This window comes from Sphingomonas sp. BL-S-05 (assembly GCF_055521695.1).
This window is the reverse complement of record NZ_CM145499.1, coordinates 178,340-235,324: the sequence shown is the minus strand read 5'-3', so window position 1 is coordinate 235,324 and position 56,985 is coordinate 178,340. Positions and strand designations below refer to the sequence as shown.

Genomic DNA, 56,985 nt, shown 5'->3' with positions numbered 1-56,985 from the left:
GTGCCGGTGGTGTTCACCAACGAAGACGACGCGCCCGGCATCAAGCGTGACGGCGGCGTGCTCAACGTCGTGACCCACGAAATCGAACTGACCGTCGAAGCGTCGAACATCCCGACCGAGATCGTCGTCGACCTGACCGGCCGCGAAGTCGGCGAGTCGATCCACCTGTCGGACGTGACGCTGCCGAACGGCGCCGAAGCGACCGCCGAAGACGCCGTCACCGTCGCGACCATCACGCCGCCGACCACGCTGACCGCCGAGGACGAGGCGCTCGACGCCGAAGTCGCCGAAGCGCAGTCGGCCGAAGCCGCTGCCGAGGCCGACGAAGCCGAGGACAAGGCCGAGGGCTGATCCGCCCCGCCTGTCCGGCGTTACGAAGGAGCGGGATGGCCGAGGTCGTCCCGCTCCTTTGCGTTTGGGGACGTTCCCGCTCCCTCCAACGTCATCCCGGCGCAGACCGGAATTCATGGACACGGCAACGTCACGCCCTGATTGCGAACACCCGACACGATGGATTCCGGCCGACGCCGGAATGACGTTTATAGCGCCGACACCACCAATCCCGAAGGACCCAAGCGATGCAACTCTGGACCGGCCTCGGCAACCCCGGCCCGCAATATGCGATGCACCGCCACAATATCGGCTTCATGGCCGTCGACGCGATCGCCGAGGTCCATGGCTTCGCCGCGCCGAAGCGGGCGTTCCAGGGCTGGGTTCAGGAAGGGCGGATCGGCACGCAGAGAATCCTGCTGCTCAAGCCCGGCACCTATATGAACGAAAGCGGCCGTTCGGTCGGCGAAGCGATGCGCTTCTACAAGCTGACGCCTGCCGACGTCACCGTCTTCCACGACGAACTCGACCTCGCCCCGTTCAAGCTGAAGGTGAAGACCGGCGGCGGCCATGCCGGGCATAACGGCCTGCGCTCGACCGACGCGCATATCGGCCCCGACTTCCGCCGCATCCGCCTCGGCATCGGCCATCCGGGGCACAAGGACCGGGTCAGCCCCTATGTTCTCGGCAATTTCGCCAAGGCCGAGCTGGACGACCTGACCGACCTGCTCGGCGCGGTCGCCGCCGAGGCGCCATGGCTGGCGGCAGGCGACGACGTCCGCTTCATGAACGAGGTCGCACGGCGGATGGGGTGAGGGGCACTGCCACCCCCCTTCGTCATTCCTGCGAAGGCGAGACTTCTGCGAAGGTCCGCTACCTGTCCCCGGACCCATCCGTACCCCCGCGCAGGCGGGGGTCCAGAGCCGGGCAAAACAACAGCTTGCGAATGTGGCCCTGGGTCCCCGCCTGCGCGGGGATACGGTGCGGCAAACATTCGCAGAGGTCTCGCACAGGCGGGAATGACGAAGGTATTTGAAGCACGCACGCCCACTTCCGCAAGATCGGTCGAGCGCCCCCGCCCTTCCCGTGGGCATACGCAAGTGCCAACGACAGGAAACGGACATGACGCCGGCACAGCGAAACTATCACGACCGCATGCGCCGCGCGCTCGACCATATCGACCGGCATCTCGACGACGAACTGGACCTCGCGACCGTCAGCGCGGTCGCGGCTTTCTCCAAATATCATTTCCACCGGCAGTTCACCGCCTGCTTAGGCCTGTCGGTGCATCGCTATGTCCAGCTTGCCCGGTTGAAACGTGCTTCGTATCGACTCGCCTATCGCGATGCCGACCGGATCACCGACGTCGCCATCGACGCGGGCTATGACGCCCCCGACGCCTTTGCCCGCGCGTTCCGCAAGCGCTTCGGCCAGTCCCCGTCCGATTTCCGTTCCGCGCCCGACTGGGTGCCATGGCGCGCGGCGCTCCTGCCGCTCGACGATCTGAGGAACCGAACGATGCAGCATTTCGCCCCCGTTGCCATCCGCGACTTCCCCGCTACCCCGGTCGCGGTCCTGCGCCACGATGGCGACATGGCGCTGATCGGCGACACCATCCGCCGCTTCATCGCCTGGCGTCGCGCCAACCGCCTGTCGCCCGCCGACAGCCCGACCTTCAATATCTTCCACGGCGATCCCGCCGACCCGGCGGCGGGGCCGATCCGCATCGACCTGTGCGTCGGCACCGATCGCACCTTTCCCGAAGGCGACGGCGTGACGAGTTCGGTCATCCCCGGCGGTCGCTGCGCGGTGCTGCGCGTGACCGGGCGCAGCGACGATCTGGAGGCCGCCGCGCTCCATCTCTACCGCGACTGGCTACTGGACAGTGACGAAGAACTGCGCGACTTCCCGTTATTCTGCCAGCGCGTCAGCTTCTTTCCGGACGTGGCGGAGGGGGAAGCGATCACCGACCTGTTCCTGCCGTTGCGGTAGAACGCGCAGTACCGTCCTGGCGACCGGACCGATGGCGGCGAAATCGCTTTCCTACACCCGATGCCGTCGTCATGCTTCCCGGTCGCCAGGCGCTGCCGCCATCGGATCATCGCCGTTCAACGGCATTAAAGGGGAAAGGCGACAAACATGGTACGAGTGTGAACTTTGTGAACTTTGGGCCCGGCTTGCCCCGTCGCCGGCCGGTCCGGTAAGAGAATGACCATGCCCAAACCGTTGCAATGGCTCGCATTCCTGTTCCTGCTGCTGACCGGCACCGTCGCGCAGGCGGTGCCGCGCTGCGTCGCCGGTCCGTCCGGAACGACACAGACGATCACGATCGACGGCGGTGCGCGCTCGGCGCTGCTGCACCTGCCGCCGGGTTTCGATCCGGCACGCCCTGCCCCGCTCGTCATCCTGCTCCACGGCAGCGGCGGCACCGGTGCGGCGATGCTGCGCGACTCGAAGCTCGCCGAGGCATCGGATCGGCACGGCTTCGTCGTTGCCGCCCCCGATGCGGGCATCCGGCATGAACAGGGCTTCGTCTGGAACATCCCCGGCGTGCCGACCGTCGCCGGCACCATCCCCGGCCCCGACGCCCCCGACGATGTCGCCTTCCTGGGTGCCCTGATCGACCAGCTTGCCAGCGCCGGCTGCGTCGACCCCAGCCGCGTCTATGCCACCGGCCTTTCGGGCGGCGGGCGGATGACGTCGTGGCTCGGCTGCGTCGCCGCCGATCGCTTCGCCGCCATCGCTCCGGTCGTCGGGCTGCGCGCCGGCAATCCGCTGGCCAGCGACCCCAGTCGTCCCGACCCGGCCACCTGCCGTCCCTCGCGCCCCGTGCCGGTCATCGCCTTTGCCGGCGACGCCGACACCACCAACCCGATCCAGGGCGGCGGCGCGAAATACTGGTCCTACACCATGCACGCCGCCGAACAGCGCTGGGCCGCGCTCAACCGCTGCACCGCCGCCCCCATCACCCGCTGGGTCGCGGCGAAAGTATATGAGGAACGCTACACTGGCTGTCGCGGCGGCGCTGACGTGGTCGGGCGGGTGACCGTCGGCGGCGGCCATAGCTGGGTGGTCGACAACGACGCGCTATGGGCGTTCCTGTCACAGCATCGCCGCTGACCCTTTCCAAAGCGCGCCCGATCCGCCAAGCCGCCACCATGACCGTCCGCACCCTTTTCCCGACCCAGCTCTACGAAGCCACCCTCGCCGACGAAGCGCTGGTCGCCGATCTCGACGCCTCGGTCCGGGCGCTGGCGGAGGAGGACATGGCCGGCCGCCGCTGGTCGAAGGAACATGGCTATCGCGGCTATACCTCCTACGCATCGCTCAACGACCTGCCGCTCCGCGACCCGGTCTTCGCCGATCTGAAGCGCGTGCTCGACCGCCATGTCGCCAAGTTCGCCGCCGCCTGCGGCATGGAACTGGGCGGGCGCAAGCTCAAGCTCGACAGCCTGTGGGTGAACCTGCTCAAGCCCGGCGGCGGCCATTCGGGGCATCTCCACCCGCACAGCGTCGTGTCGGGCACCGTCTATGTCGCGGTGCCTGAGGGCGCGGGCGGCATCCGGTTCGAGGATCCCCGGCTGCCGATGCTGATGGCCGCCCCCACCCGCCCCGGCACGTTCGAGACGGTTGCGCCCCAGCCCGGCACGCTGCTGCTGTGGGAAAGCTGGCTCCGGCACGAGGTCATGCCGCACGCCGGCAAGGGAGAACGGATCAGCGTCAGCTTCAACTATCGCTGGTAGCTTTTGCAAAGCCCGGCCGCAGCCGCTAAGGGGCGGGCTTTCCATCATCACCGGGATTGCGCCAAGTGGGTTTTCGCTGCGGTATCGTCGGCCTGCCGAATGTCGGCAAGTCCACCCTGTTCAACGCATTGACGCAGACACAGGCGGCGCAGGCGGCCAATTATCCCTTCTGCACGATCGAGCCGAATGTCGGCAACGTCGCCGTCCCCGACCCGCGCCTCGACCAATTGGCCGAGATCGCCGGTTCGGCCAAGAAGATCGAGACGCAGCTCGCCTTCGTTGATATCGCCGGGCTGGTCCGTGGCGCGTCGAAGGGTGAAGGGTTGGGCAACCAGTTCCTCGGCAACATCCGCGAAGTGGATGCGATCGTCCACGTCCTGCGCTGCTTCGAGAATGACGACATCCAGCATGTCGACGACCGGGTCGATCCGATCGCCGACGCCGATACGGTCGAGACCGAGCTGATGCTCTCCGACCTCGAAAGCCTCGAAAAGCGCGTCCCCAACCTGACCAAGAAGGGGCAGCAGGGCGACAAGGAAGCCAAGGTCGCCGCCGCGGTGCTCGGCCGCGCGCTCGACCTGTTGCGCGAAGGCAAGCCCGCCCGCCTGACCGAGATCAAGGACGAGGAAGAGGAGCGGCTGTTCGCGCAGGCGCAACTGCTCACCGCCAAGCCGGTCCTCTACGTCTGCAACGTGAACGAGGAAGACGCCGCCGAGGGCAACGAACTGTCGGCCAAGGTCTTTGCCAAGGCCAAGGCGGAAGGGGCCGAGGCGGTCGTCGTCTCTGCCGCGATCGAGGCCGATATCGCCACGATGGACCCCGCCGACCGCGCCGAATTCCTTTCCGACCTGGGTCTCGAAGAAACCGGCCTCGCCCGCGTGATCCGCGCCGGATATTCGCTGCTCCACCTGCTGACCTTCTTCACGGTTGGCCCAAAGGAAGCCCGCGCCTGGACCGTGTCGGTCGGGGCGAAGGCACCGCAGGCGGCGGGCGAGATCCACAGCGATTTCGAACGCGGCTTCATCCGCGCCGAAACCATCGCCTTCGCCGACTATATCGCCTGCAAGGGCGAAAGCGGCGCCCGCGATGCCGGCAAGCTGCGCGCCGAGGGCAAGGAGTATGTCGTGCAGGACGGCGACGTGATGCTGTTCCGCTTCAACGTCTGATCCCCCGCCACATTCCCGTCACGCGCCGGCGATAGGGAGCTAGGCATGCGTATCCCGACCCTGTTCGTCGCCCTCGCTGCCTTGTCGGGTTGCGTCGTCCATAGCGAGACGGTCGTTCCGCCGACCGCAGCGGTTGCCGAGGCGAAGGCGCCGGTCACGATCCTGATCGGCGTCGACGGCGCACGTCCCGACTATCTCTCGCCAGCCGTCGCGCCCAACCTGTCGCGGCTGGCGGCGGACGGGGTGTCGGCGTCGATGCAGCCAAGCTTTCCGACCAAGACCTTCCCGAATTTCTGGACGATCGCCACCGGCGTCCGCCCCGACAAGTCGGGCATCGTCGGCAACAAGATGGAGGATGCCGCCCGCCCCGGTGAAGTCTTTACCATGGAGAGCGACGACCCTTTCTGGTGGAACACGGCCAAGCCGATCTGGGTCGCCGCCGAGGAAGGCGGGGTGCGTAGCGCGACGCTGTTCTGGCCGGGCAGCGAGGTCGCGTGGGGCGGCACCGGCAAGGCCGATCACGGCGTCTATGCCGGCGGACGTCACGCATCGGACTGGCAGGCATTCAATCAGGAGATCACCGCCGAACAGCGAGTCGATGGCGTTGTCGACTGGCTGCGACGCCCGGCGGCGACCCGCCCGCGCTTCGTCACCGTCTATTTCGACGATGTCGACGTGGCCGGCCACGACCATGGCCCCGGCGCGCCGGAGACGCTGGCGGCGATGACCCGCGTCGATGCCGCGATCGGCCGATTGCAGCGCGACCTCGCGGCGCTGGGTCAGCCCGCCAACCTCGTCGTCGTCGCCGACCATGGCATGGCCGCGATCGCCACCGACCGCGTCATCCCGTTCGACCGCATCGCGCCCGCCGGCAGCTACCGCCTGATCGAAACCGGCCCCTATGCGGCGATCGAGCCGATGCCGGGCCAGCAAGCCGCGCTTGCCGCCGCCCTTGCTGAACCGCGGCAGCACATGCAATGCTGGCCCAAGGCGAAGGTCCCGGCGCGGCTCCGCTACGGCACCAATCCGCGGGCGCCGTCCTTCCTGTGCCTTGCGGAGATCGGCTGGATGATCGCACCGACCGCTCCGACCCGCCCGGTCAATGGTGGTGCGCACGGCTATGACAACGCCGCGCCGGAGATGCAGGCTCTGTTCGTCGCGGGCGGTCCTGCCTTTCGTTCGGGCGTGACGCTGCCGCCGTTCCGCAACACCGCCATCCATCCCCTGCTGCGCCGGATGCTCGGTCTGCCCGCCGACCCGTCGCTCGACGGCGACGACGGCATTGCCGGACGCGCGCTGCGATAACACTTGCCAGTGGGCGGGTTTCGGTCTGAAATCTGTGCGATGCGCTATTTCGAGGATATCGCCGTCGGCGACACCGCCCGCTTCGGCTCCTACCTGGTCGATCGCGACGCGGTGCTCGACTTCGCCCGACAATATGATCCGCAGCCCTTCCACTTGTCCGACGACGCCGCCGCGCGGACCCATTTCGGGCGGTTGGCGGCGAGTGGCTGGCATAGCTGTGCGATGACGATGGCGATGCTGGTCGAGCACTGGGCAGCCCACCCCGTCGCCAGCCTCGGCGCGGCGGGGATCGATGAACTGCGCTGGCGGAGACCGGTCTATCCGGGCGACATGCTGTCGTGCGAGACCGAAGTGCTGTCGGTGCGACGCTCGACCAGCCGCCCCGAAATGGGCAGCGTCGCCAGCCAGGTGACGGTGCGCAATCAGGACGATCAGGTCGTGCTGACGTTCATTTCGCAGGCGTTGATCGCCACGCGGGCGGACACGGACGTCGGGTAGACGCGACCGCCGGTTTTCAAATTTGATGGGCCTGCGAACCTCCCCTACGCCAGCGAAAGGGCAAAGTTCAGTTGGGCGATAAAGGAGGCACGCCGGTTAGCCTTCTGAACCGGACCTCGGCCTCTGCCGGGGTACGGCAGAAGGAGAGGCTTCCTCCAGGCCTCCACGAAGGGCCGGCCTTCCTACCTCGCGAACCTCTCCGATCACCGGACCCGCGACCTCAATCCGGCCGCCGCGCGCCCCGACCCGGTCCGCGTCCTTCCGCACCACGGAACCGGCCACCGCCCGGCCGAACCCCTTCCGGTCGATCGAAGCCACGCACCGCCCCTGCCCCCTGTCGCGGCGACTGGCTCGACCCGCGCGGGACGTTTTCGAACCCGCGCCGCCGCTCGAACCCCGGACGCGTCGCGTTGCCCGGGGCTGCATCCGTCTGGCCCGGAACGGGCGACTGGCTCGATCCGCGGGGGACGTACTGGAAGCCGCGCCGTTCGAATCCCTGCCGCGGCGGATTACCCGGCAGGGCATCGCTCCGCCCGCGCCAGCCACCCGAACGGCCGGGCAATGGCGACTGGCTGGACCCGCGCGGTACATTCTCGAAACCCGGACGCCGGTCGAAACCGGGCCGGTCCCATCCGTCCCAGCGCGGCCGGTTGTCGCCCCAGCCACCACGCCATTGGCCGCGCCGCTGCTGCCAGTAATAACGCTGGCGATCGTTCCAGCGGAACGGCCGGCGATAGCGGTCATAGACGTAATAGCCGGTGCCCGGATAATAATAGTCGCCGAACCATCCCCAATAGGGATCGCCGAAGCCGCTGGTATATGGGTCGTAATAGCCGCCATAGCCGCCATAGCCACCCCCGGCATAATAGCCCGACCCGACGCCGACCCCCACGCCGCCATAACCGAAATCGCCATAGGCGCAGGCGGACACGCCCGCCCCCGCCGCCAAAGCCAGCACGATCGCGCGCAGCCGGTAAAACATGCGATTACTCCCGCAGGTCGCCGTCCGACCCGGCAAAGGTCGCAGCGCCCGATAATGGATGATCGATCAAAACGACCGGCCGATCCAGCCGGTTCCTGTAGGCAACCGTCCCGGTACGGCGCGGATCGTGCCGCTTGCCCGCCGCCCGCCAAAGGGCATAGAGCATGGCGCCATGCCGACCGCCGCCCTCGCCGCCCATTCGGGCGTCGCACCACCCCGTGAAGGCTTCGCCCTGTCAGACGTTGCGACCTTTGCCGCGTTCGCGTTCATGGTGGTGCTCGCACGGCGCGCGATCCGCAACCGCAAGCGCAAGGACTGACATGGACGCGTTCGACCGGCTCGAATCGGTAATCGCCAGCCGCATCGGCGGCGATCCCACCCAAAGCTATGTCGCGAAGCTCCATGCCCGCGGTACCGCCAAGATCGCGCAGAAAGTCGGCGAGGAAGCGGTCGAATGCGTCATCGCCGCCTGTCAGGACGACCGTGCCGGGCTGATCGGCGAAGCGGCCGACCTGATGTTCCATCTGACGCTGCTACTGCGGGCGAAGGGCATCTCGCTGGACGACGTCCGCGCCGAACTGACCGCCCGCGAAGGCCGCTCCGGCATCGCCGAAAAGGCTGCCCGTCCCAAGGAGTGATCCCATGCCGATCGACGCCACCCAGGCTTACGACCCCGACAACATCTTCGCCCGAATCCTGCGCGGCGAAATCCCGGCCAAGCGGGTCTATGAGGACGAATTCGCGCTCGCCTTCCACGACATCGCGCCGCAGGCACCGGTCCATATCCTGGTAATCCCCAAGGGGCCGTATGTGTCGTGGGACGATTTTTCGGCGCGTGGCAGCGACGAAGAGATCGCAGGATTCGTCCGCGCGGTCGGACAGATTGCGCGCGACAACGCGTTGGTCGAACCGGGATATCGCCTGCTCGCCAATATCGGCGGCCATGGCGGACAGGAGGTGCCGCATCTGCACGTCCACCTGTTCGGCGGAGCGCCGCTCGGACCGATGCTTTCGCGATAGGACAGCTTTATTACACGAAAGGAATTGCACGGGCCGGATTTGCGGGTAGGTTTGCGCCTTTGTAATCCGCGGCCCTCGATAGAAGGCGCCGTGTTTGGGGGGCCTGCATGATTTTCGGGCGTATCAAGCCACTGGACGCGATCCTCGCGACCGCAGAAAAGAAATCGCTAACCCGCACCCTCGGTGCGTTCCAGCTGACCATGCTCGGCGTCGGTGCGATCATCGGCACCGGCATCTTCGTGCTGACGTCCGAAGCCGCGCAAAAGGCCGGCCCGGGCATGATGATCTCGTTCATCATCGCCGCGGTCGTCTGCGCGGTAGCGGCGCTCTGCTATTCCGAATTCGCTTCGATGGTCCCGGTGTCGGGATCGGCCTATACCTATACCTATGCGGTGCTAGGCGAACTGCTGGCATGGATGGTCGGCTGGGCGCTGGTCCTCGAATATGCCGTTGCCGCGTCGGCGGTGTCGGTCGGATGGTCCGGCTATTTCGTCGGGCAGTTGCAGGGGTGGTTCGGCATTACCCTGCCAACCGCGTTGATTACCGGGCCGTACGTCCCCGGCGGCTTCATCAACCTGCCCGCCGTCGCCATCGCACTGCTCATCACCGGCCTGCTCATGCTCGGCACGAGTGAGAGCGCGAAGGTCAATGCGGTGCTCGTCGCGATCAAGGTAACGGCGCTGACCGCGTTCATCATCCTGGCGCTTCCGGTCATGCGGATGGAGAATTTCGAACCCTTCGCCCCCAATGGCTGGGTCGGCAGCGAAGGTCAGGGCATCGTCGGTGCGGCGGCGTCGATCTTCTTCGCCTATGTCGGCTTCGACGCGGTTTCGACCGCGGCGGAAGAAACCAAGAACCCGCAACGCAACGTGCCGCTAGGCCTTATCGGCAGTCTCGGCATCTGCACTCTTTTCTACATGCTCGTGGCAGCGGGTGCGATCGGTTCGCCGCTCGGGTCGCAGCCGGTGACCTCGGCGCTTGGCGAATGGCTGGCACCGGGTTCGACGGTACTCGGCGCACGTTGCACCGAACTGGCGGGCATGGGCACCGAACCGCTGGCCTGTTCGAAGGAAGCGCTGGCGCACGTTCTGCGCGAGATCGGCTACCTGAACATCGGCAACCTGATCGGCCTCGCCGCCTTCCTGGCGCTGCCGTCAGTCATCCTCGTGATGCTGTTCGGCCAGACCCGCATCTTCTTCACCATGTCGCGTGACGGCCTGCTGCCCGAGAAGCTGTCGGCGATCCACCCCAGGTGGAAGACGCCACACGTCATCACCGCGATCACCGGTATCGGCGTGACCTTCGCCGCGGCGTTCCTGCCGGTGGGCAAGCTGGCCGACATCGCCAATGCCGGCACGTTGTTCGCCTTCTTCATGGTCGCGGTCGGCGTGCTGGTGCTGCGCAAGCGCGATCCGCATCGCCATCGCCCGTTCCGTACGCCGGCCGTCTGGCTGGTCGCACCGGCGACGATGATCGGGTGTGTCGGCCTGTTCCTGGCACTGCCGCCGGACGCAAAGCTGGTGCTGCCGGTATGGGGCGCGATCGGACTGGTGATCTATTTCGTCTATGGCTATCGCCGCAGCCATCTGGGTCGCGGGATCGTCGAAGTCGCGGAAATGGACGATCATCGCAGCACGCCCGGTTCGCACTGATCGAGCCGGAAGCAGACAAAAAAGGGGGGAGGCCGAACCAGTCGGCCTCCCCCTTCTTCTTTTTGTAAGGATTCGCCGCGTTCAGCCGAGCTTCTCGACCATCAGCTTGGTCAGGTCGACTTCGGGTCGCGCGCCATAGTGCGAGATGATCTCGGCCGCGCACAGCGCGCCGAGCTTCAGCGAGCGTTCGATGTCATAGCCGTGCGACTGGCCGTGCAGGAAGCCGGCGGCGAACAGGTCGCCCGCGCCGGTCGTGTCGACGACGCGCTCGATCGGCTGGGCGGGAACGCTGGTACGCTCGCCGCCGGTCACTGCGATCGCACCCTGTTCGCCGCGGGTCACGACCAGCACCGGTACCTGCGCGCTGACCTGGTCGACCGCCAGGTCGAAGTCCTCCACCTGCGCTAGCGCCAGCAATTCGCTCTCGTTGGCGAAGAGGATGTCGACCTGCCCCTCGGCGATCAGCGCGCGGAAGTCGTCGCCGTGGCGCGAGATGCAGAAGGTGTCCGACAGGGTGAAGGCGACCTTGCGCCCCGCGTCGCGGGCGATGCGGATGCCGGCACGCATCGCAGCGCGTGGCTCTTCCGGATCCCACAAATAGCCTTCGAGGTACAGGATCGCGCCGCTGGCGATCAGATCGGCGTCGAGCGCGGCTTCGGGCAGGAATTGCGACGCGCCGAGAAAGGTGTTCATCGTCCGCTGCCCATCGGGCGTGACGAAGATCAGGCAGCGCGCGGTGGTCGGCTCGCCGGCGCGCGCCGCCGTGTCGAAGCGGACGCCGGCGGCACGGATATCGTGCGCGAACACCGCGCCGAGCTGATCGTCGGCGACCTGCCCGATAAAGCCGGTCTTGCCGCCGAGCGCGGCGATGCCCGCGACGGTGTTCGCCGCCGACCCGCCCGATACTTCGCGGCCCGGACCCATTTTGGCATAGAGCGCATCGGCATCGGCGGGGGAGAAGACGAGCTGCATCGACCCCTTGGTCATGCCCTGCCTGGCCAGGAAAGCGTCGTCGGACTGCGCCAGAATATCGACGATGGCGTTACCGATCGCGACGACGTCGAGCGTGGGTTGGGTCAAATAAGGTCTCCGAACAATCGATCCGCCGCCAGCATAGGCGCGGACGTTGCCAGCGGCGTTAGCCAGCGGCGCGGAGGCAGGCAAGGCGTTGACGGCGAGCGGCGCTCCCCGCATCGTCACGGACGATGATCCAGAGCTTTCTCCTGTCCGTCGGCCAACTCGGCGACCGTGCGTTTCTGCGCGTGCTGGCAAAGTCGCTGACGCTGACCCTTGTGCTCCTCGCTGCCCTTGGGGCGGTGCTGGCATGGGGAGCGCACTGGCTGGCCGCCGACTTCCTGCTGCTGGGCGACGATGCCGGCACCCTGGCGGCGGTGGCCGCGGCGATCGCCGCGATCGGCATCGCGTGGCTGTTGTTCCGCATCGTCGCGATCGCGGTCATCGGCCTGTTCGCCGACGAAGTGGTCGAAGCGGTCGAGGCGAAACATTATCCCGCCGCCCTCGCCACCGCACGGCCGGTGCCGATCGGCCGGTCGTTGCGCATGAGCGCGACGTCGGCGCTACGCGCGCTGGCGGTCAATCTGTTCTTCCTGCCGCTCTATCTCGTGCTGCTCGCGACCGGGATCGGAACGGCGGCGGTGTTCTTCGTCGTCAATGGCTGGCTATTGGGGCGCGACCTGTCCGACATGGTCGCCGCCCGGCACCTGCCGCCCACGGCGATGCGCGCCGAACGGTCCGCGACGGGCGGGCGACGCTTCGTGCTGGGGCTGGCCGGAACCGGATTGCTGCTTGTGCCGTTTGTGAATTTCGTTGCGCCCCTGATCGGCGCGGCGATGGCGACGCATCGGTTTCACCGGCGGCGCCCAAGGGGGGACGGACATGCGTAGCGGTTTCATCGCGGTCGCCGCAGGGCTGACCCTGTCGGCCTGTGCCGGGTCGACCGCGCCGGTCGTCCGCCAGAATGCCTTGCCCGTCCCGCCCAGACCGACCTATGGCACCGTCGGCCTCGAACGGGTGCTGGGGCAGAACGCCAATGCGCTGACCGGCCTGTTCGGCCAGCCGCAGCTCGACCTGACCGAAGGGGCGGGTCGCAAGCTGCAATTCGGATCGAACATCTGCGTTCTCGACGCCTATCTCTACCCGCCACAGGACGGTGGCGTGCCGGTGGTCCGCCATATCGATTCGCGCCAGCGCAACGGCGCGCCGATCGACCGGGCAAGCTGCGTCGCCGCACTGACCCGCCGCGAGGGCGGTCGCTGACCATCCTGCCAATTTTTCCCGCGACGGCGCCCGCCGTCGCTCGCCCCCTGCCGGAGTGAACCAATGAAGCAACTCGTAGCCTTCGACCTCGACGGAACCCTGGCCGAAAGCAAACAGCAATTGACCGAGGCGATGGGCGAAGCGCTGGCCGACCTGCTAGGCGTCGCGCATGTCGCGATCATCTCCGGCGGCGACTGGCCGCAATTCGAAAAGCAGGTCGCCAGCCGCCTGCCCGAACGCGCCGACCTGTCGCGGCTGTGGATGATGCCGACCAGCGGCACCAAGCTCTACACCCATGGCGATGGCCGCTGGAACACGGTCTATGCCGACCTGTTCGACGATGCGACCAAGGCGAAGATCCTCGAAGCGTTCGATGCGGCACTGGAAGCGACCGGCTTCGTCCCCGAACAGACCTGGGGCGAGCGGATCGAGGATCGCGGCAGCCAGATCACCTTCTCGGCGCTCGGCCAGCAGGCGCCGATCGATGCCAAGGAACATTGGGATCCCAAGTTCGAGAAGCGCAAGATCATCCAGGCCGATCTGAAGCAGCGCCTGCCCGGGCTGTCGATCAACATGGGCGGCGCGACGTCGATCGACATCACCAAGGAAGGCGTCGACAAGGCGACCGGCCTCGCCAAGCTGGCCGATATCAGCGGCATCGCCACCGACGACATGCTGTTCATCGGCGACGCGATCTTCCCCGGCGGCAATGATTATGCGCCGAAGGCGGCGGGCATGGACACGGTCAAGATCCGCGACCCGCAGGAAACGCTGGCGGTGATCGAGGCGATCGTCGCCTGCCAGAAGTAACCGCGGTCCCCTGCCCCGCCGCGCGCGGGGCGGGGTTGGCGGTCCAAAGTTCACAAAGTTCACACTCGTGCAGCATTGCGCTGTGAGGTGCCTTCGGCCGGTCGACCGACGTTTTGAACGGACCTTTGAAAGAGCGCTGTCGACGATAGGTTAAGCCCTTCGCTGTAGGAAAGCGGCGTATCGGCAGCGGGGATTTCGTGGCACGGAAGCGGGGCAGTTGGTCGAAGGGGTGGAAGGCGCGGTCGCTGGTCGTCCTTATGGGCATGGCGCCGCTCCTGCTGGTCCTGTTCGGTGCGACCTACTTCATCGCGACGTCACCGGACGAGATGACGCGGGTCCGTTGGGGCCGCGGTCCTTCGACACTGGTGCCGACCTGGCAGGTTCAGGTGGTCGCGCTGCCGCCACTATTGTTCCTGTGCGGCCTGACGCTGTGGCGGTTCATCGGGGGCATGTTACGGGCGTATCGCGTGGACCTGGAGGCAAGGCGCATCCGTGGCGGCGGCGCGATCGATGCTTTCGCACTCATGCCCGGCGAAGTCATCCGATGGCAGGGGAAGCAAGGCTGGCGAAGCTTGACCAGGATGCGACTGATCGCCTCTGGCGTGGCCGTGCTCGGCTTAACCGGTATCCTGCTGTTGCTGTGGTGGATCGCGGGCCGCGACATCGATCCCCTGTTCCGGGTGTTCCTGTTCGTTTTCGCCCTGTTCGCCTTTACTGGCCCGTTGGGGGCAGCGCTACTCCACGGACCCGAGGCGATGCAGCGTTTGTGGTATGATCTGTTCGGTACCATGGCGGTGACCGACCGGCGGGTGGTCTGGATCGCGCCGGGGACAGGTGAGGTGTACCGCGAGATCGACGGCGACGATCTGATCCATGCCGGGCTGGTTGAAGGAGACGATGCCCGTGGCTGGATCGCGCTGGTCGAACGCCGCGGGACCAGTAACGTCAACGAAATCGATGTCCATGGTGTCCCGCAACCGATGGTCGCGCTGTCGGTGCTCCACGCCCTGATCGAGCGGCGGACGATAGCGGGTGGCTGATCCGTTATTTCACTCCCGGCGGGCGGTAGAAGCGGGACAGGGCGTATTCGTTGCGGCCGCGATTGGTCTTCACCGCCAGCCGCTGCATCGCGTTGCGCAGGCCGATGGTCGACAGCAGCAACTGCGCCGCGACGATCGTGCCGCGTAGCGTCAGCTTCTCGGCAAGCGAGCGGCGGGCGAGGTGGCGGGCGATGCGATCGTCGCCCTGCAGCCAGTGGACGACCGCGGCGCGGGCGAGGCCGCCAGCGATCTTCTTCGACCGCGGCATGTAATAGGGCGCAAGGACGCCGTGCCGGTCGATGACGTCGGCCGATGCATCGCGTGCCAAGGCGTCTACGAAGGCGTCGTGACCGATGGCCGAATAGAGTTCGTGTTCCGCGAACTTGGCCGCGGAGGCGTTGACCCCGTCGCGGAACAGGAAACGGCGGTACAATAGCTGGCCGACATAGCCGAAGTCGCCGATCCGGCTCATGCGACGGAACAGGTCGGTGGCCTGTGCGACGCGGAAGAAGGGGCGATAGCCGCCCGCCGCCAGATAGGCCGAGCGACGGAACATCACCTCGCCGTGCGAGATGCCGAAGCCGGCGATCATCGGCCCCTTGCGGATCGGCTGAGCCGGCTGAACGACATAGCCCTTGCCGCCCTCCTCGACATTCTCGATCGCGCAGCCGACCGCGACGACGTTCGGGTGGGCCAGCAGGAAGTCGCGCTGGGCGCGGAGCCGACCGGGCAGGCTTTCGTCGCCCGCACCATGGACGGCGATGAAATCGGTGTCGGCGGTCGCGCATGCCGCCGCCATGGTCGCGGTGAAGCCGCGGTTGGACTGGGCGACGACGGTCAGGTTCGGCGCCGACAGTGCGTACAGTTCGGCGAGCGTGCCGTCGCGCGATCCGTCGTCGATGGCGACGATCCGCACGTCCTCGCAATCCTGCGCGAGCAGCGATTCGATCGACGGCCGCACCCGGTGGGCGCGATTATGGAACACCGTGATGACCGTGATGCTCGCCATATCCGCCCCCTCCAAACCAAACGGGCCGCGCCTCCGGTCGGAGACGCGGCCCGCCCTATCCGTCAAGCGGCGCGCTTATGCGGCCAGCTTGCGCAGCACATATTGCAGGATGCCGCCATTCAGGAAATATTCCAGTTCGTTGACGGTATCGATGCGGCACTTGGTCAGGAACGTCTCGGTCGAGCCGTCGGCGCGGGTCAGGATGACTTCGACGTCCTGGCGCGGGCGCAGGTTGGCGACGCCCTGGATCGTGAAGCTTTCGTCACCGGTCAGGCCGAGGGTCTGACGGGTCACGCCTTCGGCGAACTGCAGCGGCAGCACGCCCATGCCGACGAGGTTCGAGCGGTGGATGCGCTCGAAGCTTTCGGTGATGACCGCGCGGACGCCCAGCAGGTTGGTGCCCTTCGCCGCCCAGTCGCGCGACGAGCCGGTGCCATATTCCTTGCCGGCGATTACGACCAGCGGGGTGCCGTCGGCCTTGTGGCGCATGGCGGCGTCGTAGATCGGCATGACTTCGCCGTCATAGCGGCTCATGCCGCCTTCGACGCCGGGGACCATTTCGTTCTTGATGCGGATGTTGGCGAAGGTGCCACGCATCATGACATCGTGATTGCCACGGCGGGCGCCGTAGCTGTTGAAGTCCCGGCGGCTAACCTGATGTTCTTGCAGGAAAGTTCCGGCCGGGCTGTCCGCCTTGATCGAACCGGCCGGCGAAATGTGGTCGGTGGTGATCGAGTCGCCGAGGATCGCCAGCGGCTTTGCCTCGATGATGTCCGACGTCGGGTTCGGCGTCATCGTAAGCCCTTCGAAATAGGGCGGATTGGCAATGTAGGTGCTCGACGTCGGCCAGTTGTAGGTGTCCGACCCCTCGACCGAGATGCCCGCCCAGTGCTTGTCGCCGGCATAGACGTTGCCGTAGCGCGAACGGAACATGCCGTCGTCGATGTTGGCGGCCATGAGGTCGGCGACCTCTTCGTTCGACGGCCAGATGTCCTTCAGATAGACGTCCTGCCCGTCCGAGCCCTGCCCGATCGGGGTCGTCACCATATCCTCGGTCACGGTGCCCTTCAGCGCATAGGCGACGACGAGCGGCGGCGAGGCGAGGAAATTGGCGCGGACATCGGCCGACACGCGGCCTTCGAAATTGCGGTTGCCCGACAGGACCGAGGCGGCGACGATGTCATTACCGTTGATCGCGGCCGAGATCGGTGCCGCCAGCGGACCCGAATTGCCGATGCAGGTGGTGCAGCCATAGCCGACGAGGTTGAAGCCGACCGCGTCGAGATCCTGGGTCAGACCCGCCTTGTCGAGATAGTCGGTGACGACCTGCGAACCGGGCGCCAGCGAGGTCTTGACCCACGGCTTGGGCTTCAGGCCCAGCTTGTTCGCCTTGCGCGCGACGAGGCCGGCGGCGACGAGCACCGACGGGTTCGAGGTGTTGGTGCAGCTGGTGATCGCGGCGATGACGACGTCGCCGTCGCCAATGTCGTGATTCTCACCCTCGACCGCGACGCGCTTCGGTGCGTCCTTCTTGTAGACCTTGGTCAGGTCGCCGTTGAACACGTCGTCGACGCTCGGCAGTTCGACGCGGTCCTGCGGACGCTTCGGCCCGGCGAGCGACGGCACGACGGTCGACATGTCGAGTTCGAGCGTGTCGGTGAAGATCGGGTCGACGGCGTTTTCGTCGCGCCAGAAGCCGTTCGCCTTGGCATAGGCTTCGGTCAGCGCGATCACCTCGGCCGGACGCGCGGTCAGGCGCATATAGTCGATCGTCTTGTCGTCGATCGGGAAGAAGCCGCAGGTCGCGCCATATTCGGGCGCCATGTTGGCGATCGTCGCGCGATCGGCGAGCGTCATCGACGACAGGCCCGGACCATAGAATTCAACGAAGCGGCCGACCACGCCCTTGGCGCGCAGCATCTGCGTGACGGTGAGCACGAGGTCGGTGGCGGTGATGCCTTCCTGCAGCTTGCCGGTCAGCTTGAAGCCGACGACTTCGGGGATGAGCATCGACACCGGTTGACCGAGCATCGCCGCTTCCGCCTCGATGCCGCCCACGCCCCAGCCGAGCACGCCGAGGCCGTTGACCATCGTCGTGTGGCTGTCGGTGCCGACCAGCGTGTCGGGATAGGCGATCGTGCCCGAACCGTCGGTCGATTCCGACGACCACACCGCCTGCGCGACATATTCGAGGTTCACCTGGTGACAGATGCCGGTGCCGGGCGGCACGACCGAGAAATTGTCGAGCGCCTTCGAACCCCATTTCAGGAATTCATAGCGTTCGATGTTGCGCTGATATTCCAGCTCGACATTCTCTTCGGCAGCGGTCGGCGTGCCGAATTCGTCGACCATGACCGAGTGGTCGATGACGAGGTGGACGGGAACCTGCGGGTTGATCTTGCCCGCATCGCCGCCGAGCTTGGTGATCGCATCGCGCATCGCCGCCAGATCGACGACGCAGGGAACGCCGGTGAAGTCCTGCATCAGCACGCGCGCCGGGCGATACTGGATCTCGCGGTCCGAGCGGGCGTCCTTCTGCCAATCGACGATCGCCTGTGCGTCCTCGGGCGTGACGGTCACGCCGTCTTCGAAGCGCAGCATGTTCTCCAGCAGCACCTTCATCGAGAAGGGCAGCCGCGACACGTCGCCGAGCTTTGCCGACGCCTTTGCCAGCGAATAGTAAGAATAGGTCTTGCCGCCGACATCGAGCGTGTCGCGGGTGCCGAGCGTGTCCTGGCCGATAGCGGTCATGCGGATCCTTCCCAGTTGGTCGCGGGCGGGATCGATCGGCCGGGGGCCGTCGACGTGCATGCCGCCGCGGGAGGTTATCGAGCTGTACCGGTGCGCCTTAGCAACCGTATAAAGCCGGGGGAAGTGGGTGAATCCGGTTCCGGGCCGGACGATCGCCGACTTTTAGTGCAACATAAATGCTTTCGCTTTGCAATAGCGATAATAACCGTTTTTGTCGGGGTAGAGCGGGGTTTGCGATTGCAAGCGGCCATCCTACCGCGCAGGCGAGCCCCCTGCGCAGGTCCCGATCAACAGCCTTATCGCGTACCCCCGCGCAGGCGGGGGTCCAGGACCTCAAACGCAAGCCGTTGTTTTGCGTGGCTCTGGACCCCCGCCTACGCGGGGGTACGGCAAATCTACTGTGACGCAGGGGACTTTTGCAAAGGTCTCGCGCGAGGAGGACGTTGCCAGTGGTTTCCGCTTTCCTACAGCCTTCATGTTCCCGTAACGTTCCACCATCATCAGGGAGGTGGGGGATGGTGACATATCGGGTGCGGCATGACGGGTGGACGCCGCAGCGGCAGCGGGCGTTCCTGCGGGCGTTGAGCGAGACGGGGTCGGTGCGCGATGCCTGTGCGCGGGCGCAGATTTCCACCACCTCCGCCTATCGGATGCGCGACCGGTCGGTGGCGTTCGATCGGGCGTGGCGGCGGGCGCTGGCCAAGGTCGCGCCGACGATCGAACAGGCGGCATATGAACGCGCCGTGCTGGGTTGGGAGGAGCCGGTGTGGCATGGCGGCAAGATCGTCGGGCATCGGCGGCGCTATTCGGACAGCCTGTTGCGGTTACTGGTGACGCGCGGCATCGGCGATGGGCGGCGGGACGACGGGGAGCCGGTTATCGCGCATATGGCGACACAGGCGGAAACCGACGCCATGTTGATTGCCAACATCAAGGCAGCGAGACGTCGGATGGAGGCCGAAGCCGTACGGAAAGCCTTGCCTGCGCCCGCCCCTGCCGCCACGGACCATGCGACGCAGCAGGGGAATGGCGATGCAGGTGACGCGGATCGGGGGGCGGCGGATCGCGTTCGTCATGGCGACGGACCACGAATATGGACCCTGTCTGGCTGAACGCTTCGTGCCGCTCATCACCGGGGTCGGGCCGGTCGAGGCGGCGATCGGGACCACGCAGGCGCTGGCGGGAATGGCGGAGTTGCCCGATCTGGTCGTGTCGATCGGATCGGCGGGGTCGCGGCGGCTGCCGCTGGGGTCGATCTGGCAGGTTGCCAGCGTGTCGTGGCGCGACATGGATGCGACGCGGATCGGGGTGGCGAAGGGCGTGACGCCGTTTTCCGACCATCCCGCCGAGATGCCGCTGACGACGCCGCTCGACTGGCCGGTAGCGCGACTGTCGACCGGGGCCGATATCGTCGGCGGCAGCGACTATGACGCGATCGATGCGGACATGGTCGACATGGAAACGTTCGCGGTGCTGCGCGCGTGCCAGCGCTTCGGCGTGCCGGTGATGGGGCTGCGCGGCGTGTCCGATGGGCCGGGCGAGCTGGAGGCGCTGGGCGGGTGGACGGCGATGCTGGGGGTGCTCGACCAACGGCTGGCGGTGACGGTGGATTTGCTGGGGTAGCGGCTATCGTCGGTCGTTGCGCCGTTGCCGCCGCCCGATCGCGGCGCGGGCGGCAAAGAATGCGACCAGCGCGACAATCGTGCCGGGAACGAGCACTTGGCTCAGAAAACCATGGCTGCAACCGCTGCCCGGCATGCAGTCGCCGAGGGCATCGACGAACAACAGAAAGGCGAATACGGGGGTGCCGACAAAGAAGGCAGCGAAGCACCCCCACCGCGTCCGCTGCGACGCCCCTTCGTAACCGTCGTGACCTTCGATCGCCATGGTCACATGGTGAGACGTCGGACGGTTACTAGCAAGCCGCTGTTTTAAAACATGTTTGCGTGCGGCGGCACTCTACGCCCGGTCGAGGAACACCACGCCTGGCACCTTCAGCCGCGCCGGGGTCGGGCGGATCGGGCCGTCGACGGTGACGGTGAACACCGCCACGTCGCCGCTGCGTTCGTTGGCGACCAGCAACTGGCCGCTATCCTCGATCAGCAGGAAGAAGCGCGGCCAGTTGCCGCCGCAGTCGATATGCTGGGCGAGCGTCGCGGTGCCGTCCTCGGCAAGGTCGAACATGGCGATGCTGTTGTGGCCGCGGTTCGAGGCGTAGAGGCGGCGGCCGGCGCTGTCGATCGCGATATGCGCGGCCTGCGACTGGCCTTCCCAGCCGGGCGGGAGCAGCGAGGTGGTGACGCGGGTGGTGAAGCTGCCATCGGCCTGTGCATCGAGCGTGACCAGCGTGTTGGCGAGTTCGGTGACGGCATAGCCGATCGGCAGCGTCGGATGATAGGCCATATGGCGCGGGCCGGCCCCGGCGGGGGCGCGCCACGCGACAACCGGATCGCCGATCTCGCCGCTGTCGAGCGGATAGGCGAAAATCGTATCGGCGCCGAGATCGACCGAATGGCAGAAACGGTCGTTCGGGGTGAAGCCGACCCAATGCGCGTGGGGGGCGCCCTGCCGATCCTTGTTGGGGCCGGTGCCCTTGTGCTGGCGGACGATCGGCGGTTGGGGCAGGCCGGCGGCGAGCGGATAGAGCGCGACGGTTCCGGAAGAATAATTGGCGACGGCCAGCAGGTTACCGCGATGGTTGAGCGCGACATGGCAGGGATCGTCGCCGCCGCTCGGCAGATCGGCGAGGATGCGCCCGTCGCGATCGGTGGCGATCAGCCGGCCGGCCGCCGATTCGCGGACCAGATAGCGCATTGACCCCCGGCTGACGCCGAACGAAATGTCCTTGAGCGCGGGGTCGGCGGCGCCGACGCTCCAGCCGCGACCGCGGGCGGGGAGCTGGTATAGCCCCTGCCCGCCCGGCCGGGCATAGGTGCCGGCGATCAGGTCCAGTCCGCCGCGCTGGGCCCGGGCGGGGATGGCGGCGAGCGTGGCGGTGGCGGCCATACCGGCCAGGAGCGTGCGTCGGGTGGTCATCCCGACGCTATGCCCGTGGCCGGTCGTGCGCGCAATCAGGCGGCGGCGAACACGCCGCAGGCGATGCGCCCGCCCGAATTGCCCGACGGGTCGGTCTTATAGTCGTCGGCATTGGCGTGGATGACGAAGGCCGAACCATCGGCGTCGAGCATCCCGTCGATCGTGCCGGCGGGCAGCATGATCGTGACCGATCCGGTGCCGTCGGCGCCGATGGTCAGATTGGGTGCGTCGCCGGCATGGGGGCCTGCCGGATTGCTGGTGCCGTGCTGCTTCGAGGTCGGGTTCCAGTGACCGCCGGCGGTGGTGAAGTCGGGCGCGTCGCAGCGGCCGGTGGTGTGGACATGCGCGCCGTGGACGCCGACGGGCATGCCGCGTGCGTCGACGCGAATCTGGACGCCGCCCGCCATTTCGGTCGCGGTGACGGTGCCGACATCGGCGCCGGTCGCGGTGCGCAGCGGTGCGGTGGCGCTGCGGCCGGCAGTGGCGGCGCCGGTTCCCGTGGTGGTGGTGCAGCCGGCCAGCGCGGTGGCGGCAAGGGCGGTCAGGATGGTGGCACGCAGCATGGTCGCAGTCCCCTTTGATTTGGAGGCGGAATGATCGGAGGCGGTCGGCGGTTCCTTATTGCGGCATCGCTCCGGCAAGCAACAGCGGGTCGATGCGCGCATCGCGCCACTTCATGCTCCAGTGGAGATGCGGGCCGGTCGCGCGACCGGTCGCGCCGATCGCGCCGACGACCTGGCCCTGGGCGACGCGGTCGCCGGGCTTCACGTCGATGCGCGACAGGTGCAGGAAGGCGCTGTTCAACCCCATGCCGTGGTCGATCATCAACAAATTGCCTTCGAGCGTGAAGGGCGTGGACGCAGCGAGGATGACGACGCCATCGGCCGGGGCGACGACGGGCGTGCCGGTCGGGCGGGCGACGTCGACGCCCGAATGATAGGCGCCGGGTTCGCCGGCATAGATGCGCTGCGACCCGAACAGGCCGGAGATGCGACCGGTGGCGGGCCAGACGAAGCGCTGCCGCCAGCCCTGCGCGTCGGTCGCCTTGTCACGGGCGGCGGCGATCTGCGCCAGTTCGGGGGCGCGGCGGCGCTGAAATTCGGCGGAGGGTTGCGACACGCGCGGCAGGGTCGGCAGCCGCTCGATCCGCCATGCGCGCGGGGTGATGGCGAGGGTGCGGACCAGCGGGCGGCCGTCGGGCAACGTCGCGAGCAGCGTGGCGGCGGGGCCGGCGTCGCGATCGAACGCGATCAGGAACGCGCCGTCGGGGGCGACGGCTACGGGCTGTCCGTTCAGGGTGAGCGTCGTGCCGGGCGGGACCCGTCCGGTCATCGCCGCGCCCTGCCCCGGCGTACCGTCGAGCGTGATTGCGGGCTGGGCCGCCAGCAGCAGCGCGGCGGCGAGCGCGATCACTGCGGCGCCAGCGCCTTTGTCGAGGCGTCGGCGTCGACATAGGCTTCCTGCCGATCCGCGCTCCAGTAGCGCAGTTCGTCGAGCGGGATGCGCGCGCCGGTGACCGCACAGGTCACGAAGTCGCCATCGACCAGCACCCGGAAATTATTGGTCAGATATTGCAGCTTCGCGGGGCGGCTTTCGGATTTCAGCATAGGGTCCGGTTCTAGAGCAGGGTGGGTTGGGTCGGTTCGACATAGGCGCGGCCGGGGGTACGCTCAACCTTCGCCTCGAGCACGCCGTCGCCGAAATGGAGCTGCAGCGCGCCTGCCGAGCGGGCTTCGGCGGCGGACGTGACCGTCTTGCCGCTGGTGCGGGCGGTGACGCGGACATAGCCCTTTTGCAGCAGATTGTCGGGATCGACCTGCGCCAGCATCCGCGCCGTCCCCTCGAACTGTGCCCGCGCCTGTGCCAGCCGCTGGGTGAGCATCGCGGGGCGGAGCGCATGGCCGTGGCGGTCGAGATTGCGGCGCGCGGTCGCAACACGGCGTTCGAGCGCCAGCGACAGGCGCGCGGCGACGTCGTCGAGCCGCTGGCGCTGCGGCCCGAGCAACGCGTCGCGGCGGGGCATGACGCGGACCAGCGCCGCCAGCTGCTCGCTGCCGCGCTGGTGATAGCGGCGGACGATGCGCTGGGTACGCAGCGACAGGGTGGCGATGTTGTGGGCGAGTTCCGCACGGACCGGCACCGCGATCTCGGCGGCGGCGGTCGGGGTCGGCGCGCGCAGGTCGGCGGCATGGTCGCACAGCGTCGTATCGGTCTCGTGACCGACCGCCGAGATGACCGGGATCGGCGAGGCGGCGACGGCGCGGACGACGATCTCTTCGTTGAACGACCAGAGGTCCTCGATCGACCCGCCGCCGCGCGCGACGATCAGCAGGTCGGGGCGGCGGACCGGACCGTCCTCCGGCAACGCCCCGAACCCCTGCACCGCGCGCGCGATCTCCGCGGCCGATCCTTCGCCCTGGACCTTGACCGGCCAGACCATGACATGGGTCGGGCAGCGATCCTCGAGCCGGTGAAGGATGTCGCGGATGACCGCGCCGGTCGGCGAGGTGACGATGCCGATGGTGCGCGGCAGGAATGGCAGGCGACGTTTCTTCGCCGGGTCGAACAGCCCCTCCCCCGCCAGCTTCGCCTTCAATTTCTCAAGCAGCGCCATCAGCGCGCCCTCGCCGGCCAGTTCCATCCGGTCGATCACGATCTGATAGCGCGAGCGGCCGGGATAGGTGGTCAGCTTGCCGCTGGCGATCACCTCGACCCCGTCCTGCGGGGTGAAGGGCAGGCTGCCCGCCGATCCGCGCCACATCACCCCGTCGATCAGCGCCGAATCGTCCTTCAGGCACAGATAGACATGGCCCGACGATGCGCGCTTATAGCCCGAAATCTCGCCGCGCAGGCGGACGCGGCCGAATTCGCCCTCGACCATGCGTTTGAGGCGACCGGCCAGTTCGGACACGCTTTCGGGCGCGGCGTTGTCGCCGGGCTGTTGCTCGGCTACGAGCCGGCTCGACTGAAAACCGGGGAAGCGATCGTCCATGAATGTCCTGTTGATCGGATCGGGTGGGCGCGAACATGCGCTGGCGTGGAAGCTGGCGCGTTCGCCGCTCCTAGGTACGCTTTATGCCGCACCGGGCAACCCCGGCATCGCGCAAGTCGCCACGCTGGTGCCGCTCGACGTCGCCGATCACGCCGCGGTGGTGCGCTTCTGCGTCGAACAGACCGTCAGGCTGGTCGTGATCGGACCGGAAGCGCCGCTGGTCGCGGGGCTGGCCGACGATCTGCGCAGCAGCGGCATCGCGACCTTCGGCCCGTCGGCTGCCGCCGCGCAACTCGAAGGATCGAAGGGGTACACCAAGGATCTGTGCCGCGAGGCGGATATTCCGACCGCCGGCTATGTCCGCGTCACCGATCTCGACACGGCGATTTCGGCGCTCTCCCCCTTCTCGCTGCCGGTAGTCATCAAGGCCGACGGGCTGGCGGCGGGCAAGGGCGTGACGATCGCGATGGACCGGGGCGAGGCGGAGGACGCGCTGGCCGCGATCTTCGAGAAGCCCGGCGGCGAGGCGGTGATCGAAGAGTTTCTGGCGGGCGAGGAAGCCAGCCTGTTCGTGCTGACCGATGGCGTGTCGCTGATGCCGTTCGGATCGGCGCAGGACCATAAGCGCGTCGGCGACGGCGACACCGGTCCGAATACCGGCGGCATGGGCGCCTATTCGCCCGCACCGGTGCTGACGCCCGAACTGGAGCGGCTGGCGATCGATACCATCGTCCGCCCCACCGTGGCGGCGATGGCGGCGCGCGGCACGCCCTATTCGGGGGTGCTCTATGCCGGGCTGATGCTGACCGAGCGTGGCCCCAAGCTGATCGAATATAATGCGCGCTTCGGCGATCCCGAATGCCAGGTGCTGATGGCGCGGCTCGACAGCGACCTGTTGCCGCTGTTGCTGGCGGTGGCCGAAGGGCGGCTGGCCGAGGCGGAAGCGCCGGTCTTTTCGAGCGATAGCGCGCTGACGGTGGTCATGGCCGCGCCGGGATATCCCGGCACGCCCGAGACCGGCCGTCCGATCGGCGGCATCGATGCGGCGGAAGCGGCGGGCACGACCGTGTTCCATGCCGGAACCCGGATGGGCGATGCGGGCGTTGTCACCGCCGGAGGCCGGGTGCTGGCCGTCACCGCGCGCGGGGCGACCGTCACCACCGCACAGGCGGCGGCGTATCGCGGTGTCGATGCGCTCGACTTTCCGGGCTTCTGCCGCCGCGACATCGGCTGGCGCGAAGTCGCGCGTGAGAATGAGAACAAGCAGGATTGAACCATGCAGGATAGCGGTACGACCCCGTTGCAATCGCCAGGCTTTCTGGGCGCGCTGACCACGGTGCATTTCGTCATCATCGCCATTCTGGCGGTGCTGGCGATCATCGGCATCCTCTATGGCATGAAGCTGTCGCGCGAACGGCGGGCGGCGACGCGCGAACTGGAGGATGCGGGGCATCTGGAGCGGACCGGCGATGCGCAGAGCGAACCGGTGGCGCCGCCTGCGCCGACGCGGGTCGAACCGGTTGCGCCGGTCGTGCAGGAACCGGTTGCGCCGGTCGTAGAGGAACCGGTCGCGCAGGGCATGCCGGAACCCGTCACGACGCCACTGGAACAATCGGTCGTCCCGCCGGAACCGCCGGTGGTTGCCGCCGAACCGGCCCGGGCGCCCTTCGTCGAGACCGCCGCGCCGGTGGTGCCGCCCACGCCGGCGGGTACCGACCTGACGCGGTTGAAGGGGCTGGGTCCCAAGGTCGCGGCGATGCTGGTCGAACAGGGGATTCCCGATATCGCCACGCTGGCACGGCTGCAGCCGGGCGAGGCGGACGCGGTGGCGGCACGGCTCGGGACCTTCGCGCCGCGTATGGCGAAGGATCGCTGGGTCGAACAGGCGCGCTATCTGGCCGCCGGGGATATCGCCGGGTTCGAGGCGGTGTTCGGGAAGTTGTGACAGGGGAGCGTGACAGATCGTGACGATTCGTCAGCGCGATCGTGCGAATGCCGGCTTGCGCCGAGACGGTCGCCGTTCCAGCCGCCGTTTCGCCGCCAGCACGACGAACAATATCGCCGGCCAGAACACCGAATAGGTAAAATCGGCCGTGGTATCGGGCCAGCGCCACGACCCGAAATTCAGCCGGTTCAGCACCTCGTTCGCCGTCGCGACGAGGACAACGATCAGCAACGGAACCGGGTGCGACAGCGGATAGCGGGTAATGAGCCGGGCGAGGATCAGCACGGCCATGCCGGCATGAATGTGTAACACCGGGTCCGACGCATCGGTGTTGTTGCGGATCCACTGTACCAGCGCCGCATATTCCGATGAAATCTGCATAGCCGGAAACTACCATCCGGGCGTATTGCAACGCAACATCTGCATTGCGCCGCAGCATCACCCAAAGGTCGACTTGCCTTGTTCGACCAACATGTCGCCGATCTTGCTCGCGTCGATATCGACGACCCTAACTGCTTGACATCACCTACGAAAACCGGCTCGCCATGGAAAGCGGCAAATGGCGTCGAGGGGTTTTTAGTGAACCGGGATGTGCCGCCGGACGGCGTCAACCAGATCGTCGAGCGTTCGATCCGTTCCAATCGTGTTCAGTGCGACGTCGCCATAACCGATGGATCTGGACAACGCTGCGCCCCGCGCGGCGAAGCGGGTGCGGAATTCCGGTTGCCGGTCTAGCCAGAGACACAGATACCGTTGCCGTCCCTGCCGAAGCACTTCGGCATGGCGTATCTCATGCCATGCGATCAGGTCGTCGCTCCACGCGCGCCAGCATATACCGCGTCCCGAAACCTCGATCTCGATTCCGCGACCGCGGCGCAAGCGGCCGAGGACGATCAGGCCGACCGCTCCGAACCCCAATATGGCCACCAGCCCGACCACGCCGAATATCACGTCGCCGTCCATGATCATCAGAACGCCGATCGCGGCGAACAGGAGTGGCAGAATGAGAAGGCCGAGCAATCGCAGAGGCGAGGATCGCGCAACCCACATCCGCTACTCGACCTGTTCGACCAGCAGCTTGTCGATCTTGCGCCCGTCCATGTCGACGATCTCGAAGCGCCAGCCCTGTTCGGTGAAATGCTCGCCCTCGGTCGGAAGATGCTTGAGGATGGCGAGCGCGAGACCGGCGACGGTCGCATAGTCGCGGTCCTCGGGCAGGTCGATGCCGATGCGCTCGGCAAGCTGGTCGGCCGGGGTCTGGCCCGAGACCAGCAGCGACCCGTCGTCACGGCGCACGATATGCGGGTGATCGCCCTCCTCCGCGTCCGATGCGAAATCGCCGGCAATGGCGCGCAGCAGATCGGCGGGGGTCACGATCCCTTCGAAATGGCCATATTCGTCATGGACGAGGCCCATCGGCACGGCGGCGCGGCGGATCGCCTGCAGCGCGTCCATCGCATCGACCTGATCGGGCAGCACCGGCGCTTCATGGAGCAGCGTGCGCAGGTCGAGCGGTTCGCCCCGGCACAGCGCCGCGACGATATCGCGCGCCTGCACCACGCCGATCACCGCGTCGACCGATCCTTCGGCAATCGGCAGGCGGGTGTGCGGCGTCGCCGCCATCGCCGCGCGGATGCCGGCTTCGTCGAGCGTCACGTCGAGCCATTCGACCTCGGTACGCGGCGTCATGACCTCGCGCACCGGCCGGTCGGCAAGGCGGACGACGCCCGAGATGATCGAGCGTTCATGTTCCTCGATCACGCCCGACTTGCTGGCTTCGGCGACCAGCAGATGCAGTTCCTCCGCCGTCACCCGGTTTTCGGATTCGCGGTTCATGCGCAACAGCTTGAAGATCAGGCCGGACGTGGTGTCGAGCAGCCAGACGAAGGGCGCGGTGATCCGCGACAGCCACAGCATCGGCAGCGCGACCAGCACCGCGATCGGCTCCGGGCTGCGTAATGCGAACTGCTTGGGCACCAGTTCGCCGATGACGAGGCTGGCGAAGGTGGTCACGCCGATCACCACGCCGAAGCCGACATTCTCAGCCAGCGAGGGCGGCAGGCCGAGCAAGACCAGCCGTTCGCCGACCGGCCCGCCGAGGCTGGCGCCCGAATAGGCGCCCGACAGGATGCCGATCAGGGTGATGCCGATCTGGACGGTCGACAGGAACTTGCCGGGATCGTCGGCCAGCCGCATCGCGGTGGCGGCACCGCGCCCGCCGGCGCGCGCCAGCCCCTCCAGCCGGGCCTTGCGCGCGGACACGATAGCGAGTTCGGACATGGCGAACACGCCATTCAACGCCACCAGCGCGAGGATGATGACGACGTCGAACCAGGGGAAGGGAGAGAGAGGTTCCATCGAACTGACCCACCCATGCCGCAATGCCGCGTCCGGCACAACCGGCGAGTCGTGCCCGCGACACGATTTGATGAACGCTTCGGTCAGCGTCCGTTCAAAACGGTTGCGGAACAACGACCCGCCTGCCCGGTTTTTCCGGGCGACGACGAAATCGAATACCATGGAGGACATAATGGCGGCTCGTTCGAAAATGTGGGTGGCCGGCGCGCTCTCGGCAGCGATGCTGACCTCGGCCTGCGTCACCGATCCCGAAACCGGGCAGCGCAGCATCTCGCGCGCGGCGATCGGTGGCATCGGCGGCGCGGTCGGCGGCTATCTGCTCGGCGATCTGGTCGGTGGACGGCGCGACCGGACCGAAAAGATCCTCGGTGCGGGCATTGGCGGTTTGGCCGGGGCCGGCATCGGCGCCTACATGGACAAGCAGGAGCGCGACCTGCGCGCCCGCACCGCCGGCACCGATGTCGAAGTGACCCGGCGCGGCGACGATCTGGTGCTGAACATGCCGTCGGGCATCACCTTCGCCACCGACAGCGCCAATGTGCAGCCGCAATTCCGCCCGACGCTGGACCAGGTCGCGGACGTGCTGAAGGAATATAACCAGACCTATATCGACGTGTACGGCCATACCGATTTCGACCGGGTCGGACGCGTACAACCAGACGCTGTCGGAACGGCGTGCGGGGGCCGTGGCCAGCTATCTGACCAGCCAGGGCGTGCAGTCGGCGAGGATCGGCACGCGCGGCTTCGGCGAGACGCAACCGATCGCGTCGAACGAAACCGAGGAAGGCCGGTCGGAGAACCGCCGGGTCGAGATCAAGATCGTGCCGATCGCGCAGAACGATCTGCGCTGAACCCTATCCGCGGCGCTGCCCGAAGAAGTCGCGGAGCAGCGCCGCGGCCTCGACCTCACCGATCCCCGAATAGATGTCGGGGCAATGATGGCAGGTCGGTTGGCCGAAGAAGCGCGGGCCGTGGGCAACCGCCCCGCCCTTCGGATCGTCGGCGCCATAATAGAGCCGGGCGATGCGGGCATGGGCAATGGCCCCGGCACACATCGCACAGGGTTCGAGCGTGACCCAGAGGTCGCAATCTTCCAGCCGATCGCGCCCCAATGCCTGCGCGGCGGCGCGGATCGCGAGCATCTCGGCATGGGCGGTCGGGTCGTTGAGCGTGCGCGGCGCGTTGGCGGCGGTCGCGATCACCCTGCCCTGCCGCAATATGACCGCGCCGACCGGCACCTCGCCGGCATCGGCCGCGGCACGGGCGGCGGCGAGCGCCGCCTGCATGGGGGATGCGTCAAACATCGCGCATCCCCTTGCCAGCCGGGACCGGCGGCGGCCAGCGGGTTATTGCGCGTTGGCGGGACGCTCGACCTTGATCGCGGGCACCTCGACCGTGCGGTTGACGGTGCCGACATCGACCCGGCCGACATCGACGTCGAACTTCGGCGCCTGCCCGCCCTCGACCTTCACCTGCGGCATCGATGCCGGGCGGGTCTGGTCGACGCTGATGAAACCGAAGGCCATCAGGGCGGCGACGATCAGCGCCGCGACGCCCAGCAGAACCAATATTGCGCGCATTCCGCCACTCCCTTGCGACTTGCCACTATCCGAATCGATGGCGTAACAACGCGGCGGCGGCGGCGAGGGTTGCACGCGCGGCGGACGGTTGACGTCCGCGCCGTTCGACGCTATCCGCGCCGTCTTTCCGGGGCATGTGTCCCGACACAGAATCAGGATCAACATCATGTCGCGCATCTGCGAGCTGACCGGCAAGGGCCGGCAGGTGGGTCACAATGTTTCCCACGCCAACAACAAGACCAAGCGCACCTTCCTGCCGAACCTGCAGAATGTGACGCTGATGTCGGAAGCGCTGGAGCGGTCGATCCGCCTGCGCGTGTCGACGCACGGCCTGCGCTCGGTCGAGCATGTCGGCGGCCTCGACAACTGGCTGCTCAAGACCCGTGACGACGACCTGTCGCTGCGCGCCCGTCGCCTGAAGCGCGACGTCGCCAAGAAGGTCGCTGCCGCCGCCGCATAAGCGGTTCGGGTGACGCGAGATACGCCCCCGGCGCCCCAGCGGCGCCGGGGGTTTTGTCGTGGGTATCTGCCGCGGGCATTTCCACCTGCATCGACATTGCGCACATGGTTTCCCGCCGCCGTGCGAAGGACGAATGCCGGTCCCGTTAAAGCGTCATCCCGGCATAGGCCGGGATCGGTGGTGGCGAGGCGGTTCGATCGGGTTGATGCCGGTCGTATCCAGTGGATTCCGACTTTCGCCTGGATGGCGATCAGACCGGAATGTCGGTTGGAGCGTTACTTCCGCTTCTTCCGTGCCTGCTTCGCCTTCGGCTTCCACGACTCGGGCAGCGGGCCGACCGCGAATTTCAGCAGCAGCGAGCGTTGCAGCATCGACTGGTTGTCGTCGGTCGCCAGCCACAGGATCAGGCGACCGTTTTCGCGGGTGAGGGCCATCGCCTCGAAATTGTCGTGCAACGTCGGCGGGGCGAGCCGGGCGAGCGTGCGGCCGCGTAGCGACTGGTCGGGACGGACGCCGCGAATGTCGAGCAGTTCGATGCCGGTGGTGAAGAAGTCCTTCAGCCGGGTGCGGCGGGTTAGCACCAGCAGCCGCCCGTCGGGCAATTGCACCGCGTCGGTGTTCACGAAACTGGCGGGCGGCGCGTAGCGGAAGCCGTAGCGCGGCGTACGGGGATCGGTCGGGTCGCCCAGGAAGCGGATCGCGCTATAGCCGCGCCGCCCCTTCTTGCCGTTGCTTTCGCTGAGCACGACGACGCTGCCATCGTGCAGTTGCGCCATCGCCTCCGCACCGCTGTTCGCCGACCATTCGGCCATCAGACGCGGGGCGGCATGCGATAGCGGACGCGACAGGTCGGCAGTGAAGCGCCAGATCTGGTTATGGCGTTCATAGCCGACCAGCACCGACCCGTCGGGGCGGACCGCTAGCGATTCGGTATCGCGGTCGCGCTTTTCCCAGCCGGTGCCCGGCCCGGCGATCTCGCGCACCGCCACGTTGCGCAGGGTCCAGTCGGCGCCCATGGTGAACTGCACCAGCGATCCGCCGTCGGACAACAGGCTGAACCGGTCGCCATCGACATGCATCGACGAAAAGCCGCCAAATGCCGGGTCGTTACCGCGCAGGACCACGCCGCCAAGATAGGTGAACGGTCCCAGATCGCGCCGCTTCGGGTTTTTGGGATAGAGCGCGACCCGTTCGGCGGTGATCGTCGGCACCTCCGCATAGAGCGGCAGGCGTTCGGACCCGCTCCAACTGGGGACCAGCAGCAGCACTGCGAATAGGACGAAGAGAACCCGCATCGCCCCGGCTGTAGCGTCCCATGCCCCAAGCGCCAGTGGCGTTTGCCCGCGCAGCCGCTACAGCCGCGACGAAATGTGCGTGGAGACCGTTATGCCTGCCGATGTCGTCGACCTGACCTGCCGCCTGATCGCCTGCGACAGCGTGACCCCGGCGACCGGCAGCGTCTTCGACCTGCTGGAGACCGAACTCACCGCGATCGGCTTTGCGGTCGACCGGTTTATGGTCGGCGAGGCGCCCGATGGGCCGGTCGAAAATCTGCTAGCGGTGCGGGGGACGGGCGGACGGCACGTCGCCTTTGCCGGCCATGTCGATGTCGTGCCCGCCGGCGCCGGATGGCAGGGCGATCCGTTCGGCGGCACGATCCGCGACGGGCTGGTATTCGGGCGCGGCGCGGTCGACATGAAGGGCGCGGTGGCCGCCTTCGTCGCGGCGGCGGCGCGGGTACCGGCCGATGCGGGCATGATCAGCCTGATCATCACCGGCGACGAGGAAGGACCGGCGGTCTATGGCACCCGCGCGCTGATCGATCGCATGGCCGCGCGGGGCATCAAGCCCGATTTGTGCCTGGTCGGCGAACCGACGTCGCAGCAGCGGCTGGGCGACATGATCAAGATCGGGCGGCGCGGGTCGGTCAATATCTGGATCGACGTGCCCGGGCGGCAGGGGCATGTCGCCTATCCGCATCTGGCCGACAATCCGATCACCCCGTTGATCGCGGCGCTGCACGAGATCGAGGGCATCGTGCTCGATGGCGGCAATGCGTGGTTCCAGCCGTCGAACATCGAGATCACCGACCTGAGCGTCGGCAATCCGGCGACCAATGTCATTCCCGGCCATGCGGCGGCGCGCCTGTCGATCCGGTTCAACGACGAACAGCGCGGCGACGCGCTGGTCGAGCGGATCACGGGCATCGTGCGGTCGCATGCACCGGACGCGCAGGTGGTCGGACGGGTATCGGGCGAGGCGTTCCTGACCGCACCGGGCGCATTCTCGACGCTGATCGCCGATGCGATCGGCAAGCATACCGGGCTGGCGCCGGAATTGTCGACGACCGGGGGCACGTCCGACGCGCGCTTCCTGTCGGCGCTGTGCCCGACGGTCGAGTTCGGCCTGCTCAACGCGACGATGCACAAGGTGGACGAGGCGGTGGCGATCGACGATCTGCGGCTGCTGGAGGCGATCTACGTCGATATCGTACAGGCGGCGTTGGCGGGGGAGTAGGCCCGTCGTCATTCCCGCGGGGGCGAGACCTCTGCGACCGTACTACACCTATCCTGCAACCCTTCCGACCCCCTGCGCAGGCGGGGGTCAGGGCCAAGCAAGGCAAAAGGTTGCGAATGTGGCCCTGGATCCCCGCCTTCGCGGGGATACGGTAAAGCGGACAGTTTAGAGGTCTCGCCTGCGCGGGAGTGACGAAGCCCGGTCAATTGACCTTGTAATAGCCCTTGTACCACTGCGCGAAACGGCCGAGCCCCTCGGCCAGCCGCACTTTCGGTTCATAGCCGGTCAGCGCGTGGAGTTGCGACACATCGGCAAAGGTCGAGGTGACGTCGCCGGGTTGCATCGGCTTCATGATCTTCACCGCCTCGCGCCCGATCGCGTGTTCGAGGGTTTCGATCATGTCCATCAGCCCGACCGGCTGGCTGCCGCCGATGTTGAGGACGCGGTGGCCGCCCGGCTCGGGCGGATGGTCGAGCGCGCCGACAATGCCGTCGACGATGTCGTCGATATAGGTGAAATCGCGGGCCATGCGGCCTTCGCCGAACACCTCGATCGGTGCTCCCGCGACGATTTTGTTCGTGAAGCTGAAATAGGCCATGTCGGGCCGGCCCCATGGGCCATAGACGGTGAAGAAGCGCAGGCCGGTCTGCGGCATGCGGTACAGATGCGCGTAGGACTGGCTCATCAACTCGCAGGCGCGCTTGGTCGCGGCGTAGAGCGAAACCGGACGGTTCGCCGGTTCATCCTCGCGGAACCCCTCCCCGCCCATCGGCTTGTCGCCATAGACCGAACTGGACGAGGCATAGACCAGATGTTCGAAGCCGGGCGCGTGACGGCAGGCCTCCAATATGGCGAGATGCCCGCCGACGTTCGAGCGTTCATAGGCGAAGGGATTGTCGATGCTGTGCCGGACCCCGGCCTGCGCCGCCAGATGGACGACGCGGCGCACGCCATGGTCGCGGACCACCGCGGCGACCGCATCGGCATCGGCGACGTCGATCCGGTGGAAGGCGAAGCCGTCGACCCCGTCGAACGTCGCGAGGCGCGCTTCCTTCAGCGTCACGTCGTAATAGTCGTTGACGATGTCGATGCCGAGCACCCGTTCACCGCGCGCGAGCAGACGGTGGGCGACGGCATGGCCGATAAAGCCGGCAGCGCCGGTCACCAGAATCGGTACCGCCATCAGCAGCGCTCCGTCACGAGGCGAGCCGATGGAACGATCGGGGTCGCCGGACCCGGTCCAAGGTTGCGCATCGTCCGTTTCCTTTACCGCAACATGTTGATATCGTGCCGCGGTGCAACATCGGCATACGCATGAAGACACAATGAAGCCCGTAGCATATCGGCCATCCCCCGGCATGCAAGTCGCATGGTCGTCGGGACGACGAGCTATGCCGGGGGCCGTTAACAAATTGGCATGGTCGTTATGGTATCGCCTTTCCATGGACTTAGGCGGTCGGAGCGGCAGGGCTGGACCGGTGGAACGGGACGATCTAATGCACTGCCGGTCAACGACCTTGCCCGGTGCCGGAACGCCAGGGAATATGGGCCGGCATATGGCGAATGCGGCGGAAGCCGGGGTCGTCGGGCCAACGGGGAACAGGGACGGATGACTTTCGCTGCCGATCTCGCCCCGCAAGGCCACGCGCCCGACACCCGTGTCGTCGCCGCATTGCGGCGTGTGCTGCCGGCGGAGGAGGTCGCGACCGACGTGCCGCTGGCCTCGCTCGGCCGCTGGGGCATTGGCGGCCCGGCCGATATCGTCGTCACGCCGCAATCGACCCACACGCTGGCCGCCGCGCTGGCGGTGATCGCCGCGCAGGACGCGCGCCATATCGTGATCGGCGACGGTTCGAACCTGTTGTTCGACGATGCCGGGTTTCGCGGCGTCGTGTTGCGCATCGGCCGCGGGCTGGGCGGCATCCGCCGACTGGACGAGCGGACGGTCGAGGCAGGCGCCGGCATGTGGGTGCCGGCGTTCGTGCGACAGGTGATCGATTGGGGCATGGCGGGCGCGGTCCATGCGATCGGCATTCCGGGCACGCTGGGCGGCCTCGTCACCATGAACGGCGGCAGCCAGCGCCGGGGCATTGGCGAGAATGTCGTGCATGTCGATGCGATCGACCATCAGGGGCGGATGCACCGGCTGACGCAGCAACAGCTCGACTATCGCTATCGCGCGTCGCGATTGCAGCGCGGCGATCTGATCGTCGTGGCGGCGCAGTTGCGCTTCACACCCGGCGATGCTCGTGAAATGCGGCGCGAGGCATTGTCGATCCTTGCCGCGCGGCGGGCCAAATTCCCACGGGTGCGCGCCAATTGCGGGTCGGTGTTCGTCAGCGATCCCGCGCTCTATGCGCAGATCGGCCCACCCGGACTTGCCATCGAACGCGCCGGATTGAAGGGCGTATCGGCGGGCGGCGCGCAGATTTCGCCCGACCACGCCAATTTCATCGTCAATAACGGCGGCGCGCGGGCCGAGGACGTGCTGCAGCTGATCCGGCTGGCACGGCGATCGGTCGCCGACCTGTCGGGCATTGCCATGGACGCCGAAGTCCGCCACCTCGCCCCCGACGGCGTCATGCGTCCCGCGCATGAAGTGGCCGAACTGCTCGGCGACCGGGCGCTGCCGGGAGCCATTGCATGACCGACCAGCCTTTCGACGCCGCCCAGCCGACCGACCGCATCCTGACCGTCGAACCGTCGCGGCTCGAAGGCATCGTCACGGTGAGCGGCGCCAAGAACAGCGTGTTGCGGCTGATGGCGGCCTCGCTGCTGACGCCCGAGCGGATCGTGCTCGACAATTATCCGCAAGGGCTGCTCGACGCGCAGGTCCATGTCGGGATGCTGGAGGCGCTGGGCAAGCGCTGCACCGTCGCGCATGGCGCGCTGACCATCGAGGAAGCCGCGCCGCCGCCAAGCGAACTGGTGTGGGACGGGCGGTCGATCCGCAACACGCTGCTGATCCTCGGCGCGCTGGTCGCGCGGACCGGGGCGGGCAGCGTCCCCCTGCCCGGCGGATGCGACCTGGGCGGGCGCGGCTATGACCTGCACGAATTGGTGCTTAGCCGGCTGGGCGCGCGGGTGTGGGGCAAGGACGGCCGGCTCTTTGCCGAAGCGCCGGACGGGCTGACCGGCGCGGAGATCGTGCTGCCGCTGCGATCGACCGGCGCGACCGAAAATGCGCTGCTGGTCGCATCGCTGGCCAAGGGTACGACGCGGTTGTGGAACCCGCATATCCGGCCCGAAATCCTCGATCTGTGCGCGTTCCTGCGCGCGATGGGGGCGACGATCACCGTATTCGGGCAGGAAAGCATCGAAATCACCGGCGCGCCCGACCTTGCCGGGACCGGTTGGCGGGTGATGCCCGACAATATGGAAGCGATGACGTGGCTGGTCGGGTCGGTCATCACCGGCGGCGACGTCGAAATCCGCGACTTTCCGTTCGAGGATCTCGAAGTCCCGCTGATCTTCCTGCGCGAAAGCGGCGCGCGGATCTTTCGCGACGGCAATGTCGCGATCGTCCGGTCGGGACGGCCCTATCCGGTCGAGATCAGCACCGGCCCCTATCCGGGAATCAATTCGGACATGCAGCCGCTGTTCGCCGCGCTGGGCGCCTGTGCGCGCGGCGAATCGCGGATCGTCGACCTGCGGTTCGCCGGGCGCTATGCCTATCTGCCCGATTTCGGGCGGATGGGGGTCGAGAGCTTCGTGCGCGACGGCACCGCGCATATCATCGGCACACAGACGCTGGTCGGCGCCGATGTCCGCGCCGCCGATCTGCGCGCAGGTGCGGCGCTTGCATTACTTGGTATGAAAGCCGTGGGACAGACACGCATCAGCGATGCGTGGCAGATCGAGCGCGGCTATGATAAATTTCTCGAGAAGGCGCGCAGTCTTAACGCTACGCTTGCCTATCATGGTTCATAACGCGCGCGCATAACTGGCCCGTTTTAAAGGGATTCGGCTTCTTCCCATGTCCTACGAATCGAACCCGTTGCAGGCAGCCCTGCGCAAATGCCGGCGGCATTTCATCGCCACCGGCATCTTTTCAGGGCTGATCAACATCCTGTACCTCGTGCCCTCGATCTTCATGTTGCAGGTGTACGACCGGGTCGTGCCGACGCGTGGCACCGCGACGCTGCTGGTTCTCTCGCTGATCCTCGCGATATCGCTGATCGTCTTCGCGGCGCTCGACACGGTGCGCATGAAGCTGCTGCTCCAGGCGAGCATGCGGCTGGAAAAGATGGCGGCGGGCAACATCCTGCACCGCATCCTCGGCGCCAACGGCGCGACGCCGGCGCAGCGGGCACAGGCGATGCGCGATTTCGACACGCTGCGCGGCACGCTGACCGGCCCGGCGATCATCGCGATGTTCGACGCGCCCTGGGCGCCGATCTACATCATCATCTCCTATCTGCTCCACCCCATGATCGGATTGCTGGCGCTGCTCAGCTCGGCGCTGCTCATCACGCTGGCGGTGCTGAGCGACAAGACGACCAAGAGCCGGCTGAACGAGGTTGGGCAGCGGACCAACATGGCGTATCGGTCGCAGGATTATTCGATCCAGGCGTCCGAAGTCGCCCGGGCGCTCGGCATGCGCAGCGCGCTGGTCACCCGCCATCTGGTCGAACGCGCCGATCTGGTCCGCGCGCAGGGCGATATTGCCGGCACGTCGGGCATCTTCCTTGCGATCACCAAATTCTTCCGCCTGTTCCTGCAGTCGATGGCGCTGGCGCTGGGCGCCTATCTGGCGATCAACCAGCAGATTTCGGGCGGCGCGATCTTTGCCGCGTCGCTGATCCTCGGCCGCGCGCTGCAGCCCGTCGAACAGATTCTCAACGCGCTGAAGAACGTCATCAGCGCGCAGAATGCGTATAAGGGGCTGAACGAGTTCTGCCGCCTGCCCGACGTGACGGTGCAGCGCACGTCGCTGCCCGATCCGCTCGGCCGGATCGAGGTCGACGGGCTGACCGTCCGCGTGCCGGGGTCGGACCGGGTGCTGCTCAACAAGCTGAGCTTCACCATCGAACCGGGCACGATCGTCGCGCTGGTCGGGCCGTCGGGCGCCGGCAAGTCGACGCTGCTGCGCGCGCTGGCCGGGGCGATCGATCCCGACGAGGGCGAGATTCGCGTCGACGGCGCCAGCCTGAACGACTGGAACCGCGAGGAGCTGGGCCGGCACCTGGGCTATATGCCGCAGACGCCGACGCTGTTCCCGGCGACGGTCCATTCGAACATCTCGCGCTTCCGCCAGTTCGAAGGGTTGAGCGGCCAGGAGCTGGACGCGCAGGTGGTGACCGCCGCGCAGCTGGCCGGGGCGCACGACCTGATCCTGCGGTTCGAACGCGGGTACGATACCCAGCTGGCGATGCGCGAGGGCGGCGGCCTGTCCGCCGGGCAGCGGCAGGTCGTGGCGCTGGCGCGCGCTCTGTTCGGGTCGCCGCGCATCCTGTTCCTTGACGAACCCAATGCGCATCTCGACATCAGTGCCGAGGGGCGGTTGATGGAAACGCTGGCGCATCTGCGCGAACGCGGCGCGACGGTGGTCGTGTCGACGCACCGCACCGGCCTGTTGCAGGCGGTCGACAAGGTGATGCTGCTGCGCGACGGAGTGATCCAGATCTATGACGATCGCAGCAAGGTGATCCGCCCGGCGGCACCGCAGATGGAACAACAGGGCGCGGGTGCACCGGGCGGCGCGACACCGCCGCCGGCGGGCAAGGGACCGGCGACCCCGCCGCCCGCCCCGCCGCTGCCGGGCAATGACGGGACGGATGCCGCGGCCGGCGGCAACCGCGCCAATGGAGGTGAAGCGTGAGCGGCGAATTGGTCAATGCCCCCCAGTCGGGGCAGAATATCATTCCGGTGTCGCAGGCGATCCGCGAACGGCTGGAAATCGACGATTCGCCCAACAAGGCGCTGCGCACCGGTATCATCATCGCCGTGCTGTTCTTCGTCGTGCTGCTGGGCTGGGCATCCTTCGCCCGGCTGGATGCGGCGGCGGCGGGTGATGGTCGGGTCGTGGTGTCGGGCAACCGCCAGACGGTCCAGCATCGCGACGGCGGCTATATCGAGCATCTCGACGTCCGCGAGGGCCAGCACGTCAAGCAGGGGCAGGTCATCATCCGCCTGCGCGGTGCCGAGGTGCAGGCGACCGAGCGCGCGCTGGCGGGCAGCGTGATCGACCTGCAGGCGCAGCGCGCACGCCTCGAATCGGAAATTCGCGGTACCCCGATCCAGTGGCCGGCGAGCTTCGCACAGGCGACCGGGGACGACCGGGTCTTGGTCGAACGCGCCAAGGCGCTGCAGCTTGCCCAGCAGAATGCGCGCAACAACGCCCTGGCGGCCAATCGTGCCGTGATCCGCCAGCAACAGGCCGAAGCGTCGCAGAGCATCGGCGGTTTCTCGGCGCAGGCACGCGCCACTGCCGAACAGCGCCGCTCGCTCGAGGAACAGCTGGCCAGCACCAAGCGGCTGGCCGATGAAGGCTATGTCTCGCGCAACTCGGTCCGCCAGATCGAACGCTCGATCCAGCAGTTGCAGGGGGCCGATGCCGATTACGCATCGCGTGCCGCCGCGGCGCGCGAACAGGTCGGACAGGCCCGCGAATCGTCGATCGCGACGTCGCGCCGCTATGTCGAGGACGCCGCGACCCTGCTGCGCGACACGCAGTTCCAGTTGAACGAGGTCATGCCGAAATGGCTGGCCGCCAAGGAACAGCTGGAACGCACCGTCATCCGGGCGCCGGTATCGGGACGCGTCGTCGAACTGCGCGTCTTTTCCGAAGGCGGCGTGGTGCAGGCCGGGCAACCGATCCTCGACATCGTTCCCGATGCCGCGCCGCTGGTCGTGCGCGCCAATTTCGACCCGAGCGACATCGACGGCGTCTATGAAGGGCGTCAGGCCGAGGTGAAGTTCCTGAACCTGCACGAACGCGATCTGCCGATCCTGCTCGGCAATATCCGCAACGTGTCGGCGGACAGCCTGGTCGACGAAAAGTCGGGCCGCAGCTACTTCACCGCCGAGATCGTCGTGCCGCAGTCGCAGATCGCGATGCTGAAGGAGGTTCGCGGCGCCGATACCGGCATCCGCGCCGGCGTACCGGTGAGCGTGCTGGTCAAGCTGCGTCCGCGCACCGCGTTGCAATATATGCTCGATCCGCTGACCGAGGCATTCCGCCGGTCGCTGCACGAGCGTTGATCCAACCGTGCCGGACGCGCGCAAACGCGCCGCGTCCGGCACTTATCATGGTTACATCCGTCGGGCGCTGCGATAAGGATCGCGGCATCGACACGACCGCCCGCCCGGACAGGGAAGCCGGGGGCTGGTCCTGACAAGGGGGATTTTATGCCGGCGGGATTTCGTTCGCGAGCAATGCTGCTGCTGTCGGTCGCGCTGACCGGCGTCACGCCGGCGATGGCGCAGGTCGCGCGCCCGACGACGCGGCCGGTCACCCGGCCGACGCCGCCCGCCCCCGCCCCGGTGCGGTCGGACCCGGTATCGCTGGAAATGCCGACGCTGCCCGCCGACCCGACTGCGCGGACCGAGACGCTGGCCGAGGCGGTCGCCGATGCCTATCGCCACAATCCCCAGCTCGAGGCACAGCGTGCGCAGTTGCGGGCGATCGACGAGACCGTGATCCAGGCGAGTTCGCCCTACCGCCTGCGCACCAGTGTGGTCGGGACGGTGCGCTATCAGGAACAGGTTCAGCGCCAGATCTTCTTCAACGACCTCATCACCAACCGGAGCCGCGCCAGCGGCGCGTCGCTGACCGCCTCGCAGATCCTGTTCAATGGCGGCCGCACCGCCGCACAGGTCTCGGCCGCGGAAGCCGACGTCCTGTCGGCACGCGAACGGCTGCGCGAGGTCGAAAGCTTCATCCTGTTCGAGGTCGTCGACGCCTATGCATCGGTGCTGCGCGACCAGACGCTGATCGCAATCCAGCGCCGCTCGGTCGATTCGTACCAGCGGCAGGTCGATCAGGCACAGGCGCGTGAACGGGCCGGCGACCTGACCCAGACCGACATCAACCAGGCGCAGGCGCAGCTCGGCCTCGTGCAGGCGCAGCTCGCGCAGGGCGAGGCGAATCTGCAGCGCAGCCGCGCACGCTTTGCCGCGGCGGTCGGGCGCAATCCGGGCAATCTGACTCCGCCGCCGATCCTGCCGGGTATTCCGGCTTCGATCGACCTTGCCTATCGCGGCGCGGAACAGGAAAGCCCGGCGCTGTGGCAGGCGATCCTGAACGAACGCGGCGCGCGGGCGCGGGTCGCGGCCGAACGTGCGGAGCGCAATCCGGTGCTAAGCGCCGATGCGGCGATCGGGATCAACGACCCGAACGGCATCGGATTCGACAATCTGCGGCGCGGCGCGAGCGCATCGGCGACGCTGACCGTGCCGCTGCTGACCGGTGGCGTCGTCGATTCGCGCGTCCGGGCGGCGCTGGCCAACCAGCAGGCACAGGCCTTCACCGTCGAGGCGACCCGGCGCGGCGTGACGTCGCAGGTGCAACAGGCATGGAACCAGACGATCTCGTCGGGCGAACAGCAAAGCATCGGCCTGCGCAGCGTCGAGGCGGCGGCCCGTGCGCTCGAGGGTGTCCGGCGCGGGTTCCAGGAAGGGTTCCGGTCGAACTTCGAAGTGCTCGATTCGGAACAGCGGCTGCTCAACGCGCAGCAGCTGGTCGCGAATGCCGAGTATCAGCGCTACAGCTCGCAGGCGACGCTGCTCACCTATATCGGCCGGCTCGAAACCGCGCTGCTCAACCCGGGTGCCGCGACCTATGACATGGAGCACAACCTGAAGAAGCAGAAGGCGATGCAGATCGATCCCTTCCAGCCCTTCGTCAGCGTTCTCGACAAGCTGGCGCGCGCGCCCGACGATCCCAAGGCGCCGCCGGAAGTGCCGGTCGCCGGCCCGCCGAACCTGCTGCCGCCGACCGCGCCGCTGCCCGGCCGTCCGCTCGGCACCGGACTGCCGATGCTCGCCGATCCGGGCGCGATCGCGCTGCCGCCCGAAGATGCCGCGCCGCCCTCGACCCGGCGCAACCCGGCGGCGGTGCGCAAGGAGGATTGAGGCCGGGTTCGCGGCCGGGCCTTCGGGTCCGGTCGCGTGCCTGTCGCGACCGGACGGTTGCGCGATCCGATCGCGGGCATGAACGGGCGTTCGGGTCGGCGGCAGGAAAGCGTCGGGAGGATCGACCATCAGGCGTCGCCCTACTCCCCTCTCTCCTGGGCAGGGGAAGGGTTAGCGGAGCATGCCGGCAAGTGCGGCTCGACTGAAGGGTTGGGCGAGCCAAAGGCTCGCGCGCTCGCTTGCGCGAGCGCGACCCCTCACCCAGCTCCGACTAAGCCTTTGCTGCGCAAAGACCAAGTCTGCGCAACCCTCTCCCCTCTTCGAGGGGCGAGGGGAATCTGGGCTGATCTGGTTGTCGATCCGGCCTGGATCATCGCGTCGGATTTAGGCGAGACTTCTGCGAAAGTCCGCTTCACCGTATCCCCGCGAAGGCGGGGATACGGAGCCACACACGCAAACCTCTGTCTACTTGGTTCTACACCCCAGTCTTCGCAGGGGTACGGCAGGATTGCGGGACAGACGGAGCATTTTCGCAAGGGTCTCGGCCCAGTCCGGCGCGACGGACTGTTCATTGGTACCTTTCAAATCGCATCGCGCGCACACGCCGCGGTCCACAAAGCACTTTCCTACAGCCTGCCTCCTATGGAACGAATCGTGAACGATCCAGCCGGATCGCCAACGGGAGAAAGTGCATGTCCGATCCGTTCCAGTCCTTCACCGATTCGCCGGTCGGTCCGGCGCGCATCGCCGTCGCGGTAGTGCCAAGCGACAACATCGCCCTGCCCCGTCTGCCCAAGGCGCTCTATATCGGGGGCGGCGGTGACGTAACGTTGCGGTGCGTCGACAGTGCCGCCGATGTGGTGTTGAGCGCGGTGCCGGCGGGAAGCGTGCTGCCGGTGCGGGCGCAGTTCGTGCGGGCGACCGGCACCACCGCCACCGCGATCGTGGCGCTCGGCTGATGCTGGGTTTCGCTTTGGACATCGCCGGGATGCGCCCCCGGCACAGGGCGGCGCCATCCTGGCGTGGCCCGACCCGCGAGCTGATCGCGCGGATGGACCCGGCGCCGTCGCTCGAGCGGACGGCGCAGATCGACCGGCTGATCGGGACGCTCATCGATGCCGATATCTGGAGCCGGCTGGATACGCTGCTGCTGCTTGCCGCGCATGGACCGACGGTGGCGTTGCTCAACTGGACCGGGCGGCGCGACGCGGCGATCGGCGGCGGGGCGCCGGTGTTCGTCGCCGATCGCGGCTATTGGTGCGACGGGCTGGACGACTGGATCGACACCGCGCTGGTGCCGGTCTGGGCCACGCAGTTTCAGCGCAACGCGGCGATGATCGGCGCGTGGGTGCGAAAGGACGCGCGCAACCCGGCCGCACCGATCGGCACGATCACCGGCAGCTCGCTGCTCATCAACCCGCGCAATACCGGCAATGCCAGCACCGGCCGGCTGAACGGATCGACGCTGATCGGCGGCGGTACGGTCGATAGCGGCTATGGCTTTACCGCCGTCGACCGCAGCAGTTCGTCGCGGCTGCGCCAGATCATCAACGGACGGGTGGCGGGCACCAGCAATTCGGCGTCGTCGACCGCTCCCTCCTCGGCGACGGTCGGTATGGGACTGACCAACGACATTTATGCGGAGGGACAATTCTGCGCCTTCGTCGCCGGCGGCACGCTGTCCGATGCGCAGCATCAGACGCTGGCGGGCGCGCTCGCAACCTATATGCGCGACATCGGCGTCGCCCCCCTGCCCGCGGTCACCAGCCGGACGCTGACGCTGGCGCAGGCGGCCACCCTGCCCGACGGGTCGGCGCCGATCGCCATGGGCAGCGGCATGGCGGTGAGCGGCGTTACCCGCGACCTTGCCGGGCGCTGGTATCTGGGCAATGGCCGCCCGGGGCGAACGACGTTGCTGTTCACGCGGATGACGCCCGACCTGTCGGCCATCGACGAGGAGTTCGACCTGACCCGCCTTGGCCTGTCGGGCGATTTTGCGGGATCGGTGCAGGGCATGACCTGCGATCGGACGACGGGACGGATCTGGTTCCTGCTGAAGCAGGCGGGCAGCGGCGGGGACAAGACCTATCTGGTCAGTTTCGATCCGGCGGCCGGGGCGCTGTCGGGCACGCCGATCCAGGTGCAGCCGGGCGACAATGGCATCGCCTATGACGCGCGCCGCGACGGCTTCTGGATCGTGCGCGACCAGAACGAACTGGTGCTTTACGATCGGCAGGGCCGGCCGCGTACCGGCGCGATCGATTTGCCGGCGAACAGCGACCATGGCTTCGTCGTCGAATCGGCGCAGGGCGACCATGCCGTCGGCGACCTGCTGATAAGCTTCGGCACGAATGGCGCGAACGGATCGGTGCTGCGGCTGCGCAGCGGCGATTATGGCGGGCCGAATCCGATCGGCATCGACGTGCTGACCGGGGCCGATTCGATCGAAGGCGTTCATATTCTTGGCGATTCGCTGCTGATTGCGAATGACGGCGCGACGAATTCGGGCAATCCGGCACGAAATCGACTGCTATCCTATCTGCTGTGATCGCGTGCCCGGCGCGGGCCGTTCATCGCCCGCGCCGGCCGGTCCCTTATGGGGACGCGCGTCCCGCGATCGCACGAATTTCGTTACGCTGCCGATCAGTAGCGCAATGTCGTCGATGAACGACATCGTTCGCTATACTTTGGCGACAGGGTAAACGGACGAATTACCATTTCCCGTTCCGACGCGGGACGCAGGATAGACTGTAAAAAGAGATCGTGTTGCCGACTTCCGGCAGATTTCCCCGCGGGTCACCCCGACCGAGCCGGCCGACAAACTTCGGTAAACATCCTTATAACCTAGTACTTTAGAACATCGGAAAAGGGATTCGGTGTTTATGGTCACAGGATTTGCGAAGCAGACAAACACTGCAGGCCGCGAGTTCCGACGAGATTTCACAGTTCTTTTCGGCGGGGAAAAACGATGACCATCAACAGCGCGATCGCCAACGGCGAACTTCATCTGCAGGGCACCTATCTCAGCATCGGCATCAACGCCGACGGCAATCTGGGCACCACCAAGAACGCGCCCAAGGGCTTCGCCACGGACGCCGACAGCGGCTTCCTGCGCCTCGGCATGGTCGCCGACCTCGACGGCTTCGGCCAGGGCAAGGAAACGACCCTCGACGACGTCTTGCTGCAGGGCCGCTCGATCGAAGGCTTCAACGTCGGCTACACGATCGGTTCGAACAAGGTCGTCCAGAGCAACCAGCTGCTGACCGGCTATCGCCAGATCAAGGGCGAGTTGACCGATGCCAGCAACGCCGCCGAAGGCAAGGCCGAATGGGTCGGTGCGACCAAGGACAAGCTGGGCATCGCGCAGACCATCACGCTCGCCGATGACGCGAAGTACATCAAGATCGACGTCGTCCTGACCAACAATTCGTCGACCACGATGAACGACGTCCGCTACATGCGGACCGCCGATCCCGATCAGGCCGGCAAGTACGACACCGCCAACAAGATCGAACAGGGCGACGGCGCGCTGGTGACGGCGATGCTGCAGAAGGACACGCCCTTCTTCCTCTATTCGCAGGACGCGCGGGCAACCGCTTCCTTCTACGGCTTCGTCAATCTCGATCCGTTCGCGGCGGCCAACACGTCGCAGGCAAAGGGCTATGCCAAGACCGTCGACCAGACGCTGAACCTGACCTTCAGCCTCGGCACGCTCAAGGCCGGTGAATCGACCAAGATCACGCTGTACATGGGCGTCACCGACAATCTGAAGGCGACGATCAGCGAAATCGACGCCGGCAAGGCGCCGGTGGTCGTCGCCCCGCCGGTCGTCAACCTCGCTCCCGAGGCGGTGGACGACGCGTTCAACGGCGACCAGGACAATGCGGTGACCGGCAACGTCCTGTCGAACGACAAGGACCCCGAGGGCAAGAAGCTGACCGCGAGCCTGGTCGACGGTCCGGATCACGGCACCATCAAGTTCTCGGACGACGGTTCGTTCATCTACACGCCGAATGCCGGCTGGAGCGGCGAGGACAGCTTCACCTATGCCGCATCGGATGGCGTCCATCTGACCAACGCCACCGTCGACCTGTCGATCGAGGCCGCCCCGGTCGTCGAGGAACCGGTCGTCGAACTGCCGCCGGTCGTTGCCCCGGTGGTCGTGCCGCCGGTCACCGCCGATCCGTTCCTCGACCTGCTGCAGGCCGCATCGGTCATCAACGGCAATGACAGCGCCAACGAGATACTGAAGGGCACCGCCGGTTCGGACGTCTTCTACTTCTCGAACGCAGCGCGTACCGGGCAGGACCGCATCGTCGGCTTCGACAAGACCGACCTCTTCGTCACCGATGCCAAGCTGTATGACGGCAACAATGACGGCATCATCGCCCTGTCGAAGAACAAGGTGTCGATCGACGGCGGCAAGGGCGGCGACACGGTCGTGATCGAAGGTGTGTCGAAGCTGCGCTTCCTCGGCACCGACGATGCGGGCCATGCGGTCTATGCCGATGCCAGCGCCCGGCCGAAGAGCGCGAAGGAAAGCCTCACCACCGACGACGCGTTCATGGGCGACGCCCGCAACAAGTCGAAGAACGTGTTCTTCTTCGACACTGCCCACGGCCTCGACCTCGGCAACGACACGATCGGCAATTTCGGCAAGCACGACCTGGTCGTGACCACCACCAAGCTGGCCGACGACAATAACGACGGCATCATCACCACCAGCGACGGCAAGTTCGCGCTGCCAGGCGATACCGGCTCGCTGCTGGTCAGCGATACCAAGGGTGCGGCGATCGACTCGCTCGAATTCGACGGATCGGTCGTCCGCGGCGGACTGACCTACTATGTCTACTCGCTGGTAGGCTCGGTCGGCACCGATGCGAGCGATCTGAGCTTCTGATCCATCCTTCACTTGAAAACGAACGCCGGTCCCGACGGGGCCGGCGTTTCGTCTTCTGAGCGATGCTGCGGCCGCAAAAATTTTTCGAAACGCCCCGGCCCCGTTTGGCACATCCTTTCTTCATCTTTACAGGCTATCGATGGGGAATCGGTGGGAGGTAAGCCATGCATCTCGATAATCTTTGCGCCATCATTGCCGAAGTCGAACTGATGGGCGGCGACCCGGTCAGCGAAATCCTCGCGCCCAGCGAAGTTCGCGCCATCGCCGAAGCGGTCCTTGCGCTCGGCGCGGTCGCTCCGGCACATGGCGAGGCGGCGACGCCCGCAGCGAAGCTGTGGATGCAGACGATTCCGCCATTCATGCACGACTGTTTCAGCGCGTAACCGCGGCGACCGGGATCGGCCCGGCGTTATGAGGATGGACGAAAGTCGACCGGCTGCGCGAAGGCGTATCCGGTCGTCTGCGTTTCGGGCTGTCGCACCGGACACCGATCGGACCGGCCGGCATCATGGTACGGCACCGACCGATGGGCGATCATCCGATATGGTTACGGGAAATTAATATAGCTGTCATGTAACCACCCTAGCCGGCGATCAAACCGGATAAGGGGAAATAGCGTGGCAGTTGCTGGGGATATCGCGTTGATCGGCTATGGTGCCGATACCGGGGTAAAGTCGTTCGCGTTCGTATTGCTGGCCGATCTGGCCGGGCAGACCATCTATTTCACCGATAATGGCTGGCTGGCGGCGGGCGGGTTCCGCGCCAATGAAGGCACCGTCGCCTACACCATCCCCGCCGACGCCAAGATCGGGACGGTGTTCGAGGTCAGCGGCCTGACCGGACAGTTCAATCCGTCGACCAGCGGCGACCAGATCCTCGCCTATAGCGGCACCGCCGCCAACCCGACCTTCCTGTTCGCGCTCAACTTCGCCGACGGCAAGACCGCGTTCGCAGGCGACGCGACCAATTCGAACACCAGTGCGGTGCCGACCGGCCTGACCGCGGGCAAGGATGCGCTGGCCTTTGGCGAGGATAACGGCGCCTATACCGGCCCGACAACCGGCACCCGCGCCGAGATCCTCGACGCGATCGCCAACCGGGCGAACTGGACCAACGACGATGCGGCCGGCGTCGCCTATGCGAAGGGCTTCACCGTCGGTGGCGGCGGCGACAATGCCGGTGCGTTCAGCGTCGGTGACGTGACGATCGACGAAGGCGATGCCGGCACCACCGACCTGACCTTCACCATCACCCGCGACGGCGGTAGCACCGGCGACGCGACCGTCGATTTCGCCGCGACCTTCGGCACCGCCGATGCCGACGACATCGTCGGCACGCTGCCCAGCGGCACGCTGACCTTTGCCGCGGGCGAGACCGCCAAGACGGTGACGATCACCGTGGCCGGCGATACCGTGCGCGAAGCGGACGAGACGATCGCGCTGACGCTGACCAACGCCACCGGCGGCGCGACCATCGCGGCGGCGGAAGCCACGGGTACGATCCTGAACGACGACGGCACCCCGCCATCGGTGTCGATCGGCGACGTTTCGGTGGTCGAAGGCGATTCGGGCCAGACGCTGGCGACCTTCACCATCACCCGTACCGGCGGCAGCGATGCCTTCTCGGTCGCCTATGAAACGATGAGCAACACCGCCACCGCCGGCAGCGATTTCGTCGGCGCCAGCGGCCGGGTGGAATTCGCCGCCGGCCAGGAAACGGCGACGGTCTCGATCGCGGTCAACGGCGATACCGTCCGCGAGGGCAACGAGAAATTCTACGTCGCGCTGTCCGACGCCACCAACGGCGCGACGCTGACCGATTCGCTGGGCGAGGCGACCATCGTCAACGACGACCTGTACCGCATCCACGACGTGCAGGGCGCCGCCTTCTTCAGCCCGGTACTGGCGGCCGATAACGTCAGCGGTTTCAATATCCGCTCGACCACCACCGTGACCGTGCAGGCGGTGGTCACCGCACTCGACGGCAGCGGCGCACGCCAGGGCTTCTACCTGACCGAGGAAACCGCCGACTGGGATTCGAGCGCGCTGACCTCCGAAGGAATCTTCGTGATGACCCGCGACGATCGCAACGCCGGCACGACGCTGGCGGCGCTCGCCCCGAACCTGCGCGTCGGCGACCTGGTGACCGTCACCGCGCAGGTGATGGAATATCAGGCGTTCACCAACATACCGCGCACCGTGCTGACCGGCGTCAGCGGCATCACCATCGATGCGAGCAACCAGGACCTGCCGACGCTGATCCTCGACGGCACGCCCGGTCGTGCCATTCCCAGCGCGATCCTGACCGACGAAGTGCCCAATTATTTCGATTCCGTCGGTGGCGCGGGCTTCGACCCGGCCAATGACGCGCTCGACTTCTTCGAGACGATCGAAGGGATGCGGGTCATCGTGCCCGACATGGTCGTCGCCGACGGTTTCGTCGGCGTGTCGGGCGGCAAGCCGTACGTGAAAGCCTATTCGACGGTTCACGCCGATGCCGACCAGATCAACAGCCGTGGCGGCTATACCATCGCTGGCGACCCCAGCCTGTCGCCGCCCGACACCAGCGACACGCGTGACGATGTCCACTCGGGCGGTCGCTATATCCATGACGGCGACACCAATCCCGACATTCTCGAACTCGACTTCACCGATTTCGCGACCGCGGCCCCGGCAGGACTGATCGATTCGGCTTCAGCCGGCGACAAGCTGGGCGACGTGACCGGCATCGTCGAATTCGATTTCACCGACCTGAAGCTGGTCGTGACCGATCCGGTGACGATTGAGGAGGACACGACCCCGGTGCGCGAGGTGACGACCATCGTCGCCAATTCGCGTGCGCTGACCATCGGCACGTTCAACGTCGAGAATTTGGCGGCGACCGATCCGGCGGCCCGCTTCACCGCGATCGCCGATGCCATCGCCGTCAATCTGAAGGCGCCCGATATCCTGACGATCGAGGAGATTCAGGACAATAACGGCGCAGCGGCAGGCGACGGCGCGTCGTCGACCGGCACCGATGCGTCGCTGACGTGGCAGAAGCTGGTCGATGCGGTCAACGCCGCCACCGGGCAGCGTTACCAGTGGGTCGATGAACTGCCGGTCTACAATGCCGAGGGCGGGCAGCAGAGTGGCAACATCCGCGTCGGCTTCCTCTACAACACCAACCGCGTGCAGCTCGGCGACCTCGCCGCCGATGCCACGATCGAACAGCGCCGCGCCTTTACCGACCGGATCGGCGACGGCGTGCGCGACGCCGGCGACCGAATTGGCCATGACGACAGCGAGATCGCCGGCCAGATCAACGCCGCCGATTGGAACAATACCCGCAAGTCGCTGCTCGGCGAGTTCAGCTTTGCCGGCAACAGCGTCTATGTCGCCGCCAACCATCTGCCGTCGAAGGGGGGGTCGGGCAGCTTCTGGCAGCTCGACCAGAATATCGACAACGGCCAGCCGCTCAATAACGGCTGGGCGAAGCGCAACGCGATCGCCGAAGACGTGTGGCACATGCTCGACACGATCCAGTCGGCATCGTCCGACAACCGCATCGTCGCGGGTGGTGACTGGAACGAATTCTATTTCAACCGGGCGATGGAAGCGGCCACCGGCTATGTCGACGCGAACGGCGATGCCCGCGACGGCGGTGCGCGGTTCGACAATCTGACCGTGACGAAACTGTCCGAGGCCGAACGCTATACCTATATGTTCGACGGACGGTCGCAGGCGATCGACCATGTCATCGTCGATCAGCAACTGGGCGCGGTCGCCAGCTATGACGTCGTCCACATCAACACCGGCTATAACACGCAGGGCGGCACCAATCCGGCGCTGTCGGACCATGATCCCGCGCTCGCACAATTCAACTTCCGCGATTTCGGCGAACGGCTGCGCGGCACCACCGCCATCGACCGGATCGAAGGTCTCGGCGGCAACGACCGGATCGAGGGGCTGGCCGGCAACGACCAGTTGTTCGGCGGCGACGGCAACGACCTGTTGATCGGCGGCGCGGGCAGCGACACCCTGTGGGGTGGCGCGGGCAGCGACGTCTTCTTCTACGACGCGACGGGTGCGGGCGGAAAGGACCGGATCAAGGATTTCTCGGCCGAGGATTTCCTGGTCACCACCGTCCGCCTCCGCGACAATAACAAGAACGGTCTGATCGGCGCCGGCTCCAACAAGGTCTTCGACCTGTCGGGTGGCGGTTCGATCGCGATCGAGGCGATTGACGGATCGAGCGTGCGGAAGATCGAATATGACGGCATGCTGATGAAGAACGGCGTCGCCTATTACATCTACAGCATGATCGGCTCGGCGACCGATCCGGAGGGCGCGCTCGCGCTGCTGTAACCGGCCTTCGTCGACGATCGAGGGGGTGGGACCAGATTGCCGGTTCCGCCCCCTTTTTTTCGTGTCCCGAGCATGACGACATGGAGCCTGCCCCGTTCGTCCTGAATGGTCCTTTGGCCTGCCCGGCTGCGGCAATCGCGCAGGACAGGCATTGAGATTGTCGAAATGCCGGATCGACGGACCGTCTCAGGCAGGTATGTCGATACGGGTCTTCGACGAGTTCCCCCCCTTTCCGACACGGACGGCGCTACCCGCCGTCATTCACCGCGACGGTAGTTTGGTCGCTACGCCATTCGCGTCGGTGCTGCCGCTCCGACAGATGCTCGCTGCGTCCAGCCCAGGCGTTGCCAGCTACGGTCTGATATGCCTGGGCATCGAACCGACGGCGTTTGACGACGTCGGAATGATCGACCGGCAAACCGGCCAGCCGCCGCCGCCGCAAAGGTCGGCCAACGCCCGATCGCTTGGAACGAGACACAAAAAAAGAGGCGCCGGCTTTCGCCAGCGCCTCCCGTTCCGATCGCGGTGAACGCGACCGTTTGCCGTTGCTTAGAGCGGCGGGGTCGAAGCGTCGGGCGCTTCGTAGATGTAGTAGGTCACGCCGTTGATGACTTCCGACCCGGTGTACTTGATCTTCTGCAGATCCGGGGTCACGAAATCGAGCTGACCGCCCGGGCCGACCTTCGGATCGGTCGACAGCGGACCGGCCGCACCCGACACGTCGAGGACGAGGTTCTTGCCGAGACCGACGACGTCGTTCTGGGTGTTGTCGAACAGCTTCGAGGTGGTGACGATCTTGTCGCCGGCTTCGAAGTTCTTCAGCGTGTCGCTGCCCAGGTTCAGACCGAGCGCGTTGTCGATCAGCAGGGTCTTGTTACCACCGGCGAAATCGATCGTGTCGTTGCCGACGGTGCCTTCCATGACGTTGGCACGGCCGCCGAACTCGGAAATCCACAGATTCTTCAGCGTCGCCGAGTTGGCATAGACGTGCAGGTCGGTCGAAGCACCCTTGCTGCCCAGATAGCGCAGTTCGGTGACCGGACCGTTTTCGCCGGTGACCTGGATCTGGTCGTTGCCGGCCTTCTTGCGGCTGGTGCGGTCGATGTCGAGTTCGCCGTTCGCGCCGAACTGGATGAAGCCGTCGCCGTTACCGTCGTAGATCTTCTTGTAGTTCAGGATCGAGTCGTTGCTGCTGAAGCCGGTCAGCGTGTCGTCGCCGGCATTGCCTTCGTTGAACACGAACGCGGTCGACGCGGTGCTGGCGTCATAGACGTCCGAGGTGTTGTTCAGGGCGATGTCAACGCGCGAAGCGGTGGTGATCAGGTTGCTGTTATCGCGAAAACCTTGCTCGGCCATGGTCATTCCTTCCTAGAATATTGAAAACGTTCCGTCAGCACGCCCGCCGTTCCAGGCGCACTATGCTTAAAGCGGCGTTTACGGATGATTTCTTGGTCCGTCAAGGATTTCCCAACTAGCGGCCATGAACAGACGTCCAGCTTTTCCAGCTATAGGACAGGCGTTAACCGTCAAAACCCGTTGACCGTAGTGGAACAAACGCGTTGCCGATTTTTTTCTACCATAGATGAAGTATTTGCGGAGCGCGCACGGCGAAGCGCCCCTGGCAAGCGACGATCGGAGGATCGGGCGCATGCAAGAGCGGATTAATATTATACCGTTACTTTAGAATCGGAGCGCAAGTCCGCGACTGGACGCATGGCCAGACCAAGCTTCGCGAGAAGCCTGCCACGATGTCGCGCAGATTTTGATCGATGGCGGGCGGTTCCGCCCCCGCCCCCGGCTTCAGCAGCGTGCTACGCAGTTCCGCCAGCTAATCCTTTCGGACGTCAAATCCCCCCGCTCCCCTTCGTTCGCATCTACGACAAACACGCATCGATGCAAGTTGGTTTGCGGCAGTGCGACATGAATAATGTGCCTTCATTCCCGCTTCGGGACAGTCTGTGCCATTTTCGCCACGGTTGCGGCAGGTTAGTTAAAATTCGGTAATATTTTCTGGCGCTTTTCCTAGACGCGCGCATCATCGGTACAGTTGTTCAGGGAGCATAGCGTTGCCCGATCTGCCCAATGCCGTGCCGCCTGCCCTGACCAGCTTCGCTGTCGCTATGTCGCAACGCACGATCGCCGCGCCCTTGTGGCGCGGAGTTCGCTCGGTCGGGCTGACCTGCATCGCCGCGACGCCCGATCAATGCGCGACGCTGATCGCGATCGCGCAGAAGGGCGCGCCGGTGCCGGTCGACGGCTTCGACGCCGCCGATCGGGCACGGGTCCAGATCATCGCCGATCTGACGCCGGTCGATGGCCGACCGGCGATCGCACTATCCGCACGACCATCGATCGTGATGGACGATGCGCAGGGGGAATGGATCGGTCCGGCGACAATCGCCGGCAAGGGGGAGGATTTCGAGACCCTTGCCGAACGCGCGCTGGACCGGGCGCTGCCATGGCGCGGCGCACGACCGAATAACCGACTTACAGGGGAGAATTGATTATGGAACTTGGCACTTTGGTACCCGGCACGCCGGTGGAACGCGATTGGCCGCTGGGCGGCGCCGACGACATCGTCGAATCGCTCTCGCTCGATCCGTTCGCCGGGCAAACCTATGCGAACAAGCCGATCGCTACGGCGACCCAAGCCGGCAATATCCTGACGCGTTCGGGTTATAGCTGGAATATCAACAACTATGGCGAACTGAACGACGGCGTCCTGAACTTCGGCTTCTGGGACAGCTATGCCGAGCTGGCCAACAGCTATTACGTCAACGCGACCGGCACCATCGCCCTCGACGAAGCTTTTTATGCAGACGCCTTTTCGGCATTCAACGCCGACCAGCGGATGATGGCCCGCGCCGGGATCGCATTGTGGGACGACCTGATCGCCATCACGTTCAAGGAAACCAAGTCGTACAATGCCGACATCACCTTCGGCAACACCAACACCGGCGGGGCACAGGCCTATGCCTATCTGCCGTTCGGTAACATCTATGACGATTCGGCTTTCGCCAAATTCTACGATCTCGAGGATTACGGCCGGCTGAGCGGCGACGTGTGGATCGACGGCTTCGTCAGTTCCAACTTCTTCCCGGTGCGCGACAGCTTCTACGCCAAGACGACGATCGTCCACGAACTGGGCCACTCGCTGGGTCTCAGCCATCCGGGCGATTACGACGCGCTGGACGACGATGACGGCGACGGCGTTCCCGATCCGATCACCTATGCCAACGACGCCGCCTATGCGCAGGATTCGGCGCAATATTCGATCATGAGCTATTTCGACGCGTACGAAACCGGCGCGCAGCATATCGACTGGGCCAATCTGCGCTTCGGCTATGCATCGACGCCGATGGTGCATGACATCGTCGCGATCCAGAAACTTTATGGCGCCGACAAGACGACCCGCACCGGCGACACCGTCTACGGCTTCAATTCGACCGCCAACCGCGCCGAACTGGACTTTACCAAGAATGCCGCGCCGATCGTCGCCATCTATGACGCCGGCGGCAACGACACGCTTGATTTCTCGGGCTGGAACACCCCGTCGGTGATCGACCTCAATGCCGGCGCCTTCTCGTCGGGCGGCGGGATCGAGGCGTTCCTGACGCTCGAACAGGTCAACGCCAACCGCGCGGCGCAGGGGCTTGCCCCACGCAGCCAGGCGACGTTCGACGCCTATACCGCACTGCGCGAGGAACTGGGGCTGACCAACGGGCTGTATAAGGACAATATCTCGATCGCGTACGGCGTCACGATCGAGAATGCGGTCGGTGGCGGCGGCAACGACCGGTTGATCGGCAACCAGGTCGCCAACAAGCTGACCGGCGGTGCGGGGCGCGACATCTTCGAACTGCGGACCTCCGGCGTTTCGGGTGTCGATACCGTCACCGATTGGCAGCGCGGCGACGTGCTGGCGGTCGACCGGGCGATCCGCGACAATAATAACGACGGCATCATCACCTGGCGTGGCAGCACGGTGGCGCTCGACACCAGCGATGGCGATGCGGTCGTGCTGGCCGGCGCGAACGGTGCCGGCGGGCTGCGGCTGCTCGGCAATATCGACGGGGTCTTCTATTATGGCGACGCTCGCGTCCGCCCGGTCGCCGGCCGCAACCAGCAGGTCGCCGAAAGCGGCTTCAGCAACGACGTGCTCAAATCGTCGAGCAACAGCAAGATCAGCGACATCTTCTTCTTCGATACCGCCAATCCCGTCGCGGGCCTCGGCAATGATTCGCTGACCTTCACCGCGCGCGACCTGATCGTCACCACCACGGCACTGTTCGATGGCAATGACGACGGCATCATCCGGTTCAACGACGGCGTCCTCGACCTGTCGGGTGCGGGCGGTACCGTCACCATCACCGGTACGCGCGCGCTCGAGCTAGACGGGATGATCGAACAGAACGGCATGCGCTTCTATATCTACAGCGCGGTCGGATCGAGCGTCGGGCTCGGCAGCGTCGACGTATAACAAAACGCGAGAGGCACGGTGCGTCGAACGGACGGATCGTGCCTCTCCCCCTTCGCAAAGCCGCCAAGGCTCTGCTATTGGCGGGGCTTCGCTGGAAGGGAATGATCGCCGTGACGTTTGGCCGTAGAGCGTGATGAACCGCGTCGCACTTCAGGCCGGCACCAGCCGCGACTCGGTGGCGCTGCGCTGGGCGATGACGCTGCTGCCGCCGATCGCAATCTCCTATAACGGCATCTTCGCCGCCGCTGCCGCCGCCGGCGCGCCGATGAACAACGTGATCGTCATCGCCGCCGAACTCACGATCATCCTCGGTGCGATGGGCATGTCCTTCCTTCGCGACGGCATCCGCCGCGAGGATGTGGCGCCGTTGCTGCTCGTCGCCGGCATCGTGGCGGTTGCGGTGATCGGATCGCTGGTGTTCGAACGGCCGATGATCGAAGGGGTGCGCAACGCACTCATCATCGCCGCCTTCACCATCCTCGGCATACGCTGCGACGAACGGATGGTGCGCATCGCCTTCGCGGTCAGCTGCGTCATCGCGCTTGGCGTGTTGTTGCTCGAGATCAGCAGCGTCGACACCTATGCCTCGATCTTCCAGCCGGCCAACTATCTGATCAAGACGCGGGGCTTCGTCGCCAAGGACTTCATGGACGAAAACTCGCTGGCGATCGGGACGATTTCGTACAGCGGGCGCTTCACCTTCGGCCTGTATG

The 56,985-nt window shown here is 66.4% G+C and carries 53 protein-coding genes and 1 pseudogene (2 of these 54 only partly in view); 36 read left to right on the top strand and 18 right to left on the bottom strand.

Annotated features, from left to right (window positions below; genetic code table 11):
* The 8 genes from ACZ1JS_RS01065 to ACZ1JS_RS01030 form a co-directional block, all read left to right on the top strand.
* Positions 1–351: the 3' portion of a 50S ribosomal protein L25/general stress protein Ctc gene (locus ACZ1JS_RS01065; protein ID WP_465167321.1), read on the top strand. It extends 318 nt beyond the left edge of the window; 351 of the gene's 669 nt are visible here — the last part of the coding sequence; its start codon lies beyond the left edge, outside the window; the stop codon is at positions 349–351.
* A gap of 227 nt (positions 352–578) precedes the next feature.
* Complete coding sequence (pth, locus tag ACZ1JS_RS01060; RefSeq protein ID WP_465167320.1) at positions 579–1,145, top strand: aminoacyl-tRNA hydrolase; 567 nt, start codon at positions 579–581, stop codon at positions 1,143–1,145.
* Between the two features lie 307 nt (positions 1,146–1,452).
* On the top strand, positions 1,453–2,322 hold the full coding sequence (locus tag ACZ1JS_RS01055; protein ID WP_465167319.1) for an AraC family transcriptional regulator: 870 nt from the start codon (positions 1,453–1,455) through the stop codon (positions 2,320–2,322).
* Between the two features lie 222 nt (positions 2,323–2,544).
* On the top strand, positions 2,545–3,450 hold the full coding sequence (locus ACZ1JS_RS01050) for a CE1 family esterase (RefSeq protein ID WP_465167318.1): 906 nt from the start codon (positions 2,545–2,547) through the stop codon (positions 3,448–3,450).
* Between the two features lie 38 nt (positions 3,451–3,488).
* Positions 3,489–4,073 (top strand): TIGR02466 family protein, encoded by a 585-nt coding sequence (locus ACZ1JS_RS01045; protein WP_465167317.1) that lies wholly within the window; start codon positions 3,489–3,491, stop codon positions 4,071–4,073.
* A 65-nt stretch (positions 4,074–4,138) separates the two neighbouring features.
* Positions 4,139–5,239, top strand: coding sequence for a redox-regulated ATPase YchF (gene ychF / locus ACZ1JS_RS01040; RefSeq protein ID WP_465167316.1), 1,101 nt, complete (start codon positions 4,139–4,141; stop codon positions 5,237–5,239).
* A gap of 45 nt (positions 5,240–5,284) precedes the next feature.
* On the top strand, positions 5,285–6,544 hold the full coding sequence (locus ACZ1JS_RS01035; RefSeq protein ID WP_465167315.1) for an alkaline phosphatase family protein: 1,260 nt from the start codon (positions 5,285–5,287) through the stop codon (positions 6,542–6,544).
* A gap of 39 nt (positions 6,545–6,583) precedes the next feature.
* Positions 6,584–7,042, top strand: a complete 459-nt coding sequence (locus ACZ1JS_RS01030; protein WP_465167314.1) for a MaoC family dehydratase — start codon at positions 6,584–6,586, stop codon at positions 7,040–7,042.
* 220 nt (positions 7,043–7,262) lie between these two features.
* Here the strand turns inward: ACZ1JS_RS01030 and ACZ1JS_RS01025 are convergent, their stop codons facing one another.
* Positions 7,263–8,024 (bottom strand): peptidase, encoded by a 762-nt coding sequence (locus ACZ1JS_RS01025; RefSeq protein WP_465167313.1) that lies wholly within the window; start codon positions 8,022–8,024, stop codon positions 7,263–7,265.
* A gap of 58 nt (positions 8,025–8,082) precedes the next feature.
* Here ACZ1JS_RS01025 and ACZ1JS_RS01020 point away from each other — a divergent pair, with 58 nt between their 5' ends.
* From ACZ1JS_RS01020 to ACZ1JS_RS01005, 4 genes are all read left to right on the top strand, one after another.
* On the top strand, positions 8,083–8,343 hold the full coding sequence (locus ACZ1JS_RS01020) for a hypothetical protein (RefSeq protein WP_465167312.1): 261 nt from the start codon (positions 8,083–8,085) through the stop codon (positions 8,341–8,343).
* Between the two features lies 1 nt (position 8,344).
* Positions 8,345–8,662 carry a phosphoribosyl-ATP diphosphatase gene (locus ACZ1JS_RS01015; protein ID WP_465167311.1) on the top strand — a complete coding sequence of 106 codons (318 nt, stop codon included), beginning with the start codon at positions 8,345–8,347 and terminating at the stop codon, positions 8,660–8,662.
* 4 nt (positions 8,663–8,666) lie between these two features.
* The gene (locus ACZ1JS_RS01010) at positions 8,667–9,044 is read left to right on the top strand and encodes a histidine triad nucleotide-binding protein (RefSeq protein WP_465167310.1); all 378 of its coding nucleotides are present in this window, start codon (positions 8,667–8,669) and stop codon (positions 9,042–9,044) included.
* A 107-nt stretch (positions 9,045–9,151) separates the two neighbouring features.
* Positions 9,152–10,696, top strand: a complete 1,545-nt coding sequence (locus tag ACZ1JS_RS01005) for an amino acid permease (protein WP_465167309.1) — start codon at positions 9,152–9,154, stop codon at positions 10,694–10,696.
* A gap of 81 nt (positions 10,697–10,777) precedes the next feature.
* Here the strand turns inward: ACZ1JS_RS01005 and ACZ1JS_RS01000 are convergent, their stop codons facing one another.
* The gene (locus ACZ1JS_RS01000) at positions 10,778–11,776 is read right to left on the bottom strand and encodes an adenosine kinase (protein ID WP_465167308.1); all 999 of its coding nucleotides are present in this window, start codon (positions 11,774–11,776) and stop codon (positions 10,778–10,780) included.
* 125 nt (positions 11,777–11,901) lie between these two features.
* Here ACZ1JS_RS01000 and ACZ1JS_RS00995 point away from each other — a divergent pair, with 125 nt between their 5' ends.
* The 4 genes from ACZ1JS_RS00995 to ACZ1JS_RS00980 all read left to right on the top strand — a co-directional run bounded on the left by ACZ1JS_RS00995 (position 11,902) and on the right by ACZ1JS_RS00980 (position 14,823).
* Positions 11,902–12,600, top strand: a complete 699-nt coding sequence (locus ACZ1JS_RS00995; protein WP_465167307.1) for an EI24 domain-containing protein — start codon at positions 11,902–11,904, stop codon at positions 12,598–12,600.
* Positions 12,593–12,973 carry a hypothetical protein gene (locus tag ACZ1JS_RS00990; RefSeq protein WP_056459369.1) on the top strand — a complete coding sequence of 127 codons (381 nt, stop codon included), beginning with the start codon at positions 12,593–12,595 and terminating at the stop codon, positions 12,971–12,973. The genes ACZ1JS_RS00995 and ACZ1JS_RS00990 overlap by 8 nt, the downstream gene beginning before the upstream one ends.
* A gap of 63 nt (positions 12,974–13,036) precedes the next feature.
* On the top strand, positions 13,037–13,783 hold the full coding sequence (locus tag ACZ1JS_RS00985; RefSeq protein WP_345879048.1) for an HAD-IIB family hydrolase: 747 nt from the start codon (positions 13,037–13,039) through the stop codon (positions 13,781–13,783).
* Between the two features lie 197 nt (positions 13,784–13,980).
* A complete protein-coding gene (locus ACZ1JS_RS00980) occupies positions 13,981–14,823 on the top strand; it encodes a hypothetical protein (RefSeq protein ID WP_465167306.1) in 843 nt (280 codons plus the stop codon).
* Between the two features lie 4 nt (positions 14,824–14,827).
* Here the strand turns inward: ACZ1JS_RS00980 and ACZ1JS_RS00975 are convergent, their stop codons facing one another.
* Together ACZ1JS_RS00975 and acnA are read right to left on the bottom strand one after the other, a co-directional pair.
* Positions 14,828–15,832, bottom strand: coding sequence for a glycosyltransferase family A protein (locus ACZ1JS_RS00975; protein ID WP_465167305.1), 1,005 nt, complete (start codon positions 15,830–15,832; stop codon positions 14,828–14,830).
* Between the two features lie 75 nt (positions 15,833–15,907).
* A complete protein-coding gene (gene acnA, locus ACZ1JS_RS00970; RefSeq protein ID WP_465167304.1) occupies positions 15,908–18,583 on the bottom strand; it encodes an aconitate hydratase AcnA in 2,676 nt (891 codons plus the stop codon).
* 515 nt (positions 18,584–19,098) lie between these two features.
* On the opposite strand from acnA, the gene ACZ1JS_RS00965 reads away from it, so the two are divergent.
* On the top strand, positions 19,099–19,695 hold the full coding sequence (locus tag ACZ1JS_RS00965; protein ID WP_465167303.1) for a hypothetical protein: 597 nt from the start codon (positions 19,099–19,101) through the stop codon (positions 19,693–19,695).
* Positions 19,610–20,206, top strand: coding sequence for a 5'-methylthioadenosine/S-adenosylhomocysteine nucleosidase (locus tag ACZ1JS_RS00960; RefSeq protein ID WP_465167302.1), 597 nt, complete (start codon positions 19,610–19,612; stop codon positions 20,204–20,206). The genes ACZ1JS_RS00965 and ACZ1JS_RS00960 overlap by 86 nt, the downstream gene beginning before the upstream one ends.
* 3 nt (positions 20,207–20,209) lie before the next feature.
* On the opposite strand, the gene ACZ1JS_RS00955 is transcribed toward ACZ1JS_RS00960, so the two are convergent.
* The 6 genes from ACZ1JS_RS00955 to xseA form a co-directional block, all read right to left on the bottom strand.
* Positions 20,210–20,470: a hypothetical protein gene (locus tag ACZ1JS_RS00955; protein WP_465167301.1), complete on the bottom strand. Its 261-nt coding sequence runs from the start codon at positions 20,468–20,470 to the stop codon at positions 20,210–20,212.
* Between the two features lie 72 nt (positions 20,471–20,542).
* Positions 20,543–21,619: a lactonase family protein gene (locus tag ACZ1JS_RS00950; RefSeq protein ID WP_465167300.1), complete on the bottom strand. Its 1,077-nt coding sequence runs from the start codon at positions 21,617–21,619 to the stop codon at positions 20,543–20,545.
* Positions 21,620–21,654: 35 nt separating this feature from the next.
* Positions 21,655–22,182, bottom strand: coding sequence for a superoxide dismutase family protein (locus ACZ1JS_RS00945; RefSeq protein WP_465167299.1), 528 nt, complete (start codon positions 22,180–22,182; stop codon positions 21,655–21,657).
* Positions 22,183–22,237: 55 nt separating this feature from the next.
* Entirely contained in the window at positions 22,238–23,032 is a 795-nt protein-coding gene (locus tag ACZ1JS_RS00940; RefSeq protein ID WP_465167298.1) for a M23 family metallopeptidase, read from the bottom strand.
* Positions 23,029–23,226, bottom strand: coding sequence for a DUF2093 domain-containing protein (locus ACZ1JS_RS00935; RefSeq protein WP_345879036.1), 198 nt, complete (start codon positions 23,224–23,226; stop codon positions 23,029–23,031). Before ACZ1JS_RS00935 ends, ACZ1JS_RS00940 begins: the two co-directional genes overlap by 4 nt.
* An 11-nt stretch (positions 23,227–23,237) precedes the next feature.
* Positions 23,238–24,611, bottom strand: coding sequence for an exodeoxyribonuclease VII large subunit (xseA, locus tag ACZ1JS_RS00930; protein ID WP_465167297.1), 1,374 nt, complete (start codon positions 24,609–24,611; stop codon positions 23,238–23,240).
* Between xseA and purD the strand changes: the two genes are divergently transcribed.
* Complete coding sequence (gene purD / locus ACZ1JS_RS00925; RefSeq protein ID WP_465167296.1) at positions 24,610–25,884, top strand: phosphoribosylamine--glycine ligase; 1,275 nt, start codon at positions 24,610–24,612, stop codon at positions 25,882–25,884. The two genes, xseA and purD, sit on opposite strands and share 2 nt — an antisense overlap.
* 3 nt (positions 25,885–25,887) lie before the next feature.
* A complete protein-coding gene (locus ACZ1JS_RS00920; protein ID WP_465167295.1) occupies positions 25,888–26,556 on the top strand; it encodes a hypothetical protein in 669 nt (222 codons plus the stop codon).
* A 30-nt stretch (positions 26,557–26,586) separates the two neighbouring features.
* Here ACZ1JS_RS00920 and ACZ1JS_RS00915 read toward each other — a convergent pair whose 3' ends face one another.
* The 3 genes from ACZ1JS_RS00915 to ACZ1JS_RS00905 all read right to left on the bottom strand — a co-directional run bounded on the left by ACZ1JS_RS00915 (position 26,587) and on the right by ACZ1JS_RS00905 (position 28,914).
* Positions 26,587–26,937, bottom strand: coding sequence for a hypothetical protein (locus tag ACZ1JS_RS00915; protein ID WP_465167294.1), 351 nt, complete (start codon positions 26,935–26,937; stop codon positions 26,587–26,589).
* Between the two features lie 195 nt (positions 26,938–27,132).
* Complete coding sequence (locus ACZ1JS_RS00910; RefSeq protein ID WP_465167293.1) at positions 27,133–27,606, bottom strand: STM3941 family protein; 474 nt, start codon at positions 27,604–27,606, stop codon at positions 27,133–27,135.
* 3 nt (positions 27,607–27,609) lie between these two features.
* Positions 27,610–28,914 carry a hemolysin family protein gene (locus tag ACZ1JS_RS00905; RefSeq protein WP_465168600.1) on the bottom strand — a complete coding sequence of 435 codons (1,305 nt, stop codon included), beginning with the start codon at positions 28,912–28,914 and terminating at the stop codon, positions 27,610–27,612.
* Positions 28,915–29,086: 172 nt separating this feature from the next.
* On the opposite strand from ACZ1JS_RS00905, the pseudogene ACZ1JS_RS00900 reads away from it, so the two are divergent.
* Positions 29,087–29,765: pseudogene (locus ACZ1JS_RS00900) on the top strand (YiaD family glycine zipper/OmpA-like lipoprotein).
* 3 nt (positions 29,766–29,768) lie between these two features.
* On the opposite strand, the gene ACZ1JS_RS00895 reads toward ACZ1JS_RS00900, so the two are convergent.
* A complete protein-coding gene (locus ACZ1JS_RS00895) occupies positions 29,769–30,200 on the bottom strand; it encodes a nucleoside deaminase (RefSeq protein ID WP_465168599.1) in 432 nt (143 codons plus the stop codon).
* 60 nt (positions 30,201–30,260) lie between these two features.
* The gene (locus ACZ1JS_RS00890; protein ID WP_465167292.1) at positions 30,261–30,494 is read right to left on the bottom strand and encodes a hypothetical protein; all 234 of its coding nucleotides are present in this window, start codon (positions 30,492–30,494) and stop codon (positions 30,261–30,263) included.
* Positions 30,495–30,660: 166 nt separating this feature from the next.
* On the opposite strand from ACZ1JS_RS00890, the gene rpmB reads away from it, so the two are divergent.
* Positions 30,661–30,954, top strand: coding sequence for a 50S ribosomal protein L28 (gene rpmB / locus ACZ1JS_RS00885; protein ID WP_345879029.1), 294 nt, complete (start codon positions 30,661–30,663; stop codon positions 30,952–30,954).
* A gap of 275 nt (positions 30,955–31,229) precedes the next feature.
* On the opposite strand, the gene ACZ1JS_RS00880 is transcribed toward rpmB, so the two are convergent.
* Positions 31,230–32,249 (bottom strand): esterase-like activity of phytase family protein, encoded by a 1,020-nt coding sequence (locus ACZ1JS_RS00880; protein ID WP_465167291.1) that lies wholly within the window; start codon positions 32,247–32,249, stop codon positions 31,230–31,232.
* A 91-nt stretch (positions 32,250–32,340) separates the two neighbouring features.
* Between ACZ1JS_RS00880 and dapE the strand changes: the two genes are divergently transcribed.
* Positions 32,341–33,471 carry a succinyl-diaminopimelate desuccinylase gene (gene dapE, locus ACZ1JS_RS00875; protein WP_465167290.1) on the top strand — a complete coding sequence of 377 codons (1,131 nt, stop codon included), beginning with the start codon at positions 32,341–32,343 and terminating at the stop codon, positions 33,469–33,471.
* Positions 33,472–33,673: 202 nt separating this feature from the next.
* On the opposite strand, the gene ACZ1JS_RS00870 is transcribed toward dapE, so the two are convergent.
* A complete protein-coding gene (locus ACZ1JS_RS00870) occupies positions 33,674–34,654 on the bottom strand; it encodes an SDR family NAD(P)-dependent oxidoreductase (RefSeq protein ID WP_465167289.1) in 981 nt (326 codons plus the stop codon).
* A 426-nt stretch (positions 34,655–35,080) separates the two neighbouring features.
* Here ACZ1JS_RS00870 and murB point away from each other — a divergent pair, with 426 nt between their 5' ends.
* The 10 genes from murB (at position 35,081) to ACZ1JS_RS00820 (ending at position 51,792) form a co-directional block, all read left to right on the top strand.
* Positions 35,081–36,118: a UDP-N-acetylmuramate dehydrogenase gene (gene murB / locus ACZ1JS_RS00865; RefSeq protein WP_465167288.1), complete on the top strand. Its 1,038-nt coding sequence runs from the start codon at positions 35,081–35,083 to the stop codon at positions 36,116–36,118.
* Positions 36,115–37,401, top strand: a complete 1,287-nt coding sequence (locus tag ACZ1JS_RS00860) for a UDP-N-acetylglucosamine 1-carboxyvinyltransferase (RefSeq protein WP_465167287.1) — start codon at positions 36,115–36,117, stop codon at positions 37,399–37,401. Before murB ends, ACZ1JS_RS00860 begins: the two co-directional genes overlap by 4 nt.
* 46 nt (positions 37,402–37,447) lie before the next feature.
* Positions 37,448–39,292, top strand: a complete 1,845-nt coding sequence (locus ACZ1JS_RS00855) for a type I secretion system permease/ATPase (RefSeq protein ID WP_465167286.1) — start codon at positions 37,448–37,450, stop codon at positions 39,290–39,292.
* The gene (locus tag ACZ1JS_RS00850) at positions 39,289–40,674 is read left to right on the top strand and encodes an HlyD family type I secretion periplasmic adaptor subunit (RefSeq protein ID WP_465167285.1); all 1,386 of its coding nucleotides are present in this window, start codon (positions 39,289–39,291) and stop codon (positions 40,672–40,674) included. Before ACZ1JS_RS00855 ends, ACZ1JS_RS00850 begins: the two co-directional genes overlap by 4 nt.
* Before the next feature lie 174 nt (positions 40,675–40,848).
* Complete coding sequence (locus ACZ1JS_RS00845) at positions 40,849–42,546, top strand: TolC family outer membrane protein (protein WP_465167284.1); 1,698 nt, start codon at positions 40,849–40,851, stop codon at positions 42,544–42,546.
* A 692-nt stretch (positions 42,547–43,238) separates the two neighbouring features.
* Entirely contained in the window at positions 43,239–43,505 is a 267-nt protein-coding gene (locus ACZ1JS_RS00840; protein WP_465167283.1) for a spike base protein, RCAP_Rcc01079 family, read from the top strand.
* A complete protein-coding gene (locus tag ACZ1JS_RS00835; RefSeq protein WP_465167282.1) occupies positions 43,505–45,094 on the top strand; it encodes a hypothetical protein in 1,590 nt (529 codons plus the stop codon). Before ACZ1JS_RS00840 ends, ACZ1JS_RS00835 begins: the two co-directional genes overlap by 1 nt.
* A gap of 420 nt (positions 45,095–45,514) precedes the next feature.
* Positions 45,515–47,446: an Ig-like domain-containing protein gene (locus tag ACZ1JS_RS00830; RefSeq protein ID WP_465167281.1), complete on the top strand. Its 1,932-nt coding sequence runs from the start codon at positions 45,515–45,517 to the stop codon at positions 47,444–47,446.
* A gap of 164 nt (positions 47,447–47,610) precedes the next feature.
* Complete coding sequence (locus tag ACZ1JS_RS00825) at positions 47,611–47,829, top strand: hypothetical protein (protein WP_345879017.1); 219 nt, start codon at positions 47,611–47,613, stop codon at positions 47,827–47,829.
* A gap of 234 nt (positions 47,830–48,063) precedes the next feature.
* Positions 48,064–51,792, top strand: a complete 3,729-nt coding sequence (locus tag ACZ1JS_RS00820; protein ID WP_465167280.1) for a Calx-beta domain-containing protein — start codon at positions 48,064–48,066, stop codon at positions 51,790–51,792.
* A gap of 549 nt (positions 51,793–52,341) precedes the next feature.
* Here the strand turns inward: ACZ1JS_RS00820 and ACZ1JS_RS00815 are convergent.
* Complete coding sequence (locus ACZ1JS_RS00815; protein WP_465167279.1) at positions 52,342–53,148, bottom strand: hypothetical protein; 807 nt, start codon at positions 53,146–53,148, stop codon at positions 52,342–52,344.
* A 710-nt stretch (positions 53,149–53,858) separates the two neighbouring features.
* Between ACZ1JS_RS00815 and ACZ1JS_RS00810 the strand changes: the two genes are divergently transcribed.
* The 3 genes from ACZ1JS_RS00810 to ACZ1JS_RS00800 form a co-directional block, all read left to right on the top strand.
* The gene (locus tag ACZ1JS_RS00810; RefSeq protein WP_465167278.1) at positions 53,859–54,296 is read left to right on the top strand and encodes a hypothetical protein; all 438 of its coding nucleotides are present in this window, start codon (positions 53,859–53,861) and stop codon (positions 54,294–54,296) included.
* Between the two features lie 2 nt (positions 54,297–54,298).
* Positions 54,299–56,272: a M10 family metallopeptidase C-terminal domain-containing protein gene (locus tag ACZ1JS_RS00805; protein WP_465167277.1), complete on the top strand. Its 1,974-nt coding sequence runs from the start codon at positions 54,299–54,301 to the stop codon at positions 56,270–56,272.
* A 133-nt stretch (positions 56,273–56,405) separates the two neighbouring features.
* A protein-coding gene (locus ACZ1JS_RS00800; RefSeq protein ID WP_465167276.1) for a hypothetical protein crosses the window boundary here: on the top strand, positions 56,406–56,985 show its 5' portion. It continues 731 nt past the right edge of the window; 580 of the gene's 1,311 nt are visible here — the first part of the coding sequence; the start codon lies at positions 56,406–56,408; its stop codon lies beyond the right edge, outside the window.

Coding starts and splice junctions, on each gene's coding strand:
- pth (WP_465167320.1), top strand. CDS start 579: ATGCAACTCTGGACCGGCCTCGGCAACCCCGGCCCGCAATATGCGATG.
- ACZ1JS_RS01055 (WP_465167319.1), top strand. CDS start 1,453: ATGACGCCGGCACAGCGAAACTATCACGACCGCATGCGCCGCGCGCTC.
- ACZ1JS_RS01050 (WP_465167318.1), top strand. CDS start 2,545: ATGCCCAAACCGTTGCAATGGCTCGCATTCCTGTTCCTGCTGCTGACC.
- ACZ1JS_RS01045 (WP_465167317.1), top strand. CDS start 3,489: ATGACCGTCCGCACCCTTTTCCCGACCCAGCTCTACGAAGCCACCCTC.
- ACZ1JS_RS01035 (WP_465167315.1), top strand. CDS start 5,285: ATGCGTATCCCGACCCTGTTCGTCGCCCTCGCTGCCTTGTCGGGTTGC.
- ACZ1JS_RS01030 (WP_465167314.1), top strand. CDS start 6,584: ATGCGCTATTTCGAGGATATCGCCGTCGGCGACACCGCCCGCTTCGGC.
- ACZ1JS_RS01025 (WP_465167313.1), bottom strand. CDS start 8,024: ATGTTTTACCGGCTGCGCGCGATCGTGCTGGCTTTGGCGGCGGGGGCG.
- ACZ1JS_RS01020 (WP_465167312.1), top strand. CDS start 8,083: ATGATCGATCAAAACGACCGGCCGATCCAGCCGGTTCCTGTAGGCAAC.
- ACZ1JS_RS01015 (WP_465167311.1), top strand. CDS start 8,345: ATGGACGCGTTCGACCGGCTCGAATCGGTAATCGCCAGCCGCATCGGC.
- ACZ1JS_RS01010 (WP_465167310.1), top strand. CDS start 8,667: ATGCCGATCGACGCCACCCAGGCTTACGACCCCGACAACATCTTCGCC.
- ACZ1JS_RS01005 (WP_465167309.1), top strand. CDS start 9,152: ATGATTTTCGGGCGTATCAAGCCACTGGACGCGATCCTCGCGACCGCA.
- ACZ1JS_RS00995 (WP_465167307.1), top strand. CDS start 11,902: ATGATCCAGAGCTTTCTCCTGTCCGTCGGCCAACTCGGCGACCGTGCG.
- ACZ1JS_RS00990 (WP_056459369.1), top strand. CDS start 12,593: ATGCGTAGCGGTTTCATCGCGGTCGCCGCAGGGCTGACCCTGTCGGCC.
- ACZ1JS_RS00985 (WP_345879048.1), top strand. CDS start 13,037: ATGAAGCAACTCGTAGCCTTCGACCTCGACGGAACCCTGGCCGAAAGC.
- ACZ1JS_RS00975 (WP_465167305.1), bottom strand. CDS start 15,832: ATGGCGAGCATCACGGTCATCACGGTGTTCCATAATCGCGCCCACCGG.
- acnA (WP_465167304.1), bottom strand. CDS start 18,583: ATGACCGCTATCGGCCAGGACACGCTCGGCACCCGCGACACGCTCGAT.
- ACZ1JS_RS00965 (WP_465167303.1), top strand. CDS start 19,099: ATGGTGACATATCGGGTGCGGCATGACGGGTGGACGCCGCAGCGGCAG.
- ACZ1JS_RS00960 (WP_465167302.1), top strand. CDS start 19,610: ATGGCGATGCAGGTGACGCGGATCGGGGGGCGGCGGATCGCGTTCGTC.
- ACZ1JS_RS00955 (WP_465167301.1), bottom strand. CDS start 20,470: ATGGCGATCGAAGGTCACGACGGTTACGAAGGGGCGTCGCAGCGGACG.
- ACZ1JS_RS00950 (WP_465167300.1), bottom strand. CDS start 21,619: ATGACCACCCGACGCACGCTCCTGGCCGGTATGGCCGCCACCGCCACG.
- ACZ1JS_RS00945 (WP_465167299.1), bottom strand. CDS start 22,182: ATGCTGCGTGCCACCATCCTGACCGCCCTTGCCGCCACCGCGCTGGCC.
- ACZ1JS_RS00935 (WP_345879036.1), bottom strand. CDS start 23,226: ATGCTGAAATCCGAAAGCCGCCCCGCGAAGCTGCAATATCTGACCAAT.
- purD (WP_465167296.1), top strand. CDS start 24,610: ATGAATGTCCTGTTGATCGGATCGGGTGGGCGCGAACATGCGCTGGCG.
- xseA (WP_465167297.1), bottom strand. CDS start 24,611: ATGGACGATCGCTTCCCCGGTTTTCAGTCGAGCCGGCTCGTAGCCGAG.
- ACZ1JS_RS00920 (WP_465167295.1), top strand. CDS start 25,888: ATGCAGGATAGCGGTACGACCCCGTTGCAATCGCCAGGCTTTCTGGGC.
- ACZ1JS_RS00915 (WP_465167294.1), bottom strand. CDS start 26,937: ATGCAGATTTCATCGGAATATGCGGCGCTGGTACAGTGGATCCGCAAC.
- ACZ1JS_RS00910 (WP_465167293.1), bottom strand. CDS start 27,606: ATGTGGGTTGCGCGATCCTCGCCTCTGCGATTGCTCGGCCTTCTCATT.
- ACZ1JS_RS00905 (WP_465168600.1), bottom strand. CDS start 28,914: ATGGAACCTCTCTCTCCCTTCCCCTGGTTCGACGTCGTCATCATCCTC.
- ACZ1JS_RS00895 (WP_465168599.1), bottom strand. CDS start 30,200: ATGCAGGCGGCGCTCGCCGCCGCCCGTGCCGCGGCCGATGCCGGCGAG.
- ACZ1JS_RS00890 (WP_465167292.1), bottom strand. CDS start 30,494: ATGCGCGCAATATTGGTTCTGCTGGGCGTCGCGGCGCTGATCGTCGCC.
- rpmB (WP_345879029.1), top strand. CDS start 30,661: ATGTCGCGCATCTGCGAGCTGACCGGCAAGGGCCGGCAGGTGGGTCAC.
- ACZ1JS_RS00880 (WP_465167291.1), bottom strand. CDS start 32,249: ATGCGGGTTCTCTTCGTCCTATTCGCAGTGCTGCTGCTGGTCCCCAGT.
- dapE (WP_465167290.1), top strand. CDS start 32,341: ATGCCTGCCGATGTCGTCGACCTGACCTGCCGCCTGATCGCCTGCGAC.
- ACZ1JS_RS00870 (WP_465167289.1), bottom strand. CDS start 34,654: ATGGCGGTACCGATTCTGGTGACCGGCGCTGCCGGCTTTATCGGCCAT.
- murB (WP_465167288.1), top strand. CDS start 35,081: ATGACTTTCGCTGCCGATCTCGCCCCGCAAGGCCACGCGCCCGACACC.
- ACZ1JS_RS00860 (WP_465167287.1), top strand. CDS start 36,115: ATGACCGACCAGCCTTTCGACGCCGCCCAGCCGACCGACCGCATCCTG.
- ACZ1JS_RS00855 (WP_465167286.1), top strand. CDS start 37,448: ATGTCCTACGAATCGAACCCGTTGCAGGCAGCCCTGCGCAAATGCCGG.
- ACZ1JS_RS00845 (WP_465167284.1), top strand. CDS start 40,849: ATGCTGCTGCTGTCGGTCGCGCTGACCGGCGTCACGCCGGCGATGGCG.
- ACZ1JS_RS00840 (WP_465167283.1), top strand. CDS start 43,239: ATGTCCGATCCGTTCCAGTCCTTCACCGATTCGCCGGTCGGTCCGGCG.
- ACZ1JS_RS00835 (WP_465167282.1), top strand. CDS start 43,505: ATGCTGGGTTTCGCTTTGGACATCGCCGGGATGCGCCCCCGGCACAGG.
- ACZ1JS_RS00830 (WP_465167281.1), top strand. CDS start 45,515: ATGACCATCAACAGCGCGATCGCCAACGGCGAACTTCATCTGCAGGGC.
- ACZ1JS_RS00825 (WP_345879017.1), top strand. CDS start 47,611: ATGCATCTCGATAATCTTTGCGCCATCATTGCCGAAGTCGAACTGATG.
- ACZ1JS_RS00815 (WP_465167279.1), bottom strand. CDS start 53,148: ATGGCCGAGCAAGGTTTTCGCGATAACAGCAACCTGATCACCACCGCT.
- ACZ1JS_RS00805 (WP_465167277.1), top strand. CDS start 54,299: ATGGAACTTGGCACTTTGGTACCCGGCACGCCGGTGGAACGCGATTGG.